This is a genomic window from Klebsiella sp. JN_Kp121, assembly GCF_040062145.1.
Taxonomy (GTDB): Bacteria; Pseudomonadota; Gammaproteobacteria; order Enterobacterales; family Enterobacteriaceae; genus Klebsiella; species Klebsiella aerogenes.
Genome location: NZ_JBEAHX010000001.1, coordinates 171,677 through 229,347, shown reverse-complemented (window position 1 = coordinate 229,347; position 57,671 = coordinate 171,677). Strand labels below are relative to the sequence as shown.

56 protein-coding genes and 1 other RNA gene (1 of these 57 cut by a window edge) are annotated in these 57,671 nt (G+C 50.3%); 18 read left to right on the top strand and 39 right to left on the bottom strand.

The genetic code is table 11. The annotated features are described in order from the left end of the window. Positions 1–26: 26 nt before the first annotated feature. Positions 27–380, bottom strand: a complete 354-nt coding sequence (locus ABLU86_RS01140) for a DUF1428 family protein (RefSeq protein WP_015367925.1) — start codon at positions 378–380, stop codon at positions 27–29. Positions 381–468: 88 nt separating this feature from the next. Further along, on the bottom strand, positions 469–1,083 hold the full coding sequence (locus ABLU86_RS01135) for a membrane protein (RefSeq protein ID WP_015367926.1): 615 nt from the start codon (positions 1,081–1,083) through the stop codon (positions 469–471). Positions 1,084–1,170: 87 nt separating this feature from the next. On the opposite strand from ABLU86_RS01135, the gene ABLU86_RS01130 reads away from it, so the two are divergent. Beyond that, a complete protein-coding gene (locus ABLU86_RS01130; RefSeq protein WP_063402121.1) occupies positions 1,171–2,598 on the top strand; it encodes a PLP-dependent aminotransferase family protein in 1,428 nt (475 codons plus the stop codon). 132 nt (positions 2,599–2,730) lie between these two features. On the opposite strand, the gene ABLU86_RS01125 is transcribed toward ABLU86_RS01130, so the two are convergent. From ABLU86_RS01125 to ffs, 3 genes are all read right to left on the bottom strand, one after another. Further along, positions 2,731–2,946: a hypothetical protein gene (locus tag ABLU86_RS01125; protein WP_015367928.1), complete on the bottom strand. Its 216-nt coding sequence runs from the start codon at positions 2,944–2,946 to the stop codon at positions 2,731–2,733. Next, entirely contained in the window at positions 2,943–3,200 is a 258-nt protein-coding gene (locus ABLU86_RS01120; protein WP_015367929.1) for a hypothetical protein, read from the bottom strand. Before ABLU86_RS01120 ends, ABLU86_RS01125 begins: the two co-directional genes overlap by 4 nt. 313 nt (positions 3,201–3,513) lie before the next feature. Beyond that, an RNA gene (ffs, locus tag ABLU86_RS01115) (signal recognition particle sRNA small type) lies at positions 3,514–3,610 on the bottom strand. A 254-nt stretch (positions 3,611–3,864) separates the two neighbouring features. Here ffs and ABLU86_RS01110 point away from each other — a divergent pair. After that, positions 3,865–4,263 carry a dTDP-glucose pyrophosphorylase gene (locus ABLU86_RS01110; protein WP_348796042.1) on the top strand — a complete coding sequence of 133 codons (399 nt, stop codon included), beginning with the start codon at positions 3,865–3,867 and terminating at the stop codon, positions 4,261–4,263. Positions 4,264–4,320: 57 nt separating this feature from the next. Continuing rightward, the gene (locus ABLU86_RS01105; RefSeq protein ID WP_289812647.1) at positions 4,321–4,638 is read left to right on the top strand and encodes an MGMT family protein; all 318 of its coding nucleotides are present in this window, start codon (positions 4,321–4,323) and stop codon (positions 4,636–4,638) included. Positions 4,639–4,676: 38 nt separating this feature from the next. Here ABLU86_RS01105 and ABLU86_RS01100 read toward each other — a convergent pair whose 3' ends face one another. Continuing rightward, complete coding sequence (locus ABLU86_RS01100) at positions 4,677–5,189, bottom strand: YbaY family lipoprotein (protein WP_015367932.1); 513 nt, start codon at positions 5,187–5,189, stop codon at positions 4,677–4,679. 220 nt (positions 5,190–5,409) lie between these two features. Here ABLU86_RS01100 and tesB point away from each other — a divergent pair, with 220 nt between their 5' ends. After that, positions 5,410–6,273 carry an acyl-CoA thioesterase II gene (gene tesB / locus ABLU86_RS01095; protein ID WP_015367933.1) on the top strand — a complete coding sequence of 288 codons (864 nt, stop codon included), beginning with the start codon at positions 5,410–5,412 and terminating at the stop codon, positions 6,271–6,273. Positions 6,274–6,306: 33 nt separating this feature from the next. Here tesB and ABLU86_RS01090 read toward each other — a convergent pair whose 3' ends face one another. Continuing rightward, positions 6,307–7,197, bottom strand: coding sequence for a LysR substrate-binding domain-containing protein (locus ABLU86_RS01090; protein ID WP_020079460.1), 891 nt, complete (start codon positions 7,195–7,197; stop codon positions 6,307–6,309). Positions 7,198–7,316: 119 nt separating this feature from the next. On the opposite strand from ABLU86_RS01090, the gene ABLU86_RS01085 reads away from it, so the two are divergent. Then, positions 7,317–8,804: a UbiD family decarboxylase gene (locus ABLU86_RS01085; protein ID WP_063446431.1), complete on the top strand. Its 1,488-nt coding sequence runs from the start codon at positions 7,317–7,319 to the stop codon at positions 8,802–8,804. A gap of 65 nt (positions 8,805–8,869) precedes the next feature. On the opposite strand, the gene amtB is transcribed toward ABLU86_RS01085, so the two are convergent. The 5 genes from amtB to ABLU86_RS01060 all read right to left on the bottom strand — a co-directional run bounded on the left by amtB (position 8,870) and on the right by ABLU86_RS01060 (position 14,814). Next, positions 8,870–10,159, bottom strand: coding sequence for an ammonium transporter AmtB (amtB, locus tag ABLU86_RS01080; RefSeq protein WP_020079462.1), 1,290 nt, complete (start codon positions 10,157–10,159; stop codon positions 8,870–8,872). A gap of 32 nt (positions 10,160–10,191) precedes the next feature. Further along, positions 10,192–10,530, bottom strand: a complete 339-nt coding sequence (gene glnK / locus ABLU86_RS01075) for a P-II family nitrogen regulator (RefSeq protein WP_015367937.1) — start codon at positions 10,528–10,530, stop codon at positions 10,192–10,194. 241 nt (positions 10,531–10,771) lie between these two features. Continuing rightward, positions 10,772–12,550: a SmdB family multidrug efflux ABC transporter permease/ATP-binding protein gene (locus ABLU86_RS01070; protein ID WP_047076842.1), complete on the bottom strand. Its 1,779-nt coding sequence runs from the start codon at positions 12,548–12,550 to the stop codon at positions 10,772–10,774. Next, on the bottom strand, positions 12,543–14,312 hold the full coding sequence (locus tag ABLU86_RS01065) for a SmdA family multidrug ABC transporter permease/ATP-binding protein (RefSeq protein WP_348796043.1): 1,770 nt from the start codon (positions 14,310–14,312) through the stop codon (positions 12,543–12,545). Before ABLU86_RS01065 ends, ABLU86_RS01070 begins: the two co-directional genes overlap by 8 nt. 43 nt (positions 14,313–14,355) lie before the next feature. Beyond that, on the bottom strand, positions 14,356–14,814 hold the full coding sequence (locus ABLU86_RS01060; RefSeq protein WP_015367940.1) for an Lrp/AsnC family transcriptional regulator: 459 nt from the start codon (positions 14,812–14,814) through the stop codon (positions 14,356–14,358). Between the two features lie 115 nt (positions 14,815–14,929). On the opposite strand from ABLU86_RS01060, the gene ABLU86_RS01055 reads away from it, so the two are divergent. Then, complete coding sequence (locus ABLU86_RS01055) at positions 14,930–15,982, top strand: PLP-dependent cysteine synthase family protein (RefSeq protein ID WP_020079465.1); 1,053 nt, start codon at positions 14,930–14,932, stop codon at positions 15,980–15,982. A 44-nt stretch (positions 15,983–16,026) separates the two neighbouring features. Here ABLU86_RS01055 and cof read toward each other — a convergent pair whose 3' ends face one another. After that, a complete protein-coding gene (cof, locus tag ABLU86_RS01050) occupies positions 16,027–16,845 on the bottom strand; it encodes an HMP-PP phosphatase (RefSeq protein ID WP_046883691.1) in 819 nt (272 codons plus the stop codon). Between the two features lie 107 nt (positions 16,846–16,952). Here cof and ABLU86_RS01045 point away from each other — a divergent pair, with 107 nt between their 5' ends. Then, positions 16,953–18,653, top strand: a complete 1,701-nt coding sequence (locus tag ABLU86_RS01045) for an SgrR family transcriptional regulator (protein WP_032713991.1) — start codon at positions 16,953–16,955, stop codon at positions 18,651–18,653. 66 nt (positions 18,654–18,719) lie between these two features. Then, the gene (gene queC, locus ABLU86_RS01040) at positions 18,720–19,430 is read left to right on the top strand and encodes a 7-cyano-7-deazaguanine synthase QueC (RefSeq protein ID WP_015367944.1); all 711 of its coding nucleotides are present in this window, start codon (positions 18,720–18,722) and stop codon (positions 19,428–19,430) included. A 70-nt stretch (positions 19,431–19,500) separates the two neighbouring features. Here queC and ABLU86_RS01035 read toward each other — a convergent pair whose 3' ends face one another. The 9 genes from ABLU86_RS01035 to bolA form a co-directional block, all read right to left on the bottom strand. Beyond that, positions 19,501–19,902 carry a YbgC/FadM family acyl-CoA thioesterase gene (locus tag ABLU86_RS01035; protein ID WP_015367945.1) on the bottom strand — a complete coding sequence of 134 codons (402 nt, stop codon included), beginning with the start codon at positions 19,900–19,902 and terminating at the stop codon, positions 19,501–19,503. 111 nt (positions 19,903–20,013) lie between these two features. Beyond that, complete coding sequence (locus tag ABLU86_RS01030) at positions 20,014–20,379, bottom strand: helix-hairpin-helix domain-containing protein (RefSeq protein ID WP_015367946.1); 366 nt, start codon at positions 20,377–20,379, stop codon at positions 20,014–20,016. 148 nt (positions 20,380–20,527) lie between these two features. After that, positions 20,528–22,402: a peptidylprolyl isomerase gene (gene ppiD, locus ABLU86_RS01025; protein WP_015704592.1), complete on the bottom strand. Its 1,875-nt coding sequence runs from the start codon at positions 22,400–22,402 to the stop codon at positions 20,528–20,530. Between the two features lie 214 nt (positions 22,403–22,616). Continuing rightward, positions 22,617–22,889, bottom strand: a complete 273-nt coding sequence (gene hupB / locus ABLU86_RS01020; protein ID WP_002444653.1) for a nucleoid-associated protein HU-beta — start codon at positions 22,887–22,889, stop codon at positions 22,617–22,619. A gap of 206 nt (positions 22,890–23,095) precedes the next feature. Further along, positions 23,096–25,450, bottom strand: coding sequence for an endopeptidase La (lon, locus tag ABLU86_RS01015; protein ID WP_348796044.1), 2,355 nt, complete (start codon positions 25,448–25,450; stop codon positions 23,096–23,098). A gap of 183 nt (positions 25,451–25,633) precedes the next feature. Continuing rightward, positions 25,634–26,908, bottom strand: coding sequence for an ATP-dependent protease ATP-binding subunit ClpX (clpX, locus tag ABLU86_RS01010; protein WP_015704591.1), 1,275 nt, complete (start codon positions 26,906–26,908; stop codon positions 25,634–25,636). 134 nt (positions 26,909–27,042) lie between these two features. Further along, positions 27,043–27,666, bottom strand: a complete 624-nt coding sequence (gene clpP / locus ABLU86_RS01005) for an ATP-dependent Clp endopeptidase proteolytic subunit ClpP (protein WP_003021624.1) — start codon at positions 27,664–27,666, stop codon at positions 27,043–27,045. A 312-nt stretch (positions 27,667–27,978) separates the two neighbouring features. Next, entirely contained in the window at positions 27,979–29,277 is a 1,299-nt protein-coding gene (gene tig, locus ABLU86_RS01000; RefSeq protein WP_015367952.1) for a trigger factor, read from the bottom strand. 345 nt (positions 29,278–29,622) lie between these two features. Beyond that, positions 29,623–29,940, bottom strand: a complete 318-nt coding sequence (gene bolA / locus ABLU86_RS00995) for a transcriptional regulator BolA (RefSeq protein ID WP_015367954.1) — start codon at positions 29,938–29,940, stop codon at positions 29,623–29,625. Positions 29,941–30,321: 381 nt separating this feature from the next. Here bolA and ABLU86_RS00990 point away from each other — a divergent pair, with 381 nt between their 5' ends. The 10 genes from ABLU86_RS00990 to ABLU86_RS00945 all read left to right on the top strand — a co-directional run bounded on the left by ABLU86_RS00990 (position 30,322) and on the right by ABLU86_RS00945 (position 40,437). After that, positions 30,322–30,900 carry a lipoprotein gene (locus tag ABLU86_RS00990; protein ID WP_032705501.1) on the top strand — a complete coding sequence of 193 codons (579 nt, stop codon included), beginning with the start codon at positions 30,322–30,324 and terminating at the stop codon, positions 30,898–30,900. A gap of 43 nt (positions 30,901–30,943) precedes the next feature. Further along, complete coding sequence (gene ampG, locus ABLU86_RS00985) at positions 30,944–32,419, top strand: muropeptide MFS transporter AmpG (protein WP_015367956.1); 1,476 nt, start codon at positions 30,944–30,946, stop codon at positions 32,417–32,419. Between the two features lie 480 nt (positions 32,420–32,899). Next, positions 32,900–33,844: a cytochrome o ubiquinol oxidase subunit II gene (gene cyoA / locus ABLU86_RS00980; protein ID WP_015704588.1), complete on the top strand. Its 945-nt coding sequence runs from the start codon at positions 32,900–32,902 to the stop codon at positions 33,842–33,844. Between the two features lie 19 nt (positions 33,845–33,863). Further along, on the top strand, positions 33,864–35,855 hold the full coding sequence (gene cyoB / locus ABLU86_RS00975; RefSeq protein ID WP_042893778.1) for a cytochrome o ubiquinol oxidase subunit I: 1,992 nt from the start codon (positions 33,864–33,866) through the stop codon (positions 35,853–35,855). Continuing rightward, the gene (locus ABLU86_RS00970) at positions 35,845–36,456 is read left to right on the top strand and encodes a cytochrome o ubiquinol oxidase subunit III (protein ID WP_015704586.1); all 612 of its coding nucleotides are present in this window, start codon (positions 35,845–35,847) and stop codon (positions 36,454–36,456) included. The genes cyoB and ABLU86_RS00970 overlap by 11 nt, the downstream gene beginning before the upstream one ends. Beyond that, positions 36,456–36,785, top strand: coding sequence for a cytochrome o ubiquinol oxidase subunit IV (locus ABLU86_RS00965; protein ID WP_015704585.1), 330 nt, complete (start codon positions 36,456–36,458; stop codon positions 36,783–36,785). Before ABLU86_RS00970 ends, ABLU86_RS00965 begins: the two co-directional genes overlap by 1 nt. Before the next feature lie 11 nt (positions 36,786–36,796). After that, positions 36,797–37,684: a heme o synthase gene (cyoE, locus tag ABLU86_RS00960; RefSeq protein ID WP_042893779.1), complete on the top strand. Its 888-nt coding sequence runs from the start codon at positions 36,797–36,799 to the stop codon at positions 37,682–37,684. A 260-nt stretch (positions 37,685–37,944) separates the two neighbouring features. Further along, entirely contained in the window at positions 37,945–38,277 is a 333-nt protein-coding gene (locus ABLU86_RS00955) for a hypothetical protein (protein WP_015367962.1), read from the top strand. Between the two features lie 43 nt (positions 38,278–38,320). After that, the gene (locus ABLU86_RS00950; protein WP_207188219.1) at positions 38,321–39,847 is read left to right on the top strand and encodes an MFS transporter; all 1,527 of its coding nucleotides are present in this window, start codon (positions 38,321–38,323) and stop codon (positions 39,845–39,847) included. Between the two features lie 263 nt (positions 39,848–40,110). Beyond that, on the top strand, positions 40,111–40,437 hold the full coding sequence (locus ABLU86_RS00945; RefSeq protein WP_015367964.1) for a hypothetical protein: 327 nt from the start codon (positions 40,111–40,113) through the stop codon (positions 40,435–40,437). Positions 40,438–40,482: 45 nt separating this feature from the next. Here ABLU86_RS00945 and ABLU86_RS00940 read toward each other — a convergent pair whose 3' ends face one another. The 17 genes from ABLU86_RS00940 to ABLU86_RS00860 form a co-directional block, all read right to left on the bottom strand. Then, positions 40,483–41,469, bottom strand: a complete 987-nt coding sequence (locus ABLU86_RS00940; RefSeq protein ID WP_154105343.1) for a hypothetical protein — start codon at positions 41,467–41,469, stop codon at positions 40,483–40,485. A gap of 1 nt (position 41,470) precedes the next feature. Then, complete coding sequence (locus tag ABLU86_RS00935) at positions 41,471–42,409, bottom strand: ACP S-malonyltransferase (protein ID WP_348796045.1); 939 nt, start codon at positions 42,407–42,409, stop codon at positions 41,471–41,473. A gap of 13 nt (positions 42,410–42,422) precedes the next feature. After that, on the bottom strand, positions 42,423–43,811 hold the full coding sequence (locus ABLU86_RS00930) for a hypothetical protein (RefSeq protein WP_063402272.1): 1,389 nt from the start codon (positions 43,809–43,811) through the stop codon (positions 42,423–42,425). Next, positions 43,808–44,596, bottom strand: coding sequence for an outer membrane lipoprotein-sorting protein (locus ABLU86_RS00925; protein WP_063402271.1), 789 nt, complete (start codon positions 44,594–44,596; stop codon positions 43,808–43,810). The genes ABLU86_RS00930 and ABLU86_RS00925 overlap by 4 nt, the downstream gene beginning before the upstream one ends. Positions 44,597–44,604: 8 nt before the next feature. Then, the gene (locus ABLU86_RS00920; protein ID WP_348796046.1) at positions 44,605–45,915 is read right to left on the bottom strand and encodes an ABC transporter permease; all 1,311 of its coding nucleotides are present in this window, start codon (positions 45,913–45,915) and stop codon (positions 44,605–44,607) included. Continuing rightward, the gene (locus ABLU86_RS00915) at positions 45,916–46,518 is read right to left on the bottom strand and encodes a hypothetical protein (protein WP_225526365.1); all 603 of its coding nucleotides are present in this window, start codon (positions 46,516–46,518) and stop codon (positions 45,916–45,918) included. 31 nt (positions 46,519–46,549) lie between these two features. Then, positions 46,550–47,257 carry an ABC transporter ATP-binding protein gene (locus tag ABLU86_RS00910; protein WP_059444416.1) on the bottom strand — a complete coding sequence of 236 codons (708 nt, stop codon included), beginning with the start codon at positions 47,255–47,257 and terminating at the stop codon, positions 46,550–46,552. A gap of 8 nt (positions 47,258–47,265) precedes the next feature. Continuing rightward, positions 47,266–48,219 (bottom strand): ATP-binding protein, encoded by a 954-nt coding sequence (locus ABLU86_RS00905; protein ID WP_162184121.1) that lies wholly within the window; start codon positions 48,217–48,219, stop codon positions 47,266–47,268. A 13-nt stretch (positions 48,220–48,232) separates the two neighbouring features. Continuing rightward, positions 48,233–49,453 carry a beta-ketoacyl synthase gene (locus ABLU86_RS00900; protein ID WP_348796047.1) on the bottom strand — a complete coding sequence of 407 codons (1,221 nt, stop codon included), beginning with the start codon at positions 49,451–49,453 and terminating at the stop codon, positions 48,233–48,235. Between the two features lies 1 nt (position 49,454). Continuing rightward, positions 49,455–52,016 carry a beta-ketoacyl-[acyl-carrier-protein] synthase family protein gene (locus ABLU86_RS00895; RefSeq protein WP_348796048.1) on the bottom strand — a complete coding sequence of 854 codons (2,562 nt, stop codon included), beginning with the start codon at positions 52,014–52,016 and terminating at the stop codon, positions 49,455–49,457. Between the two features lie 72 nt (positions 52,017–52,088). Beyond that, positions 52,089–53,258 (bottom strand): aminomethyltransferase family protein, encoded by a 1,170-nt coding sequence (locus ABLU86_RS00890; RefSeq protein WP_348796049.1) that lies wholly within the window; start codon positions 53,256–53,258, stop codon positions 52,089–52,091. 29 nt (positions 53,259–53,287) lie between these two features. Next, a complete protein-coding gene (locus ABLU86_RS00885; protein ID WP_020079484.1) occupies positions 53,288–53,569 on the bottom strand; it encodes a phosphopantetheine-binding protein in 282 nt (93 codons plus the stop codon). 18 nt (positions 53,570–53,587) lie between these two features. Continuing rightward, the gene (locus tag ABLU86_RS00880) at positions 53,588–54,136 is read right to left on the bottom strand and encodes a 3-hydroxyacyl-ACP dehydratase FabZ family protein (RefSeq protein ID WP_020079485.1); all 549 of its coding nucleotides are present in this window, start codon (positions 54,134–54,136) and stop codon (positions 53,588–53,590) included. 3 nt (positions 54,137–54,139) lie between these two features. Further along, complete coding sequence (locus ABLU86_RS00875) at positions 54,140–54,895, bottom strand: SDR family NAD(P)-dependent oxidoreductase (protein ID WP_020079486.1); 756 nt, start codon at positions 54,893–54,895, stop codon at positions 54,140–54,142. A 19-nt stretch (positions 54,896–54,914) separates the two neighbouring features. Next, entirely contained in the window at positions 54,915–55,283 is a 369-nt protein-coding gene (gene acpS / locus ABLU86_RS00870) for a holo-ACP synthase (RefSeq protein WP_020079487.1), read from the bottom strand. An 18-nt stretch (positions 55,284–55,301) separates the two neighbouring features. Beyond that, positions 55,302–56,948 carry a ShlB/FhaC/HecB family hemolysin secretion/activation protein gene (locus tag ABLU86_RS00865; protein ID WP_348796050.1) on the bottom strand — a complete coding sequence of 549 codons (1,647 nt, stop codon included), beginning with the start codon at positions 56,946–56,948 and terminating at the stop codon, positions 55,302–55,304. Between the two features lie 62 nt (positions 56,949–57,010). Beyond that, positions 57,011–57,671, bottom strand: partial view of a filamentous hemagglutinin N-terminal domain-containing protein gene (locus ABLU86_RS00860; RefSeq protein ID WP_348796051.1) — the 3' end only. The gene runs 2,000 nt beyond the window's last position; only the last 661 of its 2,661 coding nucleotides appear in the window; its start codon lies beyond the right edge, outside the window; its stop codon occupies positions 57,011–57,013.

The window sequence follows — 57,671 nt, the reverse complement described above, 5'->3', positions numbered from 1 at the left end:
GCTGGCAACCAGTCGCGCCGCCGGATTTACTCGTCAAGAATCGGCGCAAACCCGCCGAAGATCATGCGCTTGCCGTCAAATGGCAAGCTATCGCTAAGCGCTTTGATCCGCGGGTCGCTCATCATTTTCGCATTGGCCGCATCCCTGATCTCCTTAGACGGGTACTCGATCCAACTGAAAACCACTTCCTCATCCGCCTGCGCTTTAACCGACATGCGGAAATCCGTCAGCTTTCCTTCCGGGACATCATCCGACCAACACTCCACGACGCGCGTGGCACCAAACTCTTTAAACAGCGGCGCCGATTTTGCTGCCAGTTCGCGGTATGCCTCCTTATTTTCCGCAGGGACGGCAACGACAAAACCATCAACATACTTCATGAGTGAGTCTCCGAAGTGAACAGCGCCGGCGGCATATCCGTCGGCGTCTGAGTGATAAGTTTAGTCGCTGCTATCGCGAACGGCGATTTCAGGACGCCAGCCCCCGGCTTTTCGCCGCCGTACTGACTGCTCGCGGTTGACGGAACCAGGGTAAAAACAGCTGGATCAGCGGGCCGATAGCAAAGGCGTAAACCACGGTGCCAACCCCGACTTTGCCGCCCAGCAGCCAGCCAATCAGCAGTACCGAGACTTCGATAGCGGTACGGATACCACGCAAAGACCAGCCGGTTCGCGCATGCAATCCGGTCATCAAGCCATCACGCGGCCCGGGACCAAAACCGGCGCCGATATACATCCCGGTTGCTATCGCATTCATCACCACCGCGCCGGCGAGTAGCAGACTACGCGCGGGCAGCGATTCCAGCGGCGGAAGTACCGCGAGCGTGGCATCGGCCGCAAGGCCAAGCACGATGACATTGCTAATGGTGCCGAGACCCGGCATCTGACGCAGCGGGATCCACAGCAGCAGCACCGCGGCGCCGGTCGCAATAATCACCGTACCGAAACTGATATTAAGCTGTTTCGCCACCCCCAGATGAAACACATCCCACGGATCGGCCCCGAGGTTGGCATGGACGAATAACGCCGTCGACACGCCATAGAGAACCAGACCAATATAAAGTTGTAGCAAACGACGGACCATAAACACCTCAGTATGTATTGCGAACACCCCCATCATCAGCGAAAATGGATTGGTAATTAATGGCCAGTTTTTTAAAAGTGGATCGCTATGTCAGTACGTCGTTTTGGAACACAATCGCTGGTACGCCTGCTCGGCAACTGGCAATCCCCTTCCTCGCGCGCGCCGCTGTGGCGGCAGCTGGCAGAAGCGCTGCGTCTGTTGATCCTTGATGGACGGCTGGCGCTGGAGACCCGTCTGCCCGGCGAGCGGGAACTGGCGACGGCGCTAAATGTTAGCCGCACCACTATCGCCAGCGCGCTGGGGTTATTGCGAGAAGAAGGCTATCTGCAAAGTCGCCAGGGAAGTGGTTCACGCATTGCGCTACCTGCCGGCCCTCTGCACCCCGGAGAGCAGACGCTTTCGGCACCATCGGTCAATCTCGCCACCGCCGCCCTCAGCGCCGGACCGGAGATTCATCAAGCCTACAGCCACGCGCTGACGCTGATGCCGCAGTATTTGTCCTATACCGGCTACGATCAGCAGGGGTTAGTCGATTTGCGCGCAATCATTGCCCGCCGCTATAGCGAACGCGGCCTGCCGACACAGGCGGATGAAGTGATGATTGTGAATGGCGCGCTGAGCGGATTTGCCCTGGTACTGCGTCTGTTAACCGGGCCAGGCGATCGGGTGGTAGTTGACGCGCCCTCTTACCCGATGGCGATTAACGCTATTCGCGGCGCCTCCTGCCGACCGATAGGCGTCTCTTTACCGGAAAAGGGCTGGGACTGCGACGGCCTGGCGGCGACCATTGCCCAAACTTCGCCGCGGCTGGCCTTTATGATGCCGGATTTTCATAATCCCACCGGTCGCTGCATGGATAGCGAAACCCGGCAGCGCGTCGCCGATCTGGCCGCCAGCACGCGAACGACGCTGGTCGCTGACGAAACGATGGTCGATTTATGGTACAACGCCCCACCGCCGCCGCCGCTGGCGGCTTTCAACCCTGAAGCACCGATAATCACTATTGGTTCAGCGGGTAAAACGTTCTGGGGAGGACTGCGAATTGGCTGGATCCGCGCCCCGGCACGGACGATTGCCTCGCTCATCCAGGCGCGGGATACACTCGATCTCGGTTCGCCGCTGCTGGAACAGCTGGCTTGTTGTTGGCTACTTGAGAACGAACAAACACTGTTGCCGCAACGGCGGGCAATGCTGGCCGCGCGTCGTGATATGTGCGCTGCGTTGATGGCGGAATATTTTCCCCACTGGCGCTTTTGCGTCCCCGAGGGCGGGCTATCGTTTTGGGTGGAGCTGCCGGAGATGTTGGCAACGCAGTTTTCGGTGCGCGCTGAGAATGCCGGCATTCATATCGGTACCGGTACACGATTCGGTCTGGAAGGTGCCTTCGACCGTTATTTACGTTTGCCTTTCACGCTGCCGGATACGGAATTGCGCAACGCCTTCAGCATTTTACAACCGCTGTGGCAGACCCTTACGCAACAGAAAGAAATGGCGAGAACACGTAAAATAATATAATAAAATATCGACGGGCTGGGATCAGCCCGTCAAAAACCACCATCCATGATGAATATGAGATGTTTTATAAAATTGCAGTACCATCTTGCCCACGCCGCATGTCATTACGATGACAACCGCGTAGTCATTTCATTAATGCTGGCGCGGAATAGGAAAACCTTTTAGCGAAATAATAAAGCCATCGTCATCTTTTTTAATTTTTGCGCCGGTTTCACACCAGTCGGAAGCAATGCGAAAAAACTCATCACTACCGATATTCCAGTTCAGGCGCACGTGCTTAACGTACCCGGAACGCAGCAGGTCACAGGCTTCACTGTAACTGCTGGCTGTAGAGAATTGTTGTTTCATCTTTTCTTCTTCAGAAGTTTCCGTAATGCTTTGATTTCTTTAGGGGTTAACGGCGACGCTTCCTCTTCGGTATGCTGGTTATCAATATCCTCATGCGAAACCCCCGCCTCGTCTGCTGAATCAATGGCCGCAAGCGCCAATTGCAGCAGCTTCTCCGTAGCCGTGCCTAAATTCTCGTTATTCACTTCCGCATAATGACGCAGTTTATCTTTTAACTCTGCGTCAATTTTCACATTCAGAACTACTGTGGTCATGATCACGCTTCCCGTGCAATAAAATCATCATAATTAATACACGAAGTTAACATCTTGATCCAGAGATATTATTTATCCTTAATAATATCTGGTAATTCCATGAAATAATTTGCCCATTATATATGACATGAAAATGACATTAGTATGTCATTATTATTTCATATTTATGACAATACAAAATTAAGGTATAAAAAAGAGTCGTTTTAGTAACGTAAAACAATAAATAAAGTGAAGCTGCCTATAATAGTAGCAGAGAATAAAAGCACAAAAAATGAAGGGATTTTAAATCAGGACCGCCAGAAATGGGTGGGGGCCCTGCCAGCTACATCCCGGCACACACGTCGTCTGCTCTGGCTGCTTCCTTCCGGACCTGACCTGGTAAACAGAGTAGCGTTGCGGGAGAACCAACAGAGCCCCCATTGAGAGCGTTGATAACCAACGCGCTGGCGCATTATCCCTATAGCACTCCTGAATTGCAAGCCACTCGCGTCCAGCTGCTGGTTTATTATGCAAAACGTAGGTTTTCCCGGCAAATAGTGCCTTTGTCCGGCCGAACGTCCCAGCAATGAGAGAGATTGCGAGCCCCATCGCGGCACAGTTTACCGCAACCCGCCATACTTATTCGTCCTGTGTCTTTTCAACGTGTTGTCGCTACGGTAATCGCATGACTCAATCACCACGCTCCACCACTACCTTGCCCATGCCCGCCATTGATGGCGTAACCGTACCCTTTCACGGCATGAATTTTCTACGCCCCGAGCTGCTGCTGGATTTCGTCAGCGTCAGTCCCGCGCCGTTGTTATCGGTGGCCCCCGTTGCCCTGCTCTTTTCCACGGTGGGCGTATTGCAACACGTCGAGCTGCGTAAGCTGCCCGTTGAGGTTAAAGGCCGGGTGGTTTATCCCATTTCATCGCTCAAATACCCGACGCTGCGCGGCAAACTGATTATCAATGCGCAATCGCAGCGGCTGAAGTTTCTTGAAAGCCTGATTGCCAACAGCCCGCATGACAATATTCATGGTATGCAGATCCTCGGGCTGGCGCTGGAATTCACCGTCCTTTGACGGCTGTACAGTATGGGGGCAAGCGCTTATTCTGAGCTTTTCTCGCGTGAAGGAGTGATGATGGAGGACGTCCACGACAGCTTTCCCCAGCGGGTCTGGCAGATAGTCGCCTCAATTCCGGAAGGGTATGTCACCACCTACGGCGATGTCGCTCTGTTGGCGGGCTCGCCGCGCGCGGCGCGTCAGGTGGGCGGCGTGTTAAAGCGCCTACCGGAAGGCTCAACCCTGCCATGGCACCGGGTGGTGAATCGCCACGGCGATATTTCGCTGACCGGCCCTGACCTACAGCGCCAGCGTCAGGCGCTGCTAGCGGAAGGCGTCCAGGTCTCCGGCAGCGGTCATATCGACCTGCAACACTATCGCTGGGTTTATTAAGGGCAAAAAAATGCCCCTGAACAGGGGCATGGAGACGTTTATTGCGCCATCGGCGCCATATCATTAGCCACCGGCACTGGCGCATGCTGCACCGGCACCAGCACCAGATCGGCGCGATTACCGCCCTGGGTTACCACGGTCTGCACGGTATCGGTGATAAACATCAACTGGCCATTTACGGTAATCGCCGAACTCAGCAGGATCCGCGCGTTCGGTTTGATATCCGCCTGGTTATAAGGCAGCACAAAGTTGAACGGCGCCTGCTTACCTTCAGTACGGACCGCTTTTTGCGACAATACACGCGCTGGCGCATCGGCAAGCGACGCATCGGACAACGTCACGGTCAGTACCGCATCCGGCGGTAACGCTACGCGTTGGCGAATATTGATAGTCCCGGAAACATTAGGCTGTTGCTGCGAGGAGCTCAGTGAGGCAATGCCGTAAGGATCGGGTGCCGTCGTCTGATGAGCGGCGTTGCTGTTCGGGTTATTCGCACAGGCGGATAAGGCCGCAGCAACGGCGATAGCACTTAACATATAGGCAAATTTCATTATGTTCTCCTTTTCATCCCTTTAGTCACAGGAGTACGTCCTGCCATCACGATGGCTAAGACATTAGTATCGTGAATAAGTGTGGCACAGATCTCAGAATAATTCCCGGAAAGGGGCATTTATTCAGATTATTACACCCATCGGACCACTTGAGATTCCAGGTTATACTTGCCCACAATACGCGCTGCGTCAGCGCCGCTATCATTAATTGAGGGTAACTATGAGTCAGGCTCTAACCAATCTGCTGGCATTATTAAATCTGGAAAAAATTGAAGAAGGGCTGTTTCGCGGGCAGAGCGAAGACCTCGGCTTACGTCAGGTCTTCGGCGGCCAGGTGGTCGGTCAGGCGCTGTATGCCGCCAAAGAAACCGTGCCTGAGGAACGCCTGATTCACTCCTTTCATAGTTACTTCCTGCGTCCCGGCGATAGCCAAAAACCCATCGTTTACGATGTTGAAGTGCTGCGCGACGGCAATAGCTTCAGCGCTCGCCGGGTGGCGGCTATCCAGCACGGTAAACCCATCTTTTACATGACCGCCTCGTTCCAGGCCCCGGAACCGGGCTACGAACATCAAAAAGCAATGCCGGCAGCCCCGTCACCGGAAGGCCTGCCCTCTGAAACCGATATCGCCCGTAAACTGGCGCATCTGCTGCCGCCGCAGGCGAAAGAGAAGTTCCTCAGCGATAAACCGCTGGAAATTCGCCCGGTGGAGTTCCATAACCCGCTGAAAGGCCACGTTGCCGAACCCACCCGCCAGGTGTGGATCCGCGCCAACGGCGTAGTGCCGGATGATATTCGCGTCCACCAGTCGCTGCTGGGCTACGCGTCTGATTTTAATTTCCTGCCGGTAGCGCTACAGCCGCACGGCGTCGGCTTCCTTGAGCCGGGTATGCAGGTTGCCACCATCGACCACTCAATGTGGTTCCACCGCCCGTTTAACATCAACGAATGGCTGCTATACAGCGTTGAAAGCACTTCCGCCTCCAGCGCCCGTGGTTTTGTTCGCGGCGAATTCTATACCCAGGACGGTATTCTGGTCGCCTCGACGGTGCAGGAAGGCGTCATGCGTAACCGCAATAACTAATTCGCGACGGGCCCGCAATGGGCCCGCTTACCTTTAACGGCCAAGCAATTCGCGCGCACCGGCAATAAAATCACCCAATAGCCCGTTGCGACTCTCCCGCCGCCAGCACAGCGTAAGCGTCGTCACGGCAAAGGTCTCTTCCAGCAGGCAATAGCTGACCTCCGACACCAGCATGGCGCTTTGCGTCTCGGGCACCAACGTCACGCCCATTCCCATCGATACCTGGCCTATCGCCGTGGAGACATCACGCGAGTACTGAATCTTACGGGGCGTAAAACCCGCCTGCCGACAGGCGCTGATGGCTGACCAACCCAGTCCGACGCCGCACGGATCTTGCTGAATAAAAAACGTCTCTTCCGCCAGCGCCGCGAGTGGAATAGCGCGCCGGCTGGCGAGCGGATGATGGCGAGGTACCACCGCCACCAGCGGCCGGGTCGCAATATCCAGCAACTCCAGTTCATCATATTGCGCCCCTGGCGAGCGAATAAACGCCAGGTCGACCGTTTCGCTTAATAGCCCGGTTATCAGGTCGTTAACGTTATGCTCTTCAATCAGCAGATCGGCTTCGGGTTTACGTTGACGATAATTTCCTATTAACACGCTCAACGCCGGGTCGAAAATAGCCGAGCCAACGTAGCCAATTTTCAACTGCCCTTTGCGCCCCTGCCGCAAACTGCGCGCATTCTCGCGAAATTTATCGCAGTGGCCGAGGATCATCCGCGCCTCGGCCAGCAAAAATTGCCCTTCGGCGGTCAGCGCGACGTTGCGTCGATCGCGGGTAAATAGCCGCAATTCCAGCGCGTTCTCAAAACTTTTAATCTGCTGCGTCAGCGCCGGTTGCGTGATATGCAGACGCTGCGCCGCCCGACCAAAGTGCAACTCTTCCGCCAGAACCGTAAATGCCTGTAGCTGTCGATAATCCATCACGCCCTCCCGAAAACACTGATAATAATCTCTTATTAAAATGAGGGGAAATGTGATTGGACTCTTATCGGTATCTGGTGAGAATGAATAGCCATTGCCAGAAACCTGAAGGAAGTACGATGTCTGAACAACAAATGAAAGTAACCGATCTGCGTTCTGCTTTGGCGGTATTAAGCCAGTACGATGATGAACTTATCTACACCGACGAACCCGTTGACCCCATCGCCGAGCTCTCCGGCGTGTACCGCTATGTCGGCGCCCACGGCACCGTTCAGCGCCCGACCCGCGTTGGCCCGGCGATGATCTTTAATAAGGTCAAAGGCTACGATGATGTCAGAGTGCTTATTGGCCTGCTGTGTTCACGCCAGCGCGTCGCCCGCCTGTTTGGCACCACGCCGGAAAACCTGGCGTTTATGCTCAAAGACTCCGTGGCGAATCCTATCGCGCCAATCACCATCCCGCGCGACCAGGCGGCCTGCCAGGAGGTGGTACATCTGGCAAGCGATCCTGATTTCGATATTCTCAAAATTTTGCCTGCGCCGACTAACACCCCGGAAGACGCAGGTCCCTACTTTACCCTCGGCATGTGCTATGCCGCGGATCCGGAAACCGGCGATCATGATGTCACCATCCACCGCCTGTGCGTACAGAGCAAAGACGAAATCTCGATGTATTTCGTACCGGGACGTCATCTCGATACTTTCCGGCAAAAAGCCGAGGCGGCCGGGAAAGCGTTGCCTATCTCGATTAGCATCGGCGTGGATCCGGCGATTGAAATTGGCGCCTGCTTTGAGCCGCCGACCACCCCTCTCGGGTTTGATGAACTCTCCATCGCCGGCGCTCTACGTAATCAGGCCGTCGAGCTCAGCGAATGCGTGAGCGTCAACGCCCGCGCCATCGCCAACGCAGAAATCGTTATTGAAGGTGAACTGCTGCCGGGCGTGCGGGTACGCGAAGATCAGAATACCAACAGCGGGAAAGCGATGCCGGAGTTCCCCGGCTACACCGGTAGCGCTCAGGCGGAAGTGCCGGTGATCAAAGTCAAAGCAATTACCCACCGCCGTCACCCGATTCTGCAAACCTGTATCGGGCCGAGTGATGAACATACCAATCTTGCCGGGATCCCGACCGAAGCCAGCATTCTGCAAATGGTAGAGCGCGCGCTTCCAGGCTTTGTGCAAAACGTCCACTGTCCTTCGCCAGGCACCGGTAAATATCTCGCCGTGCTGCAGGTGAAGAAACGCCCCCCCAGCGATGAGGGCCGTCAGCGTCAGGCCGCGCTACTGGCGTTTTCCGCCTTCTCGGAGCTAAAGCACGTAATGCTGGTCGATGAAGACGTCGACGTTTTCGACATCAACGACGTCATGTGGGCGATGACCACCCGCTATCAGGGCGATGTCAGCACCGTGTTTATTCCCGGCGTACGTTGCCATCCGCTGGATCCATCATCCGACCCGGCCTTCAGCCCATCGATTCGCGATAGCGGTATTGCCTGCAAAACCATTTTCGACTGCACCGTCCCGTGGAATATGAAAGCCCACTTCCAGCGCAGCCAGTTTATGGAAGTGGATGTTGACCGCTTTATTCCTGGCTTCAGTAAGAAATAAATTCCACGCAAAGAAAAAGCCTCCCATGCGGGAGGCTTTGACGCTTATGGAGATTGCACAATATATCAGGCGTTGTAGGCGTTTTCGCCGTGGCTGTTGACGTCCAGCCCTTCGCGCTCCTGCTCTTCCGGAACCCGCAGGCCGACGGTCATCGCCGCCACTTTGAAGCCGATCCAGGCGACGACGGCGGACCAGACCACGGTAATGCCGATACTTTCCAGCTGTACCAGCAGCTGATGCCCCATCGTGACGCCTTCCGCATAGCCGACGCCGCCAAGGGTAGTGGAAGCGAAGATGCCAGTCAGGATACAACCGATGATGCCGCACACGCCATGAACGCCAAACACATCGCATGGGTCATCGACGCGCAGCCAGCGCTTCAGCACCGTGACGCCCCACAGCCCGGCCAGGCCGGCGATGATACCGATAATCAGCGAGCCGCCAACGCCAACATAACCGCACGCCGGAGTAATGCCGACCAGACCGGCAATCGCGCCGGAGCAGGCGCCCAGCAGCGAGGGTTTGCCGCGGGTGGCCCATTCGCCGAAGGTCCAGGCCAGAATCGCGCCAGCGGTCGCCACGACGGTATTTACGAAGGCCAGGGCGGCAATTTCGTTGGCCGCGCTTGCGGAACCGGCGTTAAAGCCGAACCAGCCGACATACAGAATCGCCGTACCGGTGAAGACCATCGGCAGGTTATGCGGTTTAAACGCTTCTTTGCCAAAGCCCACGCGTTTGCCCATCATATACGCGCCCACCAGCCCCGCTACCGCAGCGTTGATGTGTACGACGGTACCGCCGGCGAAGTCCAGCGCACCATGGGTCGCCAGCAGGCCGCCGCCCCACACCATATGCGCAATCGGCACGTAGGAGAGCGTGAGCCAAACCACCACAAAAATCAGTACCGCGGAGAAACGAATACGTTCCGCCAGCGCACCGACGATCAGGCCCACGGTGATACAGGCGAAAGAGCCCTGGAAAGCGACGTGGATATATTGATAGAACGAGCCCATCAACGCTTTCAGTTCAATATTCTTCAGCATCACCCAGTCGAAGCTGCCGAAGAAGCTACCGCCGCTACCGAAGGCAAGCGTATAGCCATAGATAACCCACAGCACGCAAACCAGGCCAAAAGTCACAATGACCTGAGTCAGCATTGAGAGCACGTTTTTACCGCGAATCAGGCCGCCGTAGAACAACGCAATGCCGGGGATTGTCATAAACAGCACCAGCGCGGTGCAAATCATCATAAAGGCGTTGTCGGCTTTATCCGCCACCGCCGGTTCGGCCGCCAGCGCCAGTCCCGGAAGCAGCGCCAGCGCTCCCAGAGCCGTTTTCATCGTCGTTCTCATCATCTCTTCATCCCCATCGCTGTGTGGTCAGGCAATTACAGTGCCGCTTCGTCGGATTCGCCGGTACGAATACGAATCACGCGCTGCAGTTCGGCGACAAAAATTTTGCCGTCGCCAATTTTTCCGGTCCAGGCGGCCTTGCCTATCACCTCGACAACCTCATCCAGCTGATCGTCGGCAATCGCAATATCAATTTTTACTTTTGGCAGGAAATTGACGCTGTATTCGGCGCCGCGATAGAGCTCGGCATGGCCTTTCTGGCGGCCGAAGCCTTTCACTTCCGTGACCGTCAGGCCCTGAATGCCGATGGAGGACAACGCTTCGCGAACGTCTTCCAGTTTGAATGGTTTGATTACCACGGTAACCAGCTTCATAAATCCCCTCCAGTCAGTATTTGATAGTGGCCGCAGCTAACACAGGAGATAAAGCAAGGGATATGCCAAAAATGAAAACGGGCCGTGAATCGGCCCGTTTATGGAGAAAAAAACGCGAGGATGTTACTGGCGAGACGGCAAATGACCGCTAATGCGCAAAAATGCACCAATACGGTGCGCCCTTAGTGAGCAAGTTGCACCACTTCACGTCACCCCTGCACCAATGCCTGCTGATGGTGCATCAGGCGCTCAGCGACTCCTCCTCAACGCTGGCGGCTAGCTCTTCGCCAGCCAGCTGTAGCTGGTACATCTGCCAGTAACGGCCCTTCGCCGCCAGCAATTGCTGATGGTTCCCGCGCTCGACGGCTTGGCCACGGTGCAGCACCAGGATCGTATCCGCTTCGACGATGGTCGACAGACGGTGGGCGATAACTACCAGCGTGGTGTGCTCGCGCACTTTCGCCAGCGCCTGCTGGATAGCCTGCTCGGTACCGGAATCGATGTTAGCTGTCGCTTCATCGAGGATCAGCACCTGCGGCGTCTCGACCAGCACACGGGCCAGCGCCAACAGCTGTTTCTGCCCCACCGACAGGTTGTTGCCCTGCTCGCCCAGTTGGGTATAAATCCCGTCGCTCATTTCACGGGCAAGGTCAGCGAGCTGCACCGCCTCCAGCGCTTCCCAGACCTGCTGCTCGCTGATATCGCGGCCCAGCGTCACGTTGGCATAGAAGGTATCGGCTAATACCACCGGATCCTGTTGCACCATCGCGACGCCCCGACGTAAAGCGCTGTGGCTTAACGACGACAGCGGGCGGCCATCAAGACGAATTTCGCCTTTGGTCAACGGGTAGTAGCCCATCATCAGGCTGGCCAACGTGCTCTTGCCGCTACCGGTATGGCCAACCAGCGCCACAAAACCGCGCGAAGGAATATCCAGATTGATATCCTGCAGCACCAGCCGATCGTCGCGATAGGCAAAAGAGACGTTATCAATCGCCACCGCACCGCTGCGTAACGGCGCGCTATCGTTACCCCAGCTCTGGCGTGGACGGTCCATCAGCTCAAACACGCGTTCGCCCGCCACCACCGCTTGCTGCAGCATCGACTGCTGGGTGGTAAGTTCGATCAGCGGTTCGTTAAGCCGCCCGAGATAGCTAATAAAGGCATATAACACCCCGACTTCGATACTTCCGGAAGCGCTAAAACCAAACAGCATCAGCAGGCCGCAGAGGATCAGCGATGAAAACAGGCTTAACAGCGGTCGCAGCAGGAAACCATCCAGACGCAGCGTCTGCATGCGCGCCAGATAGTGTCCGTAACTGGCTTCACGCATTCGCTCGCCGAATCGCGCCTGCTGGCGGAATTGCTGAATAACGCCCATGCCGTTGATCACTTCGTTGAAGCCATCATTGATATCGGCAAGCCAGGCGCGCATGCGACGCACGATCGGCGTGCTGTAACGCTGATAGATAGCCATCACGATCAGCACCGCCGGGAAGATAGCCACCGCCACCAGCGCCATTCGCCAGTCGAGACTAAACATCGCCACCAGCATCGCACCAATCAGCGCCGCGCTACGCAGCACCGTCGCCACGACTGTCACGTACAGGTCACGGATCACTTCGGTATCGTTGGTAACGCGTGATATCAACTGGCCGACCGGTTGCGTATCAAACTCGCTTAACGGCTGACGCAGCGCAGCGTCCATCACATCGCTGCGCAACTGCTGCACCACGCCGACCGCCGCCCGGTTAAACAGCAGCGCCTGGTTATAGTGCAGCGTAGCGGCAAGGATCTGCAGGCAGATATAGGCCGCCGCCAGGCCGCTGACCAGCTTCACCGGTAGCGACTGTTTCGCCACCATGTTATCAATGAAATAGCTTATCAGCAGCGGGCCGCTGACTTCCGCCGCCGCCGCTATCCACATCATGATAACGGCAATGATAAGCGGCTTACGCCACGGCGAACCGTAGGCCAGCAGACGTTTCAGGGTCGGCCAGAGATCGGCGAAATTACGCATCTGTCGCCTCCTCATCCTGCGGCGCATCGTCGAGCGCTGCTTCCAGTTGCTGATAGCGGTACATATCGCGATACCATCCCGACTGGGTGGCAAGCTGCTCATGGCGGCCGCGCTGGGCAATATGGCCGTGTTGCAGAACCAAAATTTCACTGGCTTCGGTTAATGCTGAGAGGCGGTGGGCGCTGATGATCACCGTCCGCCCTTCCCCCCACTGTCGCAGGTTATGCAAAATATCATGCTCCGTCCGCCCATCAACCGCCGACAGCGCGTCATCAAGGATCAGGATTTCCGCCTCCAGCAGCAGCGCTCGGGCAATAGAAATACGTTGTTTCTGACCGCCTGAGAGCATGACGCCGCGCTCGCCGACTTCCGTTTCATAGCCCTGCGGCAGGCGCAGAATATCATCATGAACGCTGGCCAGCCGCGCGACATGTTCGATTTGTTCCCGGGTCGCGTCCGGTTTACCCAAGGCAATGTTATTGGCCACGGTATCGGAGAACAGGAATGGGGTTTGATTGACCACCGCCAGCCGCCCGCGCCAGCTATCAAGCTGCAGGCGAGACAGCGGAATATCATGGAAACGGATATCCCCCTCGGTAACATCAAAATGGCGCTGAATAAGGGAAAGTATGGTGCTTTTCCCGGCTCCCGTCGGGCCGCAGATACCGAGCATTTGCCCCGGCTGCAGGGTGAAGTTAACCTTCTCCAGCGACGGTTTCGTCGCCTGCGGATAGATAAATTCGCGCACCGCCACGTTAAGTGCCCCGCGCCCCTCCGGCACCGTTTCGCTACCATCTTTGACCACCGGCGCTTCTTCCAGCATCGAACGAATACGTCCATAGGCGGCGCTACCGCGCTCAACGATGTTAAACATCCACGCCAGCGCCAGCATTGGCCAAATCATCAGGCCGAGATACATGACAAAACTGGTTAACTGACCAAGGGTCAGCTCGCCCTGCAACACCAGCCAGCTGCCGCCGCCGATTGCCAGCAGGTTGGCCGCGCCAATGGCAATATAGATTGTCGGGTCGAAGCGGGCATCGATACGCGCGACCCGCATGTTCTTCGCCCCGGTATCCGCCGCATCGGCGGCAAACTGCGCCGACTGGCGATCCTCAAGGCCGAACGCTTTAATCATCCGTATGCTGGTCAGGCTTTCCTGTGTGCGATCGTTGAGGCTGGAAAAAGCCGCCTGCGCCACGCGGAAACGCTCATGCAGGGCATCGCCATTACGCTTGATCGCCAGCGCCATAAACGGCATCGGCACCAGCGCCAGCAGCGTTAACTGCCAGCTGATTTGCGTCGACATCACAATCAGTACCGCACAGCCCATCACCAATGAATCCACCAGCGTCAGGACGCCCTCGCCGGCGGCGAAGACGACGCGGTCAACATCGTTGGTCGCGCGGGCAATAAGATCGCCGGTACGGTGACGCAGATAGAAGGCCGGATGCTGGCGGCTGAGCTGACGGTAGAAGTCTTCACGCAGTTCAACGGCCAGTTGATAAGAGGCGCCGAAGAGCAGCACGCGCCAGACATAGCGCAGCAGATAAATCATCACCGCGATAACCACCAGCGCGCCGATCCACATCCACACCTGCTCTGCGGTGTAATGTTCTTTAGTCACGCCATCGACCACAATCCCCACTACTTTCGGCGGGATTAGCTGGAGTACGGCAATAACGGCAAGCAGAGCGACGGCGCCGAGATAGCGGCGCCACTCCCGGCGAAAGTACCAGCTAAGTTGAGCAAATAATCGCAAACGGTAAAATCCTGAATGTATAATTCGTGGCGGCAAAAAGCCGTTAATCAATAGGTAAGGCCGTGGTGTATTTTATCTGTTCCATGGCAAAACTCGAAGTGACATCCGACAGCCCCGGCACGCTGTTCACCAGACGTTTATAAAAGTCGTCATAGCGCTTCATATCCGCGACCTGCACCCGTAGCAGGTAATCGTACTCGCCAGCCATACGCCAGAAACCCAGCACTTCCGCCATTTGCGACACTTCGCTAACAAAGCGGCAGTACCAGTCGCTGCTGTGATGCTGGGTTTTTATCAAAACGAAGGCGGTTAGACCGAGCCCCAGCTTTTCCGCATCCAGAATGGCCACGCGCTCGCGCAGGATACCTTCGTCCTCAAGGCGCTTGAGCCGTTTCCAGCAGGGCGTGGTGGTCAGATTAACGGCATCCGCCAGCGCCTGCAAAGAGAGGGTGCAGTCAGTTTGCAGCAATGAGAGCAGCTTACGGTCAATTTTATCTAGCATAAGGCCACCAGAGAGAATAATTTACTCCCGTAATTGTAATTGAAAGGCCAAATAGCAACAATTTTTCCCGCACAATCCGCTAAGCTGGGCACAAAATGACAAACAGGAATCCGAGATGAACAGCGCCTGGGTAAAACATGCTATTAGTGAAATTAACGCCGACTATCAGCGTTCCGCCGATACACACCTGATCCGCCTGGCGTTGCCTGGTTTTCCGGGGATCCCTATTTATCTGAAAGATGAGAGTACGCATCCAACCGGTAGCCTCAAGCACCGACTGGCGCGCTCGCTGTTTCTCTATGGTCTGTGCAACGGATGGATCAAAGAAGGCACCACGATTATCGAATCGTCTTCGGGTTCGACGGCGGTCTCAGAAGCCTATTTTGCTCGCCTGCTGGGCCTGCCGTTTATTGCCGTGATGCCCTCCTGTACGGCGAAACGTAAAATCGAACAGATTGAATTTTATGGCGGACGCTGTCATTTCGTCGACAACGCCTGCGAAATCTATGCTGCTTCCGAAATGCTGGCGCGCGAGTTGAATGGCCACTATATGGATCAGTTCACCTTCGCCGAGCGCGCCACCGACTGGCGCGGCAATAACAATATCGCCGACAGCATTTTCCGCCAGATGACCCATGAGCCGTATCCGCAGCCGTCGTGGATCGTCATGAGCGCCGGTACCGGCGGTACTTCTGCAACCATCGGCCGCTATATTCGCTGCCAGGGTTACGAGACGCAACTGATGGTCGTCGACCCGCAGAATTCGGTGTTCCTCGATTACTGGCAAAGCCGCGACGCCAGCCTGCGCAGCCCGGTCGGCAGCAAGATCGAAGGGATTGGCCGTCCGCGCGTCGAGCCATCGTTTATTCCTGACGTCGTCGATGAGATGCTGCGCGTTCCGGATGCCGCCAGCGTCGCTACCGCCCTGTGGCTGGAAAAGCAGCTTGGAAGAAAAGTCGGCGCCTCCACCGGTACCAATATGTGGGGCGTGCTGCAACTGGCCACGCGCATGCGCGATAAAGGACGCCAGGGTTCCATCGTCACCCTGTTGTGCGACAGCGGCGAACGTTATCTCGAAAGCTATTACAACCCGCAGTGGGTCGCGGCGAATATCGGCGATATTAGCCCGTGGCAGACGCAGATTATGCAACTAAGCGGCGCACAATAAAAAAAGCCGGATAGAACGCTATCCGGCTTGCTGGTAGGGTCTCTCTATTCGGGGGAATAAGGAAGATCAGGATTATCCAGCCAATGTGTTAAAAAATGGGAAACAGCCTGATGACGGCAGTCTCCGATGATCGGTAGATGCGGCAGTTCAGCTTTGAGCTGCGGCATCGCGTTGCCCATAATGAACCCTCGCCCTACGCTACCGAGCATCTCGCGATCGTTCATTGCATCACCAAAGGCCATGCAGTCCTGCAAAGTGAAACCTAAGTGCTGGCTCAGCACCGCCAGCGCTGCCCCTTTATTACAGCCGACCGGCAGCACCTCCAGGCAATCCATCGCCGAGAAACAAAGAAACGCGCGATCGCCTAGCGCGTCATTTAGCTGGATCCGCAGGCGGCGCAGATCGTCATGATCGCCGCAGAAACAGATCTTGGTGACGTGGTGCGCCGGCATCCGTTTCGGATCGCTCAGTTGATAATGAAAGCCGCTGAAGGCGTGAGCCCGGAGCAGTTCCGGCCTTGCCTGGCCGGTAAACCAGCCGTCATCATTGAAAACGTGCATACTCGCCTGAGTATCCCACACGCTGTGCAGCACCTCTTCCGCCACTTCCGGATTCAGATCCTGGCGATACAGCTCTTCACCTTCCAGTGAATGGATGCGCGTGCCGTTACCGGTAATCAGAAAAGCATCAAGGGAAAACTCGCCGATCACATGGTGCATTTCCAGAGCATGGCGACCGGTGGCAAAGGTCAGGGCGATATCGCGTTCACGCAGCCGTCTCAGCGCCGTCAGAGTCTGTTCTCCGAGACGATGGTCCGGCATCAGCAGGGTGCCGTCCATATCAAATGCCGCTAATTTTGCCATGGTATTTTCCCCGATGTGTGATGGGTTTCGCTTGTGTTGCAGTATCGCCTGAGATATACGGAAGTAATAGTGAATAGATATTTTTTATTGTTCCGGGTTTTCGGCAAATGAGATTATTAAATCGTTTAAATCAGTATCAGCGCCTTTGGCAGCCGTCGTCCGGCGCTCCGCAGCAGGTGACCGTTGGCGAGCTGGCTGAACGCTGCTTTTGTAGCGAGCGCCATATCCGTACGCTGTTGCGCCAGGCTCAGGAGGCCGGCTGGTTAAGCTGGCAGGCCAGCTCCGGGCGCGGCAAGCGCGGAATGCTCTGTTTTTACAAAACCCCGGAAAGTTTGCGTAACGAGATGATGGAACAGGCGCTGAATAAGGGTCAGCAACAAAACGCGCTGGAGCTGGCGCAGCTGGCGCCGGTTGAGCTGAAAGCGTTGTTGCACCCCTTCCTCGGCGGACAGTGGCAAAACAATACCCCGACGCTGCGTATACCTTACTACCGTCCGCTGGAACCGCTGCGCCCCGGTTTTCTTCCCGGTCGTGCGGAACAACATTTGGCCGGGCAGATCTATTCCGGCCTGACGCGTTTCGACGATAGCGACAATACGCCGGTGGGCGATCTGGCACACCACTGGCAGGTATCACCCGATGGGCTGCGCTGGCACTTTTATATCCGCTCTACCCTGTGTTGGCATAACGGCGATACCGTGAAAACCTCACAGCTGCAGCAAAGACTACTGTTGCTCCTGGAACTCCCGGCTCTCCGCACCCTCTTTGCCAGCATCAGCCGTATCGATGTCACCCACGCCCAATGTTTGACGATTACGCTGCATCGCCCGGACTACTGGCTACCGTTCCGTTTAGCCAGCTATTGCAGCGTGCTGGCGCATCCTGACGATCCGGCGCTCGGTAGCGGTCCGTTCCGAATAAAGCTTTTTGGCCCGGATCTGGTTCGGCTGGAGAACCATCCCCGCTACCATTTACAGCATCCGCTGATCCAGGCGGTAGAATATTGGATCACGCCGCAGCTATTCGAAAGCGATCTCGGCACCAGCTGTCGCCATCCGGTACAGATCACCATCGGCGATCCCGAAGAGCTCAATAATTTGCGCCAGGTGAGCAACAGCATCAGCCTCGGCTTCTGCTATTTGACCCTGCGTCATAGCCCACGTCTCAGTAAAGCGCAGGCCCAGCGGATAATTTCGATTATCCACCGCTCGTCGTTGCTGGAAACGCTACCGCTGGATGAAGATCTGATTACGCCGAGCCATGAAGTGCTACCGGGCTGGTCCATTCCCCAGGGCCCGGAAAACCATGAGGTGCCGTTGCCGCCCCAACTCACCCTGCTCTATCATTTGCCGGTCGAATTACACACAATGGCTGAGCAACTGAAACTGCGCCTCGCCACTCTCGGCTGCGAACTGACGCTCATTTTTCACGACGCCAAAAATTGGGACGGCTGCCGGTATCTGGCGCAGGCCGATATGATGATGGGCGACCGCCTGATTGGCGAAGCGCCGGAATATACCCTTGAGCAGTGGCTGCGCTGCGATACGCTATGGCCCCATTTGCTGACCGGGGCGCAATATGCGCACCTGCAGGCAACGTTAGATGCCGTGCAGGCGCAGCCCGAAGCGCGTAGCCGCAACGATGCCCTGCGCAACGTCTTCAATACGCTGATGGATGACGCCATCATGACGCCGTTATTCAAATACAATTACCGCATCAGCGCGCCGCCGGGGGTTAATGGCCTGCGCCTTAATGCCAGAGGGTGGTTCGACTTTGCCAGCGCCTGGCTACCGGCATCATCGGCGTGAGAGAGCTGGTCGCCGCGAGCGTCTGACGGTACCATAACGCTTTCACTTATTTAGTCAGGAATTGCTATGAAACGCGCCGTAGTTGTCTTCAGCGGAGGACAAGACTCAACAACCTGCCTGGTGCAGGCACTGGAACAGTATGATGAAGTGCATTGCGTCACTTTTGATTATGGCCAACGCCACCGCGCCGAGATTGACGTGGCTCGCGAGCTGGCGCTAAAACTGGGCGCGGTGGCGCACAAAGTGCTGGACGTTACGCTGCTTAACGAACTGGCGGTGAGCAGCCTGACCCGCGATAGCATTCCGGTACCGGATTACGAGCCGGATGCCGATGGTATTCCGAATACCTTCGTTCCAGGTCGCAATATTCTGTTTTTAACCCTGACGGCGATCTACGCCTATCAGGTTAAGGCCGAAGCGATTATTACCGGCGTTTGCGAGACCGACTTCTCCGGTTACCCGGACTGCCGCGACGAATTTGTTAAAGCGCTGCACCACGCGGTTAGCCTTGGTATGGCGAAAGACATTCGCTTTGAAACGCCGCTGATGTGGCTCAACAAAGCCGAGACCTGGGCGCTGGCCGATTATTGGGGCCAGTTGGATCTGGTTCGCCGCGAAACGCTCACCTGCTATAACGGCATCAAGGGCGACGGCTGCGGCCAGTGTGCGGCCTGCAACCTGCGCGCCAACGGCCTGAATCAGTATCTGGGCGATCAGGCCGGCGTGATGGCGCAAATGAAGCAAAAAACCGGTCTGGGCCAGGGGCACGAAGCTTAAGTTCAACGTCCCCGGTGGCGCTTCGCTTACCGGGGCTACGGGTTCGCAACTCTCCGCGGTCCGACTGTTATTAGCGCAAATTCATCTGGTCGAGCTTTTCGCGCAACTCCCCTTCCAGCAGCTGCGCCTTCTGCGTTTTCAAATCAATGCAGACAAAGGTAATCAGCGCATCGGCCACCACTTCACCGTTAGGGTTAAGGGTCACAACCTGACTAAGGGTGCCGCTTTTGCCGTTCAACTGCTCAAGCTTACTGGTCACGGTGAGCACGTCGCCAAGTACCGCCGGGCGACGATAATTGATATTGATATTGACCACCACAAAAGCGATGTTATGGCTGGTCATCCAGTGAAACGCCGGACTACTCTCCAGCCCATCCCAGCGCGCCTCTTCGAGAAACTCCAGATAACGAGCATTGTTAACGTGCTGGTAAACATCCAGGTGATAACCGCGAACTTTAATTTGAGTCTGCATAGCGCACATGCCTTACTATTATTGTTGTTAATCAGGTAAGAGGTCACACCAGATGATGTAACCTCTTTAGCATGGCAAAGATTTGCTACTGTGCAAACCAACAGGCGAAAATTACAGCGTCAGATGTGACAGATTTCTCTCTACCAGTGAACTGCCCATCCCAGGGACCTGTTTAAGATCGTCGAGAGTCTTAAACGGCCCATATTCTTCGCGGTAGCTGACGATTGCCTGCGCTTTCTTGAGCCCAACGCCGTTCATAGCCTGTGCTAACTCCTCCGCGCTGGCATTATTGATGCTAACCTGCGCGCCGTGGGTATCCGCCGTTTTGGCCTCCTCCGGCATTTTCGTCTGCGGCGCCTGAATAGTTTCTTTTGCCGATGCCGCCTTGCCGCTCGCCGATGCCGCCAGCGCCCCCTGAGAACCCGCCGCACAAGCCAGCAACACGGCGGCAATAACCATTTTCATTCCTCTGTTCATGCTGTTATCTCCTTGTTTGTAGACAGCAAGGTCACGATAGCGGCTACAAAAAAGGAGTACAAAAGGCAGATTGCGGAAATGGAAAAGGCCGCGAAAGCGGCCTTTAAGTATTGCATCGCGTTACCTCGTTTTGCGAGACGGCGCGAAATTATTGCTGCTGGTCGATGATGTCGCCGAGCTTGATTTTGGCTTCTTTACGCAGATTGCTCATCAACGCTTCGAATGCGATTTGCGCATTATTCTGAGTAATACCCTGCACCATCGCTTTCTTCTGCTCTTCTGGCATAGCGCCCGCTTTTACTTCATCCAGCGCCAGCAATACTACGTTGCCTTTAGCATCGCTGCCTACGCCGTAGCTGGCTTTATCTTTCTGCGGCAGCGGCAAAGAGAATGCAGCCTGACTCAGTGGATCCTGGCCGGTACGGGACAGCGTCTGCGCGGCGCCGAAGCTCAGCCCTGCGGCTTTCATCGCTTCATCACCTTTGCCAGCTTTCAGGGCAGCTAACAGTTTGTCAGCATCCAGTTTCGCCTGCTGTTCCGCTTTATTGCGCTTCACGATATCAGTCACCTGCGCTTTCACTTCCGCCAGTGGCTTAACGCTTTCCGCTTTGTGCTCGCTAATGCGTAGAACAAAGGCGCGATCGCCGTCAACGGTAATGATATCGGAGTTACTACCCGGCGCGCCGTTTTCACCCACCAGACCGCCATTAAAGATAGCATCGGCAACCGGCTTGAAGTTCAGCTCCTCCGGCAGGTTGTCACGGCCGAACCAGCCGGTCTCAACCACTTTCAGGCCGGCAACCTGCGCCGCGCCCGCCAGGGATTCGTTATCATTGCTGGCTGCATCGCTAACTTTCTGCTGTAGCGCGTAGTACGCGTCCAGCGCTTTTTCCTGTTTCACTTTAGCCGCGATGTCGTTACGCACATCGGCCAGCGGTTTTACCTGCGCCGGCTGAACATCATCAAGGCGCGCCACCAGGAAGCCTACGGAAGATTTGATCACCCCGGAAAGCTGACCTTTGTCTTTCAGGCCGGCATCTTTGAGCTCAGGCACGGTAGAGGCCTCTTCCATCCAGCCCATATCGCCGCCGTTACGCGCAGAGATGATGTCGGTAGATTTCTCTTTTGCCAGCGTGGCGAAATCGGCGCCTTTTTGCAGTTCGGCGAGCACCGCTTTCGCATCAGCTTCAGTTTTAGTCTGAATCACGCTGTAGCGATTACGCTGCGGCTGAGTGAACTGATCTTTATGCTGGTCATACCATGACTGGATTTCTTCGTCAGAGGCGTTTTCCTGCATGCTGGCGGCATCCATCTTGATGTAGCTCACGCGGAACTGCTCTGGCGCCATAAAACGGGCCTGGTTCTGCTGCCAGAAGGCGTTAATCTCTTCATCACTAACGGTCTGTTTCGCCGCCAGCGCGTTAACGTCGATAGTCGCTTCACGAACCACGCGCTGTTGGGATACCAGCGCCGCCAGTTGGTCGGACTCGCCCGGCAGCATGAAATCGGTACCGGCTACCGCATTGATCAGCTGTTGCGTCGTCAGTTGGTTACGCAGCGCTTGCGCGTATTGATCGGTGGTCATGCCCATTTGATTCACGATGCCGCTGAAGCGCTCGTTATCAAACTTGCCGTTCGACTGGAAGGCCTGGGTCTGGAAGATGGCCTGTTTCACCTGGTCGTCGCTGATGCTCAGGCCCAGTTCACGGGCATACTGATCCAGCAGCGATTCATCGATCAGACGGTTCAGCACCTGCTGACGCATGGTCTTCATGTAGTTTTCGTTGGCCGCCAGCTCGGAGAACTGATCGCCTAGCTGCTGCTGCATGCGGTTACGCTCGCTGGCAACGGCATTTTCAAACTGCGCGCGGCCAATCTCCTGACCATTCACTTTTGCGGCATAGTTGTTGCCGCCGCCAATCAGGTAACCACTCACCCCGGTCAAAATGAACGAGACGATAATGATACCGAAAATAATCTTGAGCACGACGCTGTTGGCGGCCGTGCGTAGGTTGTCCATCATGGTGTAACAACGCTCCGCTGTAGATGACTTTAGCTCGCGCAGCATAGCACGTGATGGCTGCCGCGCGTGAGGACGTATTTTGACAAGAAAACGGGGCAATTGTCAGCCCACAAGTGCGCATAAACACACATAAAGTCGCGTTCTGGATAAATAAAAAAGGCACATCTCGCGATGCGCCCTTGTACTTCGTCACATTCCCTGACGGGAGTGCCGATTAGTTTACCGCGTCTTTCAGCGCTTTACCTGCACGGAAGCCCGGTACTTTAGCGGCAGCAATGGTAATTTCTTTACCTGTTTGTGGGTTGCGACCAGTACGGGCAGCACGCTCTTTAACAGCAAAAGTACCGAACCCTACCAGCGCAACATCATCCCCAGCTTGCAGAGATTCAGTAACAGAAGCGATCAAAGCATCTAACGCACGTCCAGCTGCAGCTTTAGAAATGTCCGCACCCGCAGCAATTTTGTCAATCAGTTGAGATTTATTCACTGTTCTCTTCCTCTCTTTATAATTTATATCGCACCAGAATCCTTCATGGCGCGACCGCGCAGCAGTTATATCAGGACTGTCATGCCCTTACAACAGAGTTGTCGATGACCCCTGCCAGCGATCTAAGTTAGCTACACAAAAAAAGGCTGGCAAGTACGAATTTACTTACCAGCCCCACTTTTCTTAACGCTATTTGCGCGATATCACTATTTTGCGCTTACAACCTGCATGCCAAACGGTTCATTTTGCAGGGCAAGTGCCAGAACTTCCTCGATTCGCTGTACCGGATGAATATCCAAATCGGCGATAACGTTTTCCGGAATTTCTTCAAGGTCACGCTTGTTTTCGTAAGGAATCAGAACAGTCTTAATCCCCCCACGATGCGCCGCCAGCAGTTTTTCCTTCAGACCGCCGATTGGCAGCACCTGGCCGCGCAGGGTGATTTCCCCTGTCATCGCCACATCGGCGCGTACCGGGTTACCGGTCAGGCAGGAAACCAACGCGGTGCACATCGCCGTACCGGCGCTCGGACCATCTTTTGGCGTTGCCCCTTCCGGTACGTGCACGTGAATATCGCGTTTTTCGTAGAAGTCCGGATTGATACCAAGCTTCTCAGCACGCGCGCGTACCACGGTCAGCGCTGCCTGAATCGACTCCTGCATGACTTCGCCAAGTGAACCGGTGTAGGTTAACTTGCCTTTGCCCGGAACGCAGGCGGTTTCGATGGTCAGCAGATCGCCACCCACTTCCGTCCACGCCAGACCGGTCACCTGACCTACGCGGTTTTCGCTATCCGCGCGGCCGTAGTCAAAGCGCTGCACGCCAAGATAATCGTGCAGGTTTTCACCGTTAATCTCGATGTGTTTCAGCGACTTATCCAGAAGCAGCTGTTTAACGGCTTTACGGCACAGCTTGGAAATTTCACGCTCCAGGCTACGTACGCCTGCTTCACGGGTGTAGTAACGAATAATGCCGATAATGGCGCTATCGTCGACCGTCAGCTCGCCCTTTTTCAGCGCGTTGCGTTCGATCTGCTTCGGCAGCAAGTGGCGCTTAGCAATGTTCAGTTTTTCATCTTCGGTATAACCGGAGAGACGAATCACTTCCATACGGTCCAGCAGCGGAGCCGGGATATTCATGGAGTTGGAGGTCGCCACGAACATCACGTCGCTGAGATCGTAGTCCACTTCCAGATAGTGGTCGTTAAAGGCCACGTTCTGTTCCGGATCCAATACCTCCAGCAATGCTGAAGCCGGGTCGCCGCGCATGTCGGAGGACATTTTGTCGATCTCATCCAGCAGGAACAGCGGGTTTTTCACCCCCACTTTCGCCATTTTCTGGATCAGTTTCCCCGGCATCGAGCCAATATAGGTACGGCGGTGACCACGGATTTCCGCTTCATCACGCACGCCGCCCAACGCCATGCGCACGTACTTACGCCCGGTGGCTTTGGCAATAGATTGACCCAGCGAGGTTTTACCCACCCCCGGCGGCCCTACCAGGCACAGGATCGGCCCTTTCAGCTTGTTAACGCGACTCTGCACCGCAAGATACTCAAGGATGCGGTCCTTGACTCGCTCCAGACCATAATGATCGGTATCGAGGATCTCTTGCGCCTGACGCAGATCTTTTTTGACCTTGCTGCGGGCATTCCACGGCACCTGCACCATCCAGTCGATGTAGCCGCGCACGACGGTGGCTTCCGCCGACATCGGGGACATCATCTTCAGCTTTTGCAGTTCCGCTTCGGTTTTTTCTTTCGCCTCTTTCGGCATCTTCGCCGCGTCGATCTTACGCTTCAGCGCTTCGTTTTCGTCCGGGGCGTCATCCATCTCGCCGAGCTCTTTCTGGATGGCTTTCATTTGCTCATTCAGATAGTACTCACGCTGAGATTTTTCCATCTGCTTTTTCACGCGGTTGCGAATGCGTTTCTCAACCTGCAGCAGATCGATTTCAGATTCCATCATCGCCATCAGATATTCCAGACGCTCGTTCACGTCGGACATCTCCAGCACGGACTGTTTGTCCGCCAGCTTAAGCGGCATATGCGCAGCGATGGTATCCGCCAGACGCGCGGGATCGTCGATGCTATTCAGCGACGTCAGCACTTCCGGTGGGATTTTTTTGTTCAGCTTGATGTAGCCTTCAAACTGGCTGATAGCCGTACGCACCAGCACTTCCTGCTCCCGCTCTTCAATGACCGGAGAAGCAAGGTACTCTGCTTTGGCGGAGAAGTGCTCGCCGTTATCAGACAGCGCAGTAATACGCGCACGCTGTAAGCCTTCCACCAGCACTTTCACAGTGCCGTCCGGCAGCTTCAGCATTTGCAAAATTGACGCCACGGTCCCGACGGTGAAAAGATCGTTTACACCCGGCTCATCCGTCGACGCTTCTTTCTGCGCGACCAGCATGATTTTTTTATCATGGTCCATGGCCGCTTCCAGACAACGGATAGATTTTTCCCGCCCTACAAACAGGGGTATGACCATGTGCGGATAAACCACCACATCGCGCAACGGCAATACGGGGATTTCAATGCGTTCAGAACGCTCAGGATTCATAGAGCTCTCTCTTAGTTTAAAGTCCGCCAGGTAGCCGACGACACCTTCATTAACGCGTCGCCGTTAATATGTAATCCAGTATATGGGGATGTATTCCATACATTCAACGGCGGGAACACAGGAAAAATAAAAGGGGGGATAAAATCCCCCCTTTTTGCTTAACTGCTTGTGTCGATTGGCGAATTATTCGCCAGATGCCTGCTGCGCTTCCGGCTTGCCGTAGATCAGCAGCGGCTTGCTCTGACCTTCGATCACCGACTCGTCAATCACCACTTTTTCGACATCTTCCATGGACGGCAGATCGTACATGGTGTCGAGTAGCGCGGCTTCAACGATCGAGCGCAGACCACGGGCGCCGGTTTTACGCGCCATCGCTTTCTTGGCGATCGCATCCAGCGCTTCATCACGGAATTCCAGCTCAGCGCCTTCGAGGCCAAACAGCGCCTGATACTGCTTAGTCAGGGCGTTTTTCGGCTCTTTCAGGATCTGAATCAGCGCTTCTTCACTCAGTTCATTCAGCGTCGCGACAACCGGCAGACGGCCGATAAATTCCGGGATCAGACCAAACTTGATCAGATCTTCCGGCTCGACCTGCGCCAGCAGTTCGCCTTCGCTGGCTTTGTCGGATTTCGCTTTAACCGTCGCGCCAAAACCAATGCCGGAGCCGGTTTCAACACGGTGGGAAATCACTTTGTCCAGGCCTGCGAACGCGCCGCCGCAGATAAACAGAATCTTGGAGGTATCAACCTGCAAGAACTCCTGTTGCGGATGTTTGCGCCCGCCCTGTGGCGGAACAGCGGCTACGGTACCTTCGATAAGCTTCAACAGCGCCTGCTGAACGCCTTCGCCGGACACGTCGCGGGTAATCGACGGGTTATCCGATTTACGGGAAATTTTGTCGATCTCATCGATGTACACGATGCCGCGCTGCGCTTTCTGCACATCGTAATCGCATTTCTGCAGCAGCTTCTGGATGATGTTTTCCACGTCTTCGCCCACGTAACCCGCTTCGGTCAGGGTGGTGGCATCGGCCATGGTAAACGGAACATCCAACAGACGCGCCAGCGTTTCAGCCAACAGCGTTTTACCGGAACCGGTCGGCCCGATCAGCAGAATGTTGCTTTTACCCAGTTCTACGCCATTGCTGGTGTCGCCGTTGCGCAGACGTTTGTAGTGATTGTATACCGCCACTGCCAGCACTTTTTTCGCCTGTTCCTGACCGATAACATAATCGTCCAGATGGTGGCGAATTTCGTGCGGCGTCGGCAGCGCGCTGCGCTCGCGGTGCGGAGCGACTTCTTTAATCTCTTCGCGAATGATGTCGTTACATAAATCAACGCATTCGTCGCAGATATACACGGATGGCCCGGCGATCAGCTTACGCACTTCATGCTGGCTTTTGCCGCAAAAAGAGCAGTACAACAGTTTGCCCGAACCATCTTTGCGTTTATCTGTCATGAGTCCAAACCTCTTCTTAAGTTCTTTGTGCCGCAGATGACGACGCAAATGCCATTCTCAGGCGCAAGTCGCGATCACGCGTTGTGCCGCCCAGTTGTTAAAACAAGTATAGCGGCACCCTTACGCCACGGGCATCAATTACGATGGGTCAAGATGGAATCGACCAGGCCGTATTCCACCGCTTCCGACGCCGACAGGAAGCGGTCACGCTCGGTATCGCGCTCGATCTGCTCAAGGGATTGACCCGTATGATGCGCCATCAGTTCATTCATACGCCCTTTCACTTTCAGAATTTCACGGGCGTGGATTTCAATATCCGTCGCCTGACCCTGATAGCCGCCCAGCGGCTGGTGAATCATCACGCGGGAGTTCGGCAGACAGAAACGCTTGCCTTTCGCCCCGGCGGTCAGCAGGAAGGCGCCCATTGAAGCCGCCTGCCCCATACAGATAGTGCTGACATCCGGCTTGATGAACTGCATGGTGTCGTAAATTGACATCCCGGCGGTGATCACGCCGCCCGGAGAGTTAATGTACAGGTAAATATCTTTTTCTGGATTTTCCGCTTCCAGAAACAGCATCTGCGCCACGATCAGATTAGCCATGTGGTCTTCCACCTGGCCGGTCAGGAAAATAACGCGTTCCTTGAGCAGACGGGAATAGATATCAAAAGAACGTTCACCGCGTGAGGTCTGTTCAATGACCATCGGCACCAGGGCCATATGGGGTGCAAAGTTATCTCGTTCGCCACTGTATGACATTTCCGTCTCCTGGATTAATTTTGAAAAAACCTGCTGCACTGATTGTAACCTTATGGACGGATTATCAGCCAGAGTTTCTATCCGCAGGGCACTGATACGTTGACCTGGTCATTATTCCTGACGCTGCGGATGCAGATACGTCACCCGGTTATGGGGATGGCGCAGCCATAATTCAAGCATAACAACCTTTTGGAGTAACGCTATCACTGAAAATGTGTTTTAGCACTCATCCTAAGCCTATCATTGCAATAAAAAAAACCCGCCGCCTTTCGGCAACGGGCTTTTGCGCGAACTTTAAACAGCCGGGCTAAATTACGCCTGCTGGTTCATCAGTTCGTTGAAGGAAGTGGCTTTTTCAGACACTTTAGCTTTCGCCAGCACGGCTTCAACAGCCTGCTCTTCCAGCGCCACGTTGCGCATGTTGTCCATCAGCTCTTTGTTCTTGCTGTAGAACTCAACCACTTCTGACGGATCTTCGTACGCGGAAGCCATCTCTTCGATCAGGCCTTTCACGCGCTCTTCGTCAGCTTTCAGCTCGTTGGTGCGAATCACTTCGCCCAGCAGCAGACCAACAACTACGCGACGTTTAGCCTGCTCTTCGAACAGTTCGCGAGGCAGTTCCAGAGCCTGTTTCTCGTTACCGCCGAAACGCTGAGCAGCCTGACGACGCAGTACGTCGATTTCACTGTCGATCAGAGCAGCCGGAACGTCGATGTCGTTCGCTTTCACCAGGCCTTCGATAGCCTGAGATTTAACGCGGTTACGCACGGCGCCTTTCAGCTCGCGTTCCATGTTTTTACGCACTTCCGCACGCAGACCTTCAACGGAACCATCTTCAACGCCGAAACGCTTGATGAATTCAGCAGTCAGTTCCGGCAGCTCGCGTTCTTCAACTTTTTTCAGGTTGATAACGAACTTAGCGGCTTTACCTTTCAGGTTTTCAGCGTGGTATTCTTCCGGGAAGGTCACGTCGATGGTGAACTCTTCGCCAGCTTTGTGGCCTTTGATACCGTCTTCGAAGCCCGGGATCATACGACCCTGACCCATCGCCAGTACGAAGTCAGACGCTTTACCGCCTTCGAACTCTTCGCCGTCTACAGAACCGGTGAAGTCGATGGTAACGCGATCTTCAGCGTCAACAGCGCCTTCTTTTTCTTTCCAGTTCGCCTGCTGCTTACGCAGGGTGTCCAGCATGCCGTCAACGTCAGCGTCGGTGACTTCAACAACCGGTTTTTCAACTTCGATTGCGTCCAGACCTTTCAGCTCAACTTCCGGATACACTTCGAACTCTACCGCGTAGGTGAAGTCTTCGCCCAGCTTGTATTCGCCCGGAACGTAGTTCGGCGCGCCGGCCGGATTAATTTTCTCTTTGATGATCGCGTCAACGAAATGACGGCTCATCAGGTCGCCCAGCACGTCCTGGCGAACGGAAGCGCCATAACGCTGAGCAACAACATTCATCGGCACTTTGCCTTTACGGAAGCCGTCAATGCGAACTTTTTTCGCTACGTTGACCAGCTCGCTTTTGACAGCATTCTCGATGCTGTCAGCGGCGATAGTAATCGTTACACGGCGCCCAAGGCCCTGAGTGGTTTCAACTGAAACTTGCATCTTGTTACCTCAAAAAAATCACAGTGCTCGGTCAACTCTGGAAGCGCGTGTAGGTGGCTTCGCAGAACCGGGATGCCCTCTTCAAATCAGAAACACATTCCCTGTCGTCAGAATCATCCCGAAGACATTCATATATAAGACGCGGCATTATAGCGGCATCACTTTTGTGAGTCGAGAACGGTTGTCACCCACTGCTGCGGCGTTTTTCACATTTCCCGCTCAAATTTGTCTGCAAAAGCGCGAACTTTGCGCATTTTCCAGGCAAAAGAAAACGGCCCGCAGGCCGTTTTTGCTAAATCTTCACGCAACATACTGGAAAAGCGCCAGCGGTTGCAAATGTGATTTTTACGCGATGCTACCCGCTCCGCGGCATGGCGGAGAGGCAAAGACGGTATCCTGTAGCCCTTCCCACTCTTTAATCGTGTAAGTATGCAGCGCCAGCGCGTGCACGGTGCTTGACAGCTCCTCGGTCAACGTACCGTAAATCATACGATGACGATTAAGGAAACGTTCGCCGGTGAAGCGGTCGCTCACCAACACCACTTTAAAATGACTTTCAGAGCCCGCAGGGACGTTGTGCCGATAGCTTTCATCCACGACTTCCAGATACATCGGGTCGAACGCTGCTCTAAGTTTTGCTTCGATCTGCTCACGTATCATCATGAATTTTCTCCTCCGACAACGCTGAGATGCCGCCTTTCCCTTTAAATGTTAGCCGCTTTTACCGCTTCCATTGGCAGAAAACAACAAAAAATTAGCATTCCTCTGATATTTTCACGCAAAAGTATCAGGTTTACTGATGATGAACGCTAAATCTCCCTGCTAAATCGCCACCGGAAATGGGACGAGGTCATAAAACGCACAACACGATGATTTTCCACTCGTAGCCACTTCCCCTCACCGTTGGCGATGTTATGATGGCGGGAATTTTCCTTAAACACCCTAACTACTTCGAGTTGCAGAAAAAAGCGCCCGCGATTCCCCGCGGCGTCTGAAACCTGAATTATGACGGGTATAACAACACCGTGCGTTGAGACCCTGAACATGCTGAAGAAAATTCTATTCCCGTTGGTCGCGATGTTTGTACTCGCAGGATGCGCCACCCCGCCGACGACCATTGAAGTATCGCCGAAAATCACCCTGCCGCAGCAGGATCCGAGCCTGATGGGCGTTACCGTCAGCATCAACGGCGCAGACCAGCGTACCGATCAGGCGCTGGCGAAGGTCACCCGTAACAACCAGCTGGTTACGCTGACCGCCTCTCGCGATCTGCGCTTCCTGTTGCAGGAAGTGCTTGAGAAGCAAATGACGTCGCGCGGCTACATGATTGGCCCGAACGGCGCCGTCGACCTGCAGATCATTGTTAACAAACTGTATGCTGACGTCTCGCAGGGCAACGTGCGTTACAACATCGCCACTAAAGCGGATATCGCCATCGTCGCCACCGCCGCTAACGGCAACAAGATGACTAAGAACTATCGCGCCAGCTATTCCGTTGAGGGCGCTTTCCAGGCTTCCAACGAGAACATTGCTAACGCGGTTAATAGCGTGCTGACCGATACCATCGCCGACATGGCGCAGGACACCAGCATTCACGACTTCATCAAACAAAACGCTCGTTAATAAAATAGCAGGCCCGGTTCACTCCGGGCCTGCTCTATATGCCATGTCCAATCACTACTTGCGTATTTTTCAGCAACCCAAATCAGCTATTTTGCTGATCCTCGGCTTTGCTTCTGGTTTACCTCTCGCACTGACTTCCGGCACGCTGCAAGCGTGGATGACCGTTGAAAATATCGATTTAAAAACTATCGGCTTCTTCTCTCTCGTCGGTCAGGCATACGTATTTAAATTTTTGTGGTCGCCATTAATGGACCGCTACACGCCGCCGTTTTTAGGCCGCCGCCGCGGCTGGCTGCTGACGACTCAGCTTGCGCTGCTTATCGCCATCGCCGCGATGGGCTTTCTTGAACCCGCAACGCAGTTGCGCTGGATGGCGGCGTTGGCTGTGGTTATTGCTTTTTGCTCCGCATCGCAGGATATCGTCTTTGACGCCTGGAAAACCGACGTCCTCCCGGCGGAAGAGCGCGGCGCCGGTGCGGCGATAAGCGTGCTCGGTTATCGTTTGGGAATGCTGGTTTCCGGAGGGTTAGCGCTCTGGTTGGCCGACCGTTGGCTGGGCTGGCAAGGTATGTACTGGCTGATGGCCGCGCTGCTTATTCCTTGTATTATCGCCACGCTGCTGGCGCCGGAGCCCAGCGACGTCATTCCGGTGCCTAAATCGCTTGAGCAGGCCGTCGCCGCGCCGTTGCGCGATTTCTTCGGTCGCAACAACGCCTGGCTTATTCTGCTGTTAATTGTCCTTTATAAGCTCGGCGATGCCTTCGCCATGAGCCTGACCACCACTTTCCTTATTCGCGGCGTCGGTTTTGATGCCGGCGAAGTCGGAATGGTGAATAAAACGTTGGGCCTGTTCGCCACCATTGTCGGCGCACTCTACGGCGGCGTGCTGATGCAGCGCCTGACGCTGTTCCGCGCCCTGCTGATCTTTGGCTTGCTGCAGGGGGCCTCCAACGCCGGATACTGGATCCTCTCGGTCACCGATAAACACCTTTATTCGATGGCGGCGGCGGTATTTTTTGAGAACCTGTGCGGCGGGATGGGCACCGCGGCGTTTGTTGCGCTGTTAATGACGCTGTGTAACAAGTCGTTTTCCGCCACTCAGTTTGCGCTACTGTCGGCGCTGTCGGCGGTGGGTCGCGTTTACGTTGGGCCGATTGCCGGCTGGTTTGTCGAAGCGAACGGCTGGCCGACGTTTTATCTTTTCTCCGTCGTTGCCGCCGTGCCGGGGATTTTGCTCCTGCTTCTGTGTCGCCGTACGCTGGAATATACCCAACGCACGGAAAGCTTCTTGCCGCGCACGCAATACCCTCAGACTTACGCCCTGGCGCTGCTTATCCTGGCGGTAGGTTGCTTGATGCTGGCGATATGGCTGCTGCTGTTGGCGATGAACGCGCTGGATTACACCTCTTTCTCCTTCCTGCCTGGCCTGCTGGAAGTCGCCGCGCTGACCGCTATCGGTGGTATTTTGCTCGGCGCGATTCTGGACTATATGGCGCTACGCAAAACGCAGCTGATTTAATTTTCGCCAAACCGTTAATAGCCGTTTTAATTACCCGAGGTAATTATAACGGCTTATTAGCGATTTTATTTTCCTTGGGAGCTGATTTGTTGTTTTGTGCGTTTTAGATTTCTGGAAATTATTGACAATTTTTACGCGATTCTTTAATTAATTTAACCGATTCAGCAGCGTTACTTTATTTTAACGTTTTCTTTATGTCTTTTATTTGATAATTAATTGTTAATTATTTGTGTTATTTTAACCATGTTTATACCCGTACACCCATAAGCATTCCCTTTCTTATCCCTTTCGTTATAGATCCAGCGTAAATCAGGCTTTGCAAGCAATTACGTCACATTCCGTAACATATGTGACAATCCAAGCAGAACCCGCTAACACAGAACTGACACAGATCCAATCGTGTTTACAGTAATGCAACCTTACCGTAAAATGCCCGTACACTTTAAACGCCACCAGATCCCGTGGAATTGAGGTCGTTCAATGAGACTCAGGAAATACAATAAAAGTTTGGGATGGATGTCATTAATCGCAGGTACTGTATTACTCAGTGGTTGTGATTCTGCGCTCCTTGACCCAAAAGGACAGATTGGACTGGAGCAACGCTCTTTGATTCTGACGGCATTCGGCCTGATGATGATTGTCGTTATTCCCGCCGTCTTAATGGCAGTAGGATTTGCCTGGAAGTATCGCGCGAGCAATAAAGATGCGAAGTATAGCCCTAACTGGTCACACTCCAACAAAGTTGAAGCTGTGGTCTGGACGGTTCCTATTCTGATCATCTTGTTCTTGGCCGTTCTGACCTGGAAAACCACTCACGCTCTGGAGCCAAGCAAACCGCTTGTCCACGACGAGAAAGCAATCACCATCGAAGTTGTATCGATGGACTGGAAATGGTTCTTTATTTACCCGGAACAGGGTATCGCTACCGTCAACGAAATCGCCTTCCCGGCGAACGTACCGGTACACTTTAAAGTCACTTCCAACTCCGTGATGAACTCGTTCTTTATTCCGCGCTTAGGTAGCCAGATTTATGCGATGGCCGGGATGCAGACTCAGCTGCACCTCATCGCTGATGAAGCAGGCACCTATGACGGTATCTCCGCAAGCTATAGTGGCCCGGGCTTCTCTGGTATGAAGTTCAAGGCTATCGCCACCCCGGATCGTGCAACCTTCGATCAGTGGGTAGCAAAAGCGAAACAGTCCCCGAATTCCATGGACTCCATGGCTGCATTCGACAAAGTGGCTGTGCCTAGCGAAAACAACAAAGTGGAATACTTCTCTAACGTGAAACCGGATTTGTTCAAAGATGTTGTTAACAAATTCATGTCTCACGAGAGCATGAACATGTCTAAACCTGAAGGCGAGCACGCTGCGCACGAAGGGATGGAAGGCATGGACATGAGCCACGCGGAAACCGCTCACTAAGGGGCCGAGGAAGAAAACGATGTTCGGAAAACTTACACTGGATGCAGTGCCCTACCACGAACCTATTATCGTGGTAACGGTTGCTGCAATCATCGTCGGGGGACTGGCGATACTGGCAGCGATCACTTACTTCGGTAAGTGGTCCTACCTATGGAACGAGTGGCTGACGTCCGTCGACCACAAACGTCTCGGTATCATGTACGTTATCGTGGCAATCGTCATGCTGCTGCGTGGCTTTGCTGACGCCGTTATGATGCGTAGCCAGCAGGTGCTGGCCTCAGCCGGGGAAGCAGGATTCCTGCCACCTCATCACTACGATCAGATCTTTACCGCCCACGGCGTTATCATGATCTTCTTCGTGGCAATGCCATTCGTTATCGGCCTGATGAACCTGGTGGTTCCGCTTCAGCTCGGCGCGCGTGACGTTGCGTTCCCGTTCCTCAACAACCTGAGCTTCTGGTTCACGGTTGTGGGCGTGATTCTGGTTAACCTGTCTCTGGGCGTCGGTGAGTTCGCACAGACCGGTTGGCTGGCGTATCCGCCGCTTTCGGGAATTGAGTACAGTCCTGGCGTAGGGGTCGATTACTGGATTTGGGCGCTGCAGCTCTCCGGTATCGGTACTACCCTGACCGGTATCAACTTCTTTGTGACCATTATCAAGATGCGTGCCCCTGGCATGACCATGTTCAAGATGCCGGTATTCTCCTGGGCATCTCTGTGCGCCAACATCCTGATTATCGCCTCCTTCCCAATTCTGACCGTCACCGTCGCGCTGCTGACCCTGGACCGCTATCTGGGCACCCATTTCTTTACCAACGATATGGGTGGCAACATGATGATGTACATCAACCTGATTTGGGCCTGGGGTCACCCGGAAGTGTACATTCTGGTTCTGCCGGTATTCGGGGTCTTCTCCGAAGTCGCAGCGACCTTCTCGCGTAAACGTCTGTTTGGTTACACCTCGCTGGTGTGGGCAACCGTCTGTATTACCGTTCTGTCGTTCATCGTTTGGCTGCACCACTTCTTCACCATGGGTGCCGGCGCGAACGTAAACGCCTTCTTCGGTATTACCACTATGATTATCGCAATCCCGACCGGGGTTAAGATCTTCAACTGGCTGTTCACCATGTACCAGGGCCGCATCGTCTTCAACTCGGCGATGATGTGGACTATCGGCTTCATCGTTACCTTCTCCGTTGGTGGGATGACCGGTGTTCTGCTGGCGGTACCGGGTGCGGACTTCGTACTGCACAACAGTCTGTTCCTGATTGCGCACTTCCATAACGTCATCATCGGCGGCGTGGTATTCGGTTGCTTCGCAGGCCTGACCTACTGGTGGCCGAAAGCCTTTGGTTTCACCCTGAACGAAACCTGGGGTAAACGCGCATTCTGGTTCTGGATCATCGGCTTCTTCGTCGCATTTATGCCGCTGTACGTGCTGGGCTTCATGGGTATGACCCGTCGTCTGAGCCAGGACATCGATCCGCAGTTCCACTCCATGCTGGTTATTGCAGCATGCGGCGCGGCGCTGATTGCTTGCGGTATCCTGTGCCAGCTGATCCAGTTCTACGTTTCTATCCGCGATCGCGATCAGAACCGTGACCTGACCGGTGACCCATGGGGCGGTCGTACTCTGGAGTGGGCTACTTCTTCTCCACCGCCGTTCTATAACTTCGCTGTGGTTCCTAACGTTCACGAACGTGATGCGTTCTGGGAAATGAAAGAAAAAGGCGAAGCGTACAAGCAACCTGCGCATTATGAAGAAATTCATATGCCGAAAAACAGCGGCGCGGGCATCATCATTGCTGCATTCGCAACGGTGTTTGGCTTCGCGATGATCTGGCATATCTGGTGGATGGCGATTGTTGGTTTCGCCGGCATCGTAGTGACCTGGATTATCAAGAGCTTTGACGAGGACGTGGATTACTACGTACCGGTTGCAGAAGTCGAAAAACTGGAAAATCAGCATTTCGATGAGATTAACAAAGCAGGGCTGAAAAATGGCAACTGATACTCTTGCGCACAATGCCCACGCGCATGAACACGGGCACCATGATACAGGACCGATGAAAGTCTTCGGTTTCTGGATCTACCTGATGAGCGACTGCATTATCTTCGCTACGCTGTTCGCAACCTATGCCGTTCTGGTGAACGGCACGGCTGGCGGCCCAGCGGGTAAAGATATCTTTGAACTGCCGTTCGTTCTGGTTGAAACCGCACTGCTGTTATTCAGCTCCATCACCTATGGCATGGCGGCTATCGCCATGTACAAGAACAACAAGAGCCAGGTCGTTTCCTGGCTCGCCCTGACCTTCCTCTTCGGTGCAGGGTTCGTTGGGATGGAAATCTATGAATTCCATCACCTGATTGTTGAAGGTATGGGTCCGGACCGTAGCGGCTTCCTGTCAGCGTTCTTCGCGCTGGTTGGTACCCACGGTCTGCACGTCACCTCTGGTCTGCTGTGGATGGCGGTATTGATGGTTCAGGTATCCCGTCGCGGCCTGACCAGCACTAACCGTACCCGTATTATGTGCCTGAGCCTGTTCTGGCACTTCCTGGACGTGGTGTGGATCTGCGTGTTCTCTGTTGTTTATCTGATGGGGGCGATGTAATGAGTCATTCTACCGATCATAGCGGCGCTTCTCACGGCAGCGTGAAGAGCTACATGACAGGGTTCATCCTGTCGATCATTCTGACGGCAATCCCGTTTGCAATGGTTATGAGTGGCTCTGCCTCGCATGCAGCGATTCTGGGAACCATCCTGGTCACGGCTGTAGTGCAGATTCTGGTGCACCTGGTGTACTTCCTGCACATGAACAGTAAATCTGACGAAGGTTGGAACCTGACCGCGTTTATCTTCACCGTAATCATCATTGCTATCGTTGTTGTCGGCTCCATCTGGATTATGTGGAACCTCAACTACAACATGATGATGCACTAAGAGCGGCGAGTATGTTTAAGCAATACCTGCAAGTAACGAAACCAGGCATCATTTTTGGCAACCTGATCTCCGTGATCGGCGGTTTCCTGCTGGCCTCCAAAGGCCGCATCGACTATCCGCTGTTCGTCTGGACGCTCCTCGGAGTATCCCTGGTGGTCGCCTCGGGTTGTGTTTTCAACAACTACATCGACCGTGATATCGATCGTAAGATGGAACGGACGAAAAACCGGGTGCTGGTCAAAGGGCTGATCTCGCCAGAATCATCGCTGGTATACGCCACCTTGCTGGGTATTGCTGGCTTCATGCTGCTGTGGTTCGGCGCTAACCCGCTGGCCTGCTGGCTTGGCGTGATGGGGTTTGTGGTTTATGTCGGCATCTATAGCCTGTATATGAAACGCCACTCTGTCTACGGCACGCTGATTGGCTCACTCTCCGGCGCTGCGCCGCCGGTGATTGGCTACTGCGCAGTTACCGGTGATTTTGACAGCGGCGCGGCGATTCTGCTGGCGATCTTTAGCCTGTGGCAGATGCCTCACTCTTACGCCATCGCGATCTTCCGTTTCAAGGATTATCAGGCGGCGAATATTCCGGTTCTGCCGGTAGTGAAAGGCATCTCAGTCGCGAAAAACCATATCACGCTGTACATCGTGGCCTTTGCCGTGGCAACGCTGATGCTTTCTCTGGGGGGGTACGCCGGATATAAATATCTGGTCGTAGCGGCCGCAGTCAGCGTCTGGTGGCTTGGCATGGCGCTGCGCGGATATAAAGTGGCGGATGATAAAGTCTGGGCGCGTAAGCTGTTCGTCTTTTCCATCGTCGCTATCACCGCGCTGTCAGTCATGATGTCTGTCGACTTCATGGTGCCGGATTCACATAATCTGCTGGCTTACGTCAGATAAGATTACGCTAAATGTGAAATGAAAAGAGCCTCCGCTAGCCGGGGGCTTTTTTTTATACGCCAACATAGGATTACTTCATTCATACCGCCCTCCCCTCACTCTTGCACTTCATTTTCTTCATTCATTAAATAGTTAAAAATTGAGAAAAAATTGAGCATCGCTAACAGTCAGCCATCTCGCGCCATTAGCGGAGATAGTGCTAGCCTTGTGCAGTAGGCAAACGCCTACGGAAAACATGGATTTAACAGCAAGGAATAACAATGAAAGAACTAACATTCAACGAAATGGAATCTGTCTCAGGTGGTTTTAACCTGGTGAGCGCTGCAACTGGCTTCGCTAGCTTTGTCGCTAATTCTGCGGCTGGGTTTACCTCATTTGCGCTGACTTCCGGTCTGGCTTTTGCCTCTTTCGTTGGCGATAGCGCGATTGAGTTTGGCAAGTTCCTCCTTGGTCAGGCAAACTGGGAAAGCGTCGTTAGCACAGGTCAAGAGAACTGGGCAAACTTCGTTTCTACCGCTGGTAACAGCTGGAACACATTCGTGAACAACGCCGCTACCGACTGGAATAGCTTCCTGGAGCAGGCCGCTTCCTAATCGGAGCTATATTAAGGGCAGATTTTTCACGCTGCCCTTTCTGTTGTTTTACATTATTTATTCAGCTCTTCACCATTTTATCGTCTGGTTCTCATCCCTTCTTCTATTACGCAACACAGTCGTAATATCTGCTAAACAAACATTTATTTACGCGTCCTTATCCCACCACTACACTAGTCGCAGTTTTTATATTGAGGTGGTAATGAACGATAACAAAATGACGCCAGGAGAACTGCGCGCAACCTGGGGTTTAGGGACCGTATTTTCACTGCGCATGCTCGGCATGTTTATGGTCCTGCCCGTTTTGACCACATATGGTATGGCGCTGCAGGGGGCCAGTGAAGCGCTGATTGGTTTGGCCATTGGCATTTACGGGCTTGCTCAGGCTATCTTCCAGATCCCGTTTGGTCTACTGTCTGACCGAATTGGTCGCAAACCGTTAATTGTCGGAGGACTGCTGATCTTCGTCATTGGCAGCATCATCGCCGCCCTGACAGATTCCATTTGGGGAATTATTCTTGGCCGCGCATTGCAGGGCTCTGGTGCTATTGCCGCTGCGGTTATGGCCCTCCTTTCCGATTTAACCCGTGAGCAGAACCGCACCAAGGCAATGGCCTTCATTGGCGTCAGTTTTGGCGTGACCTTTGCCATCGCTATGGTGCTTGGTCCTATTGTCACTCACCAGTTAGGGTTGCATGCGCTATTCTGGATGATCGCTATTCTGGCCAGCCTCGGTATTTTGCTGACTTTGTGGGTAGTACCAAATAGCCACAATCATGTACTGAACCGTGAATCTGGAATGGTAAAGGGCTGTTTCAGCAAAGTGCTTGCTGAACCTAAACTCCTCAAGCTGAACTTCGGCATTATGTGCCTGCACATCATGTTGATGTCGACTTTTGTTGCGCTACCTGGACAGCTGGAGGCCGCAGGTTTCCCCGCAGCCGAACACTGGAAAATTTACCTGGTGACCATGGTCATTTCCTTTATTGCCGTGGTGCCGTTCATCATCTATGCGGAAGTGAAGCGCAAGATGAAACGTGTGTTCCTGTTCTGCGTCGCTCTGCTACTGATAGCGGAAATCGTACTCTGGGGAGCAGGTGGCTATTTCTGGGAGTTGGTCGCTGGTGTTCAACTATTCTTCCTCGCCTTCAATCTGCTGGAAGCGTTATTGCCTTCGTTAATCAGTAAGGAGTCTCCAGCAGGCTACAAAGGCACAGCAATGGGGATTTATTCTACCAGCCAGTTTATCGGTGTGGCCATCGGTGGCGCCCTGGGCGGCTGGGTAGATGGATTCTTTGACTCGCAGACCGTGTTTTTACTGGGTGCGCTACTGGCGATGCTGTGGCTACTGGTGGCCAGCACCATGAGTGAACCGCCTTATGTCAGCAGTCTTCGTGTTGAGATCCCGGATGATGTCATCATTAATGATGAACTACAGCGCCGTCTGCAGTCGAAACCAGGCATCGAGCAGGTTATGATTGTCGCTGAAGAACGTTCAGCCTACATAAAAATTGACAGCAAAGTGACCAACCGCTTCGAGGTTGAACAGGCCATCATTGCAACTTCATAATAGACCTGAATTTCTGACCTCTAAACAATAAGTCGAACGACTGTACACACAGAAGATACTCTCGGGTATCTTCTGTTATCAAATATGAAGTTGCGAAATAATACCCATCGCTTATCTAAGCGTCGTTTGTGAAGTTTAATTCACATTAAAATTAATAGATCATTTAAATATTCACTATTATATAAAAAACCCTCTGATTAGTATATTGCCCGGTGTGCAAAGGTACATCATTAACAATTCATTAATCTAGGATGGAATTTAAAATGAAAGAATTAACCGCAAACGAAATGGAATATATCTCTGGTGCAGGCATTATCGACCTGCCTTGTGCTTTGGTTGATTTCACGATTCAATCTGCACTGGGTCTGGTTGCTGCGGGTATTAATGCTGGTATGATTCTGGCCTCCTCCGCTTTGGAAACCACGATTGACCTGGTTTCCAATATTCTTGGTGGTTCGCCATCCAGCCTGGGAAGTATTCTAACCGACCATATCAACTCCCTGCTGTATGCCGAATCTGGGGTTTGGTCTAATTTTGTTTATAATGCTGCCACTGACTGGGGTGGTGTTGTTGATGCCCTGCAGAGCTAAATAGTATAAGGCCAGTCAGTTTTCTGACTGGCCTTATTTCAATTCTTAATTCTTATCTTCACCACACCTGAGATACATATCGCACGCTGTCATGTAATCATCATGCCAACGCCAGTAAACATGCAAATAAAAATATCCTATCGCAGGTATCATGCAGACAATAAGATATGCATAAAAGTATATTCCCCAACCTAATAATTTCAACAACAGACTCATCGCCACAATCCAGAATAACTGAAGAGTGAAGAAAATAAATAATCTTAACCACAAGGGTTTTCTATATATCCCTGGAAGAACCATCGTATTCACAAGATTTACATCAAACTCTTTTTGGAAAAGTCTGCCTAAAAAAGTGTAACGCCTTGAAGGGTGAGCGAAAATCAGATTAACCATCAGTATCGCTGAACACAGAATCAACATGGCAACGATCAACTTTGCTGAAAAAAAACCATTAGATAAAGAAAAATCATCATCAGCAACCAATGGACTGACAACCACAAAACTGGTCAAAAAAGTCATAGTGACGTTCAGGCAAGTATAATAATGAAGATTACGGTATTTAAGCGTAAATGCAGTTTCCTGCTGTAACTGCTTGACGTAACAATTTCTGGCAAACCAGCACATTAGATAAACAATGATCGGCACAAAAAAGGCAATACAGACCATTGCAGTAATAGTTGGCAAAAAAAACAGACACGCCTTTACTACCAGATAGCACACGATGAAACAGCATCCAGTTGCGACAAGTGGATGCCACAGCAGAACCTCAAAACGCGAGGCGATTTTCCCCTGAAACCAGGAGAAATTGATATTTCCTATCTCGTATTTATAAGCCCAGTACCCCTTTAGCTCATAAACAAAGCTGAACATTGTTAACGAAAAAATGGCACTTACGGGAAATGCATCCTCCTGGGTCAACAAATACCCTCTATTTTTAACATATAGCGCAATAAGTAATATACAAATAAAATAAAGATACGGGAGAAGCGACCGATCCTGACGACGAATGAAAGTTAAATAATCCGGGATCATATTAACCTCGTGGCGCCACCAATAGTTTTCTACAGTGTCTATAATACTCTGCAGAGAAACCGTCGAAATCATTTAGCAATTGTCCGAGATACGCCTTATTGCTGATTTCAACAAACCTGGCAAAGGGGATATGTTGTAAAAAAGCGCTCATAGATGCTGTCCACTGTACCCTATGGGTCAAATGCAAAGATAAGTTCTCTTTAATTTTCTCCGGATTATATTCTTCACACCCGGTGACATTCATCAGTACAGGATGATTTGGCCGGAGAATTTCCACCGTCTTCAGCGCATCCCGCATGGGTTGAACCCCCTCAGACATAAGAGGTGTATGCCAGGCTCCGCTAACGCCAAGTTTGATAGCTTCCAGGCCTGCCCCCATTAGTCTCCCGGTGAATTCACTTAAATCTGGTAGCGTACCGCCAACTACCTGCTGGTAGGGGCTATTATCACAACTCACCACAACTTGACTTCCGGAGTCGTTAATCAACTGGCTTACCATTTGAAAATCAGCGCCTCTTACCGCTAGCATTGCGCCTTTATGGATATTGCTTAAATCATCCATAATGGTTGAGCGCGCCAATATTAGCTTGAACACATTTTCCAGCGTTAAGGCGCCGGCCGCGTATAGTGCGCTATACTCACCAACGCTATGCCCGCACGAACCAATAACATTCGCATCAGAGAATTGCTCGGCATACAGACTATATAGTGTGACATTGATAGCCGTCACCGCTGCCTGCTGCGTCGTCGTTTTCACCAGACGATTCATCGGCCCTTTCTGACACAACCGGCGCAGATCTAACCCTGTCACATCGCTGGCACAGTCCCAGATTTCCCTGGTAGTTGTATTCAGATCCCATAAATCTGCTCCCATTCCGACAACAGGGTTTCCCTGACCGGCGAAAATAAGCACCGTAGGTTGCACTGATTGTTTTGTCATAAGCGATATATCCTTATAAATAGTATTTAAATCCGACGTAAACTCCGAGGGTCTCGCCAAAAAGTGCGAACTCAGAATCATGACTACCGAATGCGCTATACAAACCCGTATAAATCTCAGCTTGGTCACTTAATCCTTTTAACGGATTGATATAATGAGTACCTACTAAGGCACTACCATCAACTAAGTTCATCACCAGATAGGGCTGAAGCGTTGAATGATCTGCATTTTGTAAACTTAGCCATGAAGTAATATAATGCCGTCCCTGCAGCATTCCTTTATTCCCTGTATTACTTATTTCTGAGCCCATCAGATACTTATAATCATCAAACACTTTGTCTAAGCTGGCAAAACCGGTTTTTTTACTTAATAACTTAATAAAGTCAACCTGTTCCCGCCATGCCGATTTTGAATAACCTTCACTTTGATAGTAGTACTCGATGCCCAACACACTAAAAAGGTCGGTGGTATACTGCCCACCAATGGCTACTTCATAGCCACTTTTGTCATTCTGCGCATAGAGCGATGAAGGATATAGCCCAGAAAGCACCTCATCCTTTTTTTCATGAGAAAAATGCCGCCATTGCTGCGTTTTGTGAAGCGCAACTTCTACATTGACTACAAACTGAGGTGTTAAGTTGTAGCCATCTGCTAGTGCCAATGAAGTAGAATCACCAAGCATCACATTCGCAGCCAGTCGATGATTAACAAGGTGATAATCGGTGTAACTTAATAAATAGTATTCATTGCTGTTAGCCCTTTGATTGGCCGTCCAGTTGCTTGATGACTCATAGTATTTATCAATACTTGCTAATTTTGGTATAACTGTGAGTGAGAATGCATAATCACGAAATTCTTTCGCTAACCGCCCTCCCCAATACGACTCGCTATAGGCAGACTCCAGCTTCGGGTCGTATATCCGTGTCGGTTTAAAACCTGCATAATAGGTGGCTACCAGTGAAGCCGGGGATCTTAAATGAAAGGCTCCTGGAAGTGAATTTAGTTTTCCACCCTCAAGACTGACATTTTCAGATAACGACAAGTTAAGCTTAAGTCTGTCTATTAACATTTTGGCGCGATGTTCATCTTTTTCGAATAATCCCACGCCATGTATTGGATAAAATCCTAAATTATATAGTGAAAAATCCAACCCCAGCACATCATCAACTAAGTAACAAGCACTTGAGAAGTTAATGGCAATATCATTATATACGTTGTTCGTTGTATACGGATTGGCTCCATTGATGCGCCAGATCGACCCGCTTTTGTGCGCAACAGATGTCTGACCGGTCAAAATAAACTGACTATTAGAACGTATTGCATCACCTGACAAACAATTAGCCCCTCCCCATAATGGAGTTATTAATATAGAAAGCAGCAAAGTAACCAGATGGCCTTTCACTTCACGCCTCTCTGAATAAACTCTTTAGTGAAGTGAAATTCAGGTAACGACTCAAGGCGGACATCACTATACTTCATGACAGAATACCCCTTTTCATAGCGCGCATTCTGCACAATGATCTCTGTTGGACGGTATTTCCCTAATACCATCTGATAGTTTGTATATAAGACACTTTTGAGAAGTTTATTATCGAGAGTGTAATATGATGCTTTGAATGGCCGGCATTCTGCATTTTTTTCCACCAGGTAGATCACTTTAGGATAAGTAATGGCCTCAGAGTTACGAGTGAGAGACAGTCGATAGCAAATTTTATCGCCGCAGGGTTCCTCCCCTTCCAGGGTCGAATCATAGGCATACTCGAAGTTCGTGACGATAACATCACCATTAGAGATCTGACCAATTAATCGTTGTGAGCGCGAAATAGGAATAGGTCTGCGTAGTTCGGGTGTATAAAACCATAAATCATACCAATCAGATAACATGATCTTGCCTTTATCTCGCGGAGGATAGGTAAAACGTATGAGTGAACGAGCATCAGCTTTCAAACCGTTTTCCGGTTTAATAAATCGCATCGATATATCCAGCGATTGCTTATTTTCAGGCTCTGTTCTACCTTCTTTATACTCAAGTACAGTCACGTTATAGCGGAAAGGTTCATTTGGTGAGCGAACATCATCAGCTTTGCGAATAATCTCCAGGGCTTGCTGGCTATCACTCGTCGCCTGTCCAAGAACTGAATACGAAAATATAGCTATTATGAATAAATACCATGCATTGCTTTTCATACTGTCCTCTATGAAAATTTGAATGCATCGGTAATGTTGAGGCGCGATGCACGATATGCGGGAATAATGGAAGCCACGGCAGATGTTAAAATTGGTAATATCAAGGTTATCCAAATCAATCCCACATCATTCGTTTTAATAAATGCGGTATAACCTACAGATTGTCCAGGCGAAGGTGGTATCGCAATACCTGAGATATTAATTATAGCGGCAATAGTGAATCCAAAGAGAAGACTCCCTAATGCGCCAAAGATACCGATATATATGCCTTCCAGCCAGAATAAACGCGTAACACGGTTTGATTGTAAGCCAATTGCGCGCAGCGTAGTAATTTCTCGGGTTCGCTCGACAATACTCATCGTCATTGAATTGCCGATCATAAATACTACGATAAGTGCCACGATAAGTTTGATAAAAAAATAGATACCGGACAGCATACCTTCCACCTGCTGGTAAAAAATAGAATTCTCCCTCCAATCCTTAACGATCAAAGGTAAATGATGGTCCGCTATATATCTTCTCATTTTCTTAACAAACGACGTTACATCATCGTTATTCAGCAAAATGACTATCTTACTAACACCATTAGTACCCATGATTTGCTGTGCAGTCTCAAGGGGCATTTTGATTACAACATCATCATAATCCTTTATACCTGATTCAAATATTCCTCGTAATTTTACAGATATAGTTCCCTGACCTCCCGCTATATTAACAGTCATGATATCAAGCCAGTCCCCGTAGTGGCTATCTAAGGTTTTTGCCAGGCCGCTGCCAATAGTAATCTCATCATGTTTGACACGAGATAAGTCGCTACCAAAAATTATCTTATCAAAAGCTCCCAACTTCAGCGCCGGTAATAGCTCAACGCCCTGTGCTGAAAAATAATTAGATGTTTCAGTTTCGTAATGTGAGATTATTCCGGTAAACTCAAGTTGTCCGGAGATTGTTGAAATCACATCAGAAAAATCGGCGTTCTGCAAAATTTTATTTTTCAGTGTAATATAATCAGATATCAGACTCTTATTTTTGTTAGCGGTTTCAAAGTAGGTGCTGTTATAAATCTGTACATGTCCAATATTTGTACGTATTGTTTGCTCTTTGAGTATCCAAAAAGAGTAGTTGATAAAACCACCATATAAAAATATGGCGCAACCACCTAATATAATGGCGGAAATGGTAGAAAACGTTCTTCGCCGGTGCCGTAACAAGTTCAAAAATGAGAATTTAGCATCGCCAAAATTAAAAATAATGTTATAAACAACAAATATTAATAGCAACACCACAATTGAATTAATAAATATCATATCCGTTGACATTCATTCACCTTTAATAACGGGAATAATAACCTGTAAGACTTCAACCATTTCCCAAGCCGGCATTTCGTTATTTTCAAAATCAATTTCACGCTGCTGATTAACTCTCCGCAGATGATCAACGAGTTGTTTTTCTTGCTGTTTCATATGGCAATTATGAAGGGCCCTTAAACGCATTATCAGTATATTACCAATGATCTCACTGCTAAATTTGTCTTTATTCTTCAGCAGTAGGTCAGTATCCTCGATGGTAATCACACAGCGCCCTAACCCCACTGGTAGCCAGGCATCAACTCTGGCACGTAAGTATCGAATCAGCATGTTGTCTTCATTGGTATCTACCGCTTCATCAAGATAAAAAAAGCCCGTCTTTGCATATTCAGAAGCGTTAATGAGATCATTGATACTCTGATAATAGTTAGCCTGTCGCAGCATTCCCCACGAATAAAAGATCAGCGCGCCAACTTTGTTAGTACGTTCATACTCTTGAAATAAATCAGAAGTGATAGATGCTAAAGCCTGTGGTTCACCAGGAAATCCATCCTGTAAGACTCGGGCAGTCGCAGGGGTTGAAACCTTCTCAGCAAATACTGAAAATGTAACCATGCTAAGACACAGGAGTAAAACGCTACAAAGATTACTTCGCTGAATCATAAATTATTACTCCATCTTTGATATCTACTCTCCGTCGAGCACGATCTTTAAGCTGAGTCGAATGTGTTGAGATAATAAATGTTGTTTTCGTCCGTTGATTAATCTCAAGCAGGAGGTCAAGAATTGATTCACCGGTAGCAAGATCCAGGTTACCTGTAGGTTCGTCAGCGACAATAACTTCGGGGCTATGCGCTAGCGCCCTTGCAATAGCGACCCGTTGCTGTTGACCACCTGACAATTGGCCAGGTTTTCTTGCCAATAAGTGGGATAAACCAACACTCTCAAGGAAATGTAACGTTCTCTCTCTAGCCTCTTTCGTACTAAAATGACCGTTGAGCGTCAGGGGATAATAAACATTATCAAAAACACTCAGCACCGGTATTAAATTGAAAAATTGAAATATGAAACCTAAATGACGACTGCGAAGGCGTGCAAGATTTTTGTCTGACAACATATTGAGATTTTTATGCAGAAAGAAGACATTGCCAGCAGTCGGTGTATCAATACCGGAAAGTATATTAAGTAAAGTACTCTTACCACTGCCAGAAGGCCCGCATAACGCAAGAAACTCGCCTTTCACAACATCCAGATTAATATTGTTTAGAGCATAAGTCATATTGTCCTGATAACCATAAGTCTTATATATACCAGATAATGAAATATCAGGTAATTCTGTTATATTGCTGCGCATATCCCCTCCTATTGGTACCAGGTATCAAAATAGGCATAGCCGCTAACTACTCCCGGAATAACGGTTCTGAGACAGCCATTATGCAATGCATACTGATTAATATATTGCCAACTTAGCGCCGGTGTCATACATCCGCTACAGCCGTAGCGAGCAATAAGATCGATGCCGGTATGAGGAAATGGTTTTGTTTTATTGATTCCTCCGGCATATGCAAGGAGATCTATATCATCAGTATTTTCAACATCTGGTAAATGTGGGTTATTGGTTGCAGTAGGTATATATGGCCCACAATGTATTTTTAGATCACTTTCTCTTTTACTAAAAATAAAACATCCCACTCTTTCTATTGATATATTTATCCCGGGAATGAGTCTTTTCTTGTTTTTTACTTCACTCTGGATCATACTTTCAGCTGTAAATGCCAACAATGGCACAGCACGATATCCTCCGCAGATAACGACAAAATCAAATACATCCCATGCAAGATAATCCTGCGCCATTGCCATCGCCTGATAAAGGGAAAAATTTTCGCCGCGAATTTTGCAAGTAACATCACTTATTGAAAATTTCTTAACCAAGTTCTTTGGTAGAGTATCAATAGTAGATAAATTAAGGCTACTGATATTGTACTCAAAGACGCCTGATTCTCCCCAGGAATCAATATAAATAAAAGCAGTTCTCGATTTCAGTAACAGCATCCTTTCTTTCGCTGACATGCTATGTAATGCGGCATCTGATACTTTATCGAGGGCGTTAATATAAGGAGTATGTTCAGGACGCCGTGTAATCTCTCGAGTATAAATTTCCCTTCTTGAGCCAAAACGTTTGAATCTCCAGCCGTTAGCTCCCGTAGTTTTCAAGGCAGTATTGTATGAGTGAGACTCCCATACATTCAACCAACTTGGATAGTATAAATAAAATGGCTCGTCTGGTTCCATGAACGAATATGAAGACAGATACATACTATTCTCCATATTAGTCAGTATTATTATGCAAATTAGTCATCAAAAGTGCAACGACGGAACCGTCGACCCCCAAGCCAGTTTTCAGAAGGTGTTTTTTAGTATGTTTACATACCCCCCCCGCTAAAGAGATATGGTGTGCGACATCCTCTATAATCCGATCGTTAACGACAGGGAAAATTAATTCTCTATCAAGCAGTATATGATGCCCAATAACTAAATCGATTAATCCAGAACCTGTTGCGGTATAGCCAATTTGCCCCTTATAGGCCAAAACTGGAAGACTATTTTCACCGGCATACATGGTGATGGCTTTTGCCTCAACATTATCACTTGATGAGGTACCATTACCATGGGGAATAAATGCACAAAGGTCTTCTTTTTTTATATCCTTATCATTTAACATTGCATTAATCAACTTTAGAATACTAGTACTTTGCCAGTAGGAATCATTACTACGCCCAGCATTAATCTGCTTGTAAGCCGAAGTAATGCTTATTCCATGGCTTTTCCCTCGCCCTAATCGGTGCTGTTGACTTTCCAGTAACATAGCGCCATACCCCTCAGCAAAAATTACACCATTACTGTTTATACCGAAGGGTTGGACCATTTCACTCTCCAACATTCCCTGGCTCTCAAGGAACACTAGATCTTGATATTTAATTTTTGAAATATTGATGATCAGCGCCAGATCAATACCACCTTGCTCTATTGCCCTGATCCCCAGGTGGATAGCAGTGAGTGAAGAGTTACTGGTGCAGTTCATATTTGGGGGAAGATGTTTTAATTCGTATCGTTTTGCAAGGCGATAGGAAGCCGTGTCCTGCGACATATTTTTCACTGATAAATTTTTGATTGAGGATATCAATGAAACATCTTCCATATCATTATAATTATAGAAATTTCTATAATCCATGACATCAACGCGCGGACCTATCCCTGTAATATATACTCTGACCCTATTACCTTTCAGGCAGTCTTCATTGAGGCCAGCCTGAATTAAGGTTTCATTGATAAGTTTATATACCAGGTCAAAAGCGCTATCATTATCCCGTTTTAGTTTCGCTATCAGTATATTGCCAGAAAATCCACAGTCGATAGCCTGTTTATCTGAAGTAAACCATGGAGATAAGTGTACACATTTACCTTGCCGCAAATTTTCAATTAACAGCGAACTATTCTCTGCATACGGTAAACACACACTGAAACCAGAAATAATAGCCCTTTCGCTCACCTTATAATCCTTTTATCACAATAGCGTAATAGTTTCCGCCTTCAGTCGCTCCAATTAAAAGAGCGTATCTAATAGTTAGATTAAGTGATTGGTTCACAAAGTTGACTCTCTCATCAGAAAATTGTCGAGTATAAGGAATAGCAGGAACCGATTGTCTGCGAATACAATCAAGAAGAACCGCCAGGTTTAGCAGACCTGCAGAAGAGGCGACAAAACCAAAGAATGCATTGTAATTCACAACCGGTACATGAGGATTAAGGCAATTAAATGACGTATATATCGCATTCGTTTCTATCATTGAATTTACTTCGCTACCATTACTGGTCCCGCAAACTAAATCAATTTCTTTCGAGGTAATACCCGCATCCGCAAGCGCGCGAGTAATTGCCATAGACATTGCTGCGGACTTCTCCTCAACCTGTGTCACGTCAAAATAGGTATTGCTACATGCCTTACCATAACCAGCGATTTCAGCTAATACCTCAGCGCCGCGGGCCACTGCTGACTGTGGATCTTCCAGGAGCATCATGCATGCGCCTTCACCTGGTACGTAGCCCTGTGCTTCTTTGCCATATATCTGATAATCAGCCGGATCGGACATCATATGAATTTTATTTGTCACCGCATCCATATAAAGCGACATAGAAGGAAAGTATTCATCAGCCCCGCCAATTACAACCTGCGGTTGGAGTTGTTGGCGAACAATTTCATAGCCATAGGTCAATGCGCCAAGCGCAGCATTTTCACCGGTAGCCAACGTTGTTGTATATCCTTTGACCCCTTCTGAGATCCCGCAAAATGTTGTAATTGAGTTCATTAGAGAGCCGGGAAATTCCGAAGTCCGAACTTTCCGCGGGTCAGGTTTCAAACTTTGCAAATACTTATAGGTTGTTTCTTGCGGCCCTCGCGCCATTCCCAGAACCATACCCAAATCATCTCCATCTCGTTTGATCTTGCGTTTAGCCATATGCAAAGTTTCTGAAAGTGCAAGTAGAGCAAACGTACCGCCGCGAGTTGCCTTACGCGGGTCGTATCGACGTAGATGTTTGCGTGGTTCCAGGCCTTTCACCTGATAAGTTTTAAAATTCTCTTCTGTCTCCGGCTGCTTGTACTCCTCTTCCTGATATTCACCACCAAATATATCCGCAAACTGATTGGTTTTGGCCAATACACCCAACAGCTCTTTCGCCTCGTCAAGCGTGTCATCAGGAAAGACAACACCGCTGAGTTCTACTGAGCTGTCGCCTTCATGGATATAGCGAAGAATCTCATTTAGAGTGTGACCTATAGCCGATACAGCGCCTACTCCAGTAATAGCAACTCGTTTTGCTTCATAGGAGGTGAGTGGAACTGAACAAGGTTTAGTGCTGACAATCATGCAGCAGTTATTACCGCCGAAAGCATAATTGTTATTCATAAAGATATTGATATCTTTTTTACGAAACTCGTTCGGTACATAGTCCAGATCGCAATTGGGACGAGCCTGCGAAAAACTGAGTGTTGGCAGAACTTTTTTTTCTGGCAGAGTCACCAGGCACGCAATAAGTTCGACAATTCCTGCCGCCCCAATATTGTGGCCAAAATAAGATTTTGTGGAACTTATTAACAAATTTTCTGCTCCGGAGAAAACCTTCTTCATTGCCAGAGTTTCGATTTGATCATTAGCTTCCGTACCCGTGCCATGCGCATTGACATAATCAATTTGTTCAGGCTTGACCCCAGCATTCGCCATCGCTTTTTGCATAACCTGCACTGCGCCACTGGCGCGTGGGTCGGGACCTGTTTCATGATATGCGTCGCAAGATGTCGCGTAAGAAAGAATTTCACCGAAGATGGTCGCGCCACGCGCCACCGCATGTTCATACTCTTCGAGTACAATGGCCCCCGCGCCCTCACCAATAGACATACCTGAATGCCCTGAAAATGGCGAGCATGATTGCGGATGCATAACATTCAAGGCATAAAAACCCGCGAAAGTGGGTAAATAGATGGGTTCTGTACCTACCGCCAACATAGCCTTACTTTTGCCATTTTGGATATAATCAAAAGCCATACCGACAGCATTCGGGCTTGCGGTGCAAGCCGTCGCAACGAGTTCCACTCCGCCCTTCAAGCCCAGTAGCGTTGAAGCGCTGGAGCAACATGATGAAAAACTGCCTGAAAACAGAGCCTTTCTTAATGAAAAGTCCTGAATACGCTGCTCGAAGAGAGGGAGAAACGCTTCTGTACCCGCAGAAGAAACGCCCACAATCATCCCCATCTCTTCCAGACACTGGCGATTGGCGGCCAGTTCTGCCTGCTCTAGTGCTTCCTTACCAACTTTGTAAGCCCAAAGCGCGGCATTATCGAGCGATGCAACAATTTCTTCAGATAATTCGGGACAATGAATTTTATGCAGCATTTCAGCCGCTCGGGCATTCGCAAACCATTTAGAAAAGCGAGCGCTGTCAGCAATACCATTTTTTTTAGCCAACAGCGCTTGCCTGAAGTCTGCAATATTGTCGGCGAGGGATGACAATATTCCCATGCCGGTAATAACTACTCTTTTTCTGCTCGTTTTCATATTTTTCTGTTCTATCCAGAGTGGTTAACAACGATTCCGAGAATGCCGAGTTAAGAATAAAGTCGCTAATTGTTATACCGTTTCAAGCGCGCTTTTCGCCTTCAATTCATCAACATAACTATGGATTGTTGGGTTAACCAATAAACTCAGATTATAAATAAAAGGGACATTTTGGGTTTTGGCTGTGATTTCCCCATTTACAGTTTGAATAGTAAAACCGGAGATATCCGCTAATGCATAGCATTCGTCAATCAGTGCCAACGCGATCCAATGCTGTTTCGCAGGAGAATATGCTGCTTTAACAATAACACCGACTTGATGTCCATTAACCATCACAAGGTCATTTGAGTCGATGTGACTACATCCAACATCAGGAGCAATCCCAACAAGTTTGCGCTCAGCCCCCTTCCGCGATAGTTCTTCTACCGCACTCTTACCAATAAAGTCTTCCTTGTCATACTGAATAGCCCACTGCATTTGTAGTTCTACTGGATTACGGGAGTAATTATTATAAAGGCTTTCGTCCCATCCCGGGTTTTCCACTCTCACCAGACGTTGATAATCTAAACCACCGGTTTTGAGCAAATACTTAGCACCTATTTCTTGTAACTTCATCCACATCGTGACTAGTGTTGCTTGTGGGCCGATCAACTGATATGCAAATTCGCCATGTTTTCCACAGCGGAAAATCATTAACTCATCATCGGTATTCATATATTCATAATATGGTAGACCAATGATATCAAAGCCATAAACCTCCGCCATTATCTCCCATGCATAGGGGCCTTCCAGCATAATAGCCCCCCAATTATTTTCCTCCATCGCTTTGATTTCAGGGATCTCCTGAATATCTAACTCCTCAGCTTTAGTCAGTACTTCGTTGAGTACATCTATAATTTCTTTAGAAGTAAGGTTCTCGGATAAAATATAATAACCATCAGCGGCGCACAAAACATATGCATCACCACGGATATCCCCGTCAGCGTTTAGCAGTAGGGAGTAAATACCCTGCTCATCACGGATGATTGATACATCAGCCGAAACCATGTAGTTTACCAACGCCCATGCATCATCTCCCATCACACTGGTGATAGACATATGAGAATAATCCACCAACAAGGCATTTTCACGCACAGCCTTATATTCTTCAAAAATATCATGATATGAAGAAGGTACGCGTTGATGATTATAGATTCCCATAACCGCATTATTTTTAAAATGAAGATCAGAAAGTAAATTCATAAAATAGCCTTTAATATAACCTTATCAATTCAGGATGTTTTTTTCTTTAGAATGAAAGATGCCAGATTATTTATGCTTCGCATATAGGCTGGATCATCACCTTCCGAGACCTGAATGTTGAAGGTTTTATCAAGCATTACGATGATTTCCGTGGCATCTACAGAGTCTAGTTTCAGTCCATTGCCAAACAGCGGTGTGTCATCATCAATTTGATGTGCCTCACGTTGAACATTTAGGCGTTGAATAATTTCGGACTTAATCGTCATAATTATTTTTTTTCTTTCATCGATTTCATCATTAATGTTGGTCACACCTGTTCTCCTTGGTAATTAAATGACTTCTCTAAAATTAATAATCACGCCCTGGCTAATGATCTTCTTCCCGACATTAGCTGTGACTGAATAATGTTTAAACCCACTCTCATCAGAAAATGAGAGTTTACTTACCACTTCAATCGTATCTCCCGGGTACGCTGTCCCTTTAAACTTCAAGTTCTGAGAAGCTAACACTCCACGGACCTGCGACCGCCTCGTACGTATTGTACTTAGCATATCCGGATGCTTTATATAAGCATGAATGTCACGCAATGTTCTCAGTTCTTCACCCGTTCGCCCCTGGTAAATATCACAGATATCAGTGAGAAAAGAGTAATACTCGCTTGCCTGACCAAATATTTCAGAAATAATAGCTCCTGGCATAATGGGATCTTCTGGGAAATGCCCAAGCAGATACGGATCATTATAAGTCACATGCTTTATAACTTTGATGAAACCATTCTCGCCATACTTATAATCAACTATCTGATCGACCATAAGTAGAGGTTGACGCCAGCCCCCCATAGCAAGAAATATTTTCGGCGGTATCGGATACTTAGACATAAATCACCGCATTACCATACCACCATCGACCACGATGGTTTGCCCTATAATATAGCTGGATGCTGAAGAGCTTAAATAAACAATGACGTTTGCTACCTCATCGCATTTTCCGAGTCGTTTTAATGGAATTGAGTTAGTCACCTCACGAACCACGGTACGGGGAACCTTCTTCGCCATTTTAGATTCAATCATTCCTGGCGCTACCGCATTAACACGCACTCCCCGCGGGGCCAGCTCAGCCGCAAGAGTGCGGGTGAAACTTAAAATTGCACCTTTGGATGCACAATAGTTTGCCTGGCCAATGCTTGGTACCAGAGCTGCAACAGATGCAACGTTGATAACAACTGGACTTTCCGCTGAACGTAATAACATTAATGCTTCTTTCGTTAACCGAAACAGACTAAGTAAATTGATGTTGATAACCGAATAAAAATCATCAAAACTCATTGATGCAAAGAGGCTATCTTTAACAATTCCCGTATTATTCACCAGCACGTCCAGTCTTCCGGCATCTATGGTCAGGCGCTCGCACAACGCCACGACTTCTTCCCGGTTCGTGAGATCGCAAGGCAAAATATGTAGCAAGTCACCATTGGCATGATTTTCTTTCAGTGCAAGCAGCGGTTCGTCATTCGATTTATATAATGCATAAACAATACATTTTTGCTCAAGAAATTTCCCACAAATTGCAAGACCTATGTCGCCGCTAGCACCAGTAACCAGCACCTTTTTACTTGCAAGATCGTTATATTTATACATTTTATATGAATGCCTTAAATTAATATATGATGGTTACGGCTATCGCATATGTCCGGCAATGTGAAATACTTAATGAAATATTCATCACTCGCTGCTCATTAAGAATATCCCTAACTCTACCGGATAATATAAACTCAGGTTTTCCATATTCGTCATGAACAACTTCAATATCATGGAATCGAATTCCATGGCCAAATCCGTAGCCAATGGCTTTTACCAGAGACTCCTTTGCAGCCCAAAATCCTGAGGCTCGTTCATAATTTAGATCAATAATATCGATTTCTTTTATTTCATTATTCGTAAATACTCTCTGAAGAAACCCCGACTTATGATTAATAATAGCCTTTTTTATTCTTGCTACTTCGACAATATCTGTACCAATACGCATTACATATTTCCAAAAGAATTAAATCTGGTACGCAAAATTGAAATTAAACTTATACTTATCCACATCGAAATCATCCGGATAGAGAAAAGGTGTTGATAACGAAGCATCATACTCGACAGCTTTCACCGCGCCTTTAACTCCTAAGACTCCACCCATTATCCTTTTCCCACTCAGGTCTTGTGAAGGTAACTTACCAATTATTTGTCCATAATCTGTGCCAACATAAGGGGTGATACCGTCAAATCCAGTCACCACATTCAGGGTATTTTGTATAAAAAAACCTTTATTCCCATAGATACCATCGCTGTTTTGAAAACCACGTACACTCCAACGATCGCCTATTGTAAATTGATCCTGTAACGTCAAATTATCTGGTGAATACTGGGCACCAAAATTAAGTTCGTAATAGGCGTTGGCTGGCAACATCGTTAACCATTTCACATAGTTCAGATTAAGGTTTACAATTTGACTTTTCTTACTCACAGTGCCAGTACGCATGTCTGGTGTGTCAGTGCCACCAAAAGCCCTGGTAAACCGTTGCCAGGTTAAAGTAGAATCCAATGCAGCCCCGGTAAAGTTTCTTTTATAATTTAATCCTAACCGTATGTTACCCATATCTCGTTTTTGCAAAACTAGTTCTGTCCCACCCAATGTGTAGTCATATTTCCGTCTGATAAATTCAGCACTCGCAGACAATTTAGAGTTCACATTGCGGTATAGCATACGATTACCTTTGAGGCTGAAATACTCAGTCTCACCTACATAATCAAAAGTATATGTACCAACATCAATACCCTGAGTAGATTTACTTTTACTATAAAAAAGACTTAGATCGGTATATCCAAAAGGCACACTATAATAGGCACTAGCATTTTTATACCCACCGGTCTGGCTACCCGTCCCCGCCAGGTAAAAAACATCGCTCAAACTAGTGACATTATATAAATACCCCACTCCACCAATAAGTTGGTTTCCAGTGCTATCATCACCATAGTTATTGTACGAAGCTCTGGCACTCCATATTTTTTTTCGTTGCGTATTAATTACCAGCTTGCTCGTGCCATTTTTAGTACCTGGCACTATGTTAATTTTAACATCAACCTCAGGTGTTCTCTGTATATTTTCCAGGCCCTGCTCAACATCCCTGATATTGAGAATATCACCTTCTGAAAATGGCAAAACCCATTTACTTATATCGTTATCAACAATGACAATCTCAGAAATCCTTCCTGGTATCACTGCCAAACTTAATTTTTTAGTCAAGAGATCTTGAGATGGAATTTCCACCCTCGTTGTTATATACCCCGCATTTAAATAGTAATCTTGAAAAAGCACAGCCGCTTTTTTCAACCCATTCATCCCTAAGCATTTTCCAGCAACCTGTTTTTTAATTTTATTTAATCCGCGGTCGTCTAAAAAATCATTGCTAAGCACTAATTCATCAATTTGAAAACACGGAGTTTCCAGCGGGAATGTGCTATCGGTTTCTTTTTTTGCGACGGCATCGGAGAACACATCCTTTTGTTCTATTTTTCGGTCTTTGAACGCAGCGTTATCATTGCTTTGCTGGTCTTTTACAAGCCGCCCTAACTGAGCATCAGCCGCTACTGCAGGGCCGGTAATCAACAATACCAGGCTAATAATTACTATATTGCGAATATCCATTTCATACCCTAATCAGGTAAAAGCAGTAATCCCTTACCGCTTTTACCTTCAACCTAAGTTATTTATTTACCTACAACGGTACCAAATACGTTTACAACATTAGCTGTAGTCTCAAATCCTTGAGCTCCACCTAATACAGCCCAGAAACCAGTGTTGACAATTTTCTTAGCATCGATTACCGCCTTACCCGCTGTATAAAGGTTGCCATAGTTGTAGATGTTATTACTTGCAGTGACATTCAACTGGCTATCAGCAACTAAATTAGCCCAGTTTGAGATATTTTTAGCTGTGACGTTAGTTGTTTTGGCAGAAATGTTTGCGCCAAGATTATTGGTCAAATCATTCGCCGTCGAAATGTTCAAAGTATTACCAGCAGCAATATCGCTGTTGTTAGTGATGGTTTTCCCGGTCAGGTTCAAGTCACCATCAGCATTAAAGGCGTGATTATTTGTCAAGTAACCGGAGGCATTAACCGTCAGATTACCTTTAGCATTCACCCATCCGGTGTTATTATAATCACCATTAATATTAATCAAGACGTCGCTATCTGAAGAGATGACTCCGTTAGCCGTATTCTTTGCAATGGAACCGCTTGCTTTTGATGACAATGAAGATGCATCAATTTGCATGTTACCAGAGCTATAAATAGTTGCGTAATCAGCAGCGATTTTCTTCGCAGCAATCGTCATCCCCCCTGAATTAGCAACAACCTGCCCTTTGTTA

Excerpts from the sequence above, each read along its gene's own strand:
- ABLU86_RS01055 (WP_020079465.1), top strand. The coding sequence starts at position 14,930 with ATGAACAGCGCCTGGGTAAAACATGCTATTAGTGAAATTAACGCCGAC.
- ABLU86_RS01045 (WP_032713991.1), top strand. The coding sequence starts at position 16,953 with ATGAGATTATTAAATCGTTTAAATCAGTATCAGCGCCTTTGGCAGCCG.
- ABLU86_RS01060 (WP_015367940.1), bottom strand. The coding sequence starts at position 14,814 with ATGCTAGATAAAATTGACCGTAAGCTGCTCTCATTGCTGCAAACTGAC.
- ABLU86_RS00865 (WP_348796050.1), bottom strand. The coding sequence starts at position 56,948 with ATGGATATTCGCAATATAGTAATTATTAGCCTGGTATTGTTGATTACC.
- ABLU86_RS01105 (WP_289812647.1), top strand. The coding sequence starts at position 4,321 with ATGATGGAGGACGTCCACGACAGCTTTCCCCAGCGGGTCTGGCAGATA.
- ABLU86_RS00915 (WP_225526365.1), bottom strand. The coding sequence starts at position 46,518 with ATGGTTACATTTTCAGTATTTGCTGAGAAGGTTTCAACCCCTGCGACT.
- ABLU86_RS01100 (WP_015367932.1), bottom strand. The coding sequence starts at position 5,189 with ATGAAATTTGCCTATATGTTAAGTGCTATCGCCGTTGCTGCGGCCTTA.
- ABLU86_RS00920 (WP_348796046.1), bottom strand. The coding sequence starts at position 45,915 with ATGTCAACGGATATGATATTTATTAATTCAATTGTGGTGTTGCTATTA.
- tig (WP_015367952.1), bottom strand. The coding sequence starts at position 29,277 with ATGCAAGTTTCAGTTGAAACCACTCAGGGCCTTGGGCGCCGTGTAACG.
- ABLU86_RS00890 (WP_348796049.1), bottom strand. The coding sequence starts at position 53,258 with ATGAATTTACTTTCTGATCTTCATTTTAAAAATAATGCGGTTATGGGA.
- tesB (WP_015367933.1), top strand. The coding sequence starts at position 5,410 with ATGAGTCAGGCTCTAACCAATCTGCTGGCATTATTAAATCTGGAAAAA.
- ABLU86_RS00905 (WP_162184121.1), bottom strand. The coding sequence starts at position 48,219 with ATGTATCTGTCTTCATATTCGTTCATGGAACCAGACGAGCCATTTTAT.
- ABLU86_RS00925 (WP_063402271.1), bottom strand. The coding sequence starts at position 44,596 with ATGAAAAGCAATGCATGGTATTTATTCATAATAGCTATATTTTCGTAT.
- ABLU86_RS01140 (WP_015367925.1), bottom strand. The coding sequence starts at position 380 with ATGAAGTATGTTGATGGTTTTGTCGTTGCCGTCCCTGCGGAAAATAAG.
- ABLU86_RS01130 (WP_063402121.1), top strand. The coding sequence starts at position 1,171 with ATGTCAGTACGTCGTTTTGGAACACAATCGCTGGTACGCCTGCTCGGC.
- ABLU86_RS00970 (WP_015704586.1), top strand. The coding sequence starts at position 35,845 with ATGGCAACTGATACTCTTGCGCACAATGCCCACGCGCATGAACACGGG.
- ABLU86_RS00895 (WP_348796048.1), bottom strand. The coding sequence starts at position 52,016 with ATGAAAACGAGCAGAAAAAGAGTAGTTATTACCGGCATGGGAATATTG.
- ABLU86_RS00880 (WP_020079485.1), bottom strand. The coding sequence starts at position 54,136 with ATGTCTAAGTATCCGATACCGCCGAAAATATTTCTTGCTATGGGGGGC.
- ABLU86_RS01030 (WP_015367946.1), bottom strand. The coding sequence starts at position 20,379 with ATGAACAGAGGAATGAAAATGGTTATTGCCGCCGTGTTGCTGGCTTGT.
- cyoE (WP_042893779.1), top strand. The coding sequence starts at position 36,797 with ATGTTTAAGCAATACCTGCAAGTAACGAAACCAGGCATCATTTTTGGC.
- ABLU86_RS01125 (WP_015367928.1), bottom strand. The coding sequence starts at position 2,946 with ATGAAACAACAATTCTCTACAGCCAGCAGTTACAGTGAAGCCTGTGAC.
- ABLU86_RS00990 (WP_032705501.1), top strand. The coding sequence starts at position 30,322 with ATGCTGAAGAAAATTCTATTCCCGTTGGTCGCGATGTTTGTACTCGCA.
- ABLU86_RS00875 (WP_020079486.1), bottom strand. The coding sequence starts at position 54,895 with ATGTATAAATATAACGATCTTGCAAGTAAAAAGGTGCTGGTTACTGGT.
- glnK (WP_015367937.1), bottom strand. The coding sequence starts at position 10,530 with ATGAAGCTGGTTACCGTGGTAATCAAACCATTCAAACTGGAAGACGTT.
- ABLU86_RS00965 (WP_015704585.1), top strand. The coding sequence starts at position 36,456 with ATGAGTCATTCTACCGATCATAGCGGCGCTTCTCACGGCAGCGTGAAG.
- ABLU86_RS00935 (WP_348796045.1), bottom strand. The coding sequence starts at position 42,409 with ATGACAAAACAATCAGTGCAACCTACGGTGCTTATTTTCGCCGGTCAG.
- ABLU86_RS01070 (WP_047076842.1), bottom strand. The coding sequence starts at position 12,550 with ATGCGTAATTTCGCCGATCTCTGGCCGACCCTGAAACGTCTGCTGGCC.
- queC (WP_015367944.1), top strand. The coding sequence starts at position 18,720 with ATGAAACGCGCCGTAGTTGTCTTCAGCGGAGGACAAGACTCAACAACC.
- bolA (WP_015367954.1), bottom strand. The coding sequence starts at position 29,940 with ATGATGATACGTGAGCAGATCGAAGCAAAACTTAGAGCAGCGTTCGAC.
- ABLU86_RS00910 (WP_059444416.1), bottom strand. The coding sequence starts at position 47,257 with ATGCGCAGCAATATAACAGAATTACCTGATATTTCATTATCTGGTATA.
- amtB (WP_020079462.1), bottom strand. The coding sequence starts at position 10,159 with ATGATGAGAACGACGATGAAAACGGCTCTGGGAGCGCTGGCGCTGCTT.
- cyoA (WP_015704588.1), top strand. The coding sequence starts at position 32,900 with ATGAGACTCAGGAAATACAATAAAAGTTTGGGATGGATGTCATTAATC.
- ABLU86_RS00945 (WP_015367964.1), top strand. The coding sequence starts at position 40,111 with ATGAAAGAATTAACCGCAAACGAAATGGAATATATCTCTGGTGCAGGC.
- clpX (WP_015704591.1), bottom strand. The coding sequence starts at position 26,908 with ATGACAGATAAACGCAAAGATGGTTCGGGCAAACTGTTGTACTGCTCT.
- ampG (WP_015367956.1), top strand. The coding sequence starts at position 30,944 with ATGTCCAATCACTACTTGCGTATTTTTCAGCAACCCAAATCAGCTATT.
- ABLU86_RS01035 (WP_015367945.1), bottom strand. The coding sequence starts at position 19,902 with ATGCAGACTCAAATTAAAGTTCGCGGTTATCACCTGGATGTTTACCAG.
- cyoB (WP_042893778.1), top strand. The coding sequence starts at position 33,864 with ATGTTCGGAAAACTTACACTGGATGCAGTGCCCTACCACGAACCTATT.
- ABLU86_RS01085 (WP_063446431.1), top strand. The coding sequence starts at position 7,317 with ATGTCTGAACAACAAATGAAAGTAACCGATCTGCGTTCTGCTTTGGCG.
- lon (WP_348796044.1), bottom strand. The coding sequence starts at position 25,450 with ATGAATCCTGAGCGTTCTGAACGCATTGAAATCCCCGTATTGCCGTTG.
- clpP (WP_003021624.1), bottom strand. The coding sequence starts at position 27,666 with ATGTCATACAGTGGCGAACGAGATAACTTTGCACCCCATATGGCCCTG.
- acpS (WP_020079487.1), bottom strand. The coding sequence starts at position 55,283 with ATGCGTATTGGTACAGATATTGTCGAAGTAGCAAGAATAAAAAAGGCT.
- ABLU86_RS00940 (WP_154105343.1), bottom strand. The coding sequence starts at position 41,469 with ATGATCCCGGATTATTTAACTTTCATTCGTCGTCAGGATCGGTCGCTT.
- ABLU86_RS01120 (WP_015367929.1), bottom strand. The coding sequence starts at position 3,200 with ATGACCACAGTAGTTCTGAATGTGAAAATTGACGCAGAGTTAAAAGAT.
- cof (WP_046883691.1), bottom strand. The coding sequence starts at position 16,845 with ATGGCAAAATTAGCGGCATTTGATATGGACGGCACCCTGCTGATGCCG.
- ABLU86_RS01135 (WP_015367926.1), bottom strand. The coding sequence starts at position 1,083 with ATGGTCCGTCGTTTGCTACAACTTTATATTGGTCTGGTTCTCTATGGC.
- ppiD (WP_015704592.1), bottom strand. The coding sequence starts at position 22,402 with ATGATGGACAACCTACGCACGGCCGCCAACAGCGTCGTGCTCAAGATT.
- ABLU86_RS01090 (WP_020079460.1), bottom strand. The coding sequence starts at position 7,197 with ATGGATTATCGACAGCTACAGGCATTTACGGTTCTGGCGGAAGAGTTG.
- ABLU86_RS01110 (WP_348796042.1), top strand. The coding sequence starts at position 3,865 with ATGACTCAATCACCACGCTCCACCACTACCTTGCCCATGCCCGCCATT.
- ABLU86_RS00955 (WP_015367962.1), top strand. The coding sequence starts at position 37,945 with ATGAAAGAACTAACATTCAACGAAATGGAATCTGTCTCAGGTGGTTTT.